Source organism: Sinorhizobium americanum (assembly GCF_001651855.1).
In the GTDB taxonomy this organism is placed as follows: domain Bacteria; phylum Pseudomonadota; class Alphaproteobacteria; order Rhizobiales; family Rhizobiaceae; genus Sinorhizobium; species Sinorhizobium americanum.
In genome coordinates this window covers 56,317-108,381 of sequence record NZ_LNQC01000074.1, presented here as the reverse complement: position 1 = coordinate 108,381, position 52,065 = coordinate 56,317, and the positions used below count along the sequence as shown (strand labels likewise).

Genomic DNA, 52,065 nt, shown 5'->3' with positions numbered 1-52,065 from the left:
GAAAACCGCCAGAAACTATCTCGCCGTCGTCACCATCGCAGCTATCGTGCTATGGATCAGATAATTGTCCACACGACCTAGGCGCGCACTACACCCCGCGCGCCTATGTCGAGCGGCTGGTGATCGCCACCATCGTCGATCCGTTGCGTGCCGAGTGGGGACAGGTGCTCTCGACCGCGGAACGGCAGAAGGCGGAGGGGCGGAACGACGCGGCGGTCAAGTCCGTCCAGGCGTTCCACGACAGGCTCTGCGAGACGCGAGTCCTCGATCCCGCCTGCGGCACCGGCAACTTCCTCTACGTGTCGCTGGAACTGATGAAGCGGCTGGAGGGCGAGGTGCTGGAGGCGCTGGCGGATCTCGGCGGCCAGGAGGCGCTGACCGGCCTCGAAAGCCACACGGTCGACCCGCACCAGTTCCTCGGCATGGAGCTGAACCCACGCGCGGCGGCGATTGCCGAGCTGGTGCTCTGGATCGGCCACCTGCAATGGCATTTCCGCACCAAGGGCGCGGCCCCTTCGGAGCCGATCCTGCGCGCTTTCAAGAATATCCAGTGCATGGATGCGGTGCTGGAATGGGACGGCTACCCGCTGCCGCAGGTGAAGGACGGTGTTGAGGTCTACCCCAACCCGCGCCGGCCGGATTGGCCGAAGGCGGATTACATCGTCGGCAATCCGCCTTTCATTGGCGGCAAGGACATTCGCGCCCGCATGGGCTCGGCCTATGCAGAGGCGCTGTGGAAGGTGCACAAGCACATGAACGACAGCGCCGACTTCGTCATGTACTGGTGGGACCGGTCGGCCGAGATCCTGCTCAGGAAGGGCTCCGGCTTGAAGCGCTTCGGCTTCGTCACCACCAATTCCATCAGCCAGGTCTTCCAGCGCCGGGTGATCGAGCCCTATCTCAACGCCAAGAAGCCGCTGTCGCTGGTGATGGCCGTTCCCGATCACCCCTGGACGAAGGTGACCAGGGACAGCGCCGCCGTGCGCATCGCCATGACGGTTGCCGAGGCGGGCAAGCACGACGGCCTGCTGATGGAGGTGACGGCGGAGGAGGGCGTCGAGACCGACAGTCCGGTAATCCTGTTTGAGGAGAAGGGCGGCAAAATCAATTCGGATTTGACGGTCGGGGTGGACTTGGGAGCGGCATCGCCGCTCACGGCTAGCGAGGGACTGTCTTCACGTGGCATGTCACTGCACGGTTCTGGTTTTATTGTCTCGCCAGAGGAGGCCGAGCATTTGGGTCTTGGCCGCCGCGCCGGGCTGGATCAGCACATTCGCGTTTACAGAAACGGGCGTGATCTGATGGACCGACCGCGCGGCGTGATGGTGATCGACCTGTTTGGCCTCGATGCGGATGAAGTGCGCGCTAGATTTCCCGAAGTTTATCAGCACCTCTCCATGACCGTGAGGAAGGCCCGGGAGGATCAATTCGCAAAAGTACCGACCAAGGATGCTGAAAGTTATGCAAAGTCGTGGTGGATTTTTGGAAAGCCGCGGCAGGAACTCCGTGCCGCACTCGTGAGTTTGCCACGCTACATTGCCACCGTGGAAACCGCCAAGCACCGCGTTTTCCAGTTTCTCGACGGCTCGATCTTGCCGGACAACATGCTGGTGGCGATTGGCATCGATGACGGTTTCCTCCTCGGTGTTCTGTCCTCTCGCTGTCACACGTCGTGGGCGTTAAGGGCAGGTGGTTGGCTGGGCATGGGCAACGACCCTCGCTATTCCAAATCCCGCTGCTTCGATCCCTTCCCGTTCCCTGCCACCACCGACGAGCAGAAAGCCGCAATCGGCGCCATCGCCGAGGAACTCGACGCCCATCGCAAGCGCGTGCTCAAGGCGCATCCGCATCTGACGCTGACCGGACTCTACAATGTCCTGGAGCGGCTGAAGGCGGGCACGAAGCCGGATGACCTCGACGCCAGGGAACGCCGCATTTTCGATGACGGGCTGGTGCTGATCCTGAAGGAACTGCACGAAAGGCTCGATGCCGCCGTCGCCGACGCCTATGGCTGGCCGATCGACCTGCCGGAGGAGGAGGTTCTTGCCCGCCTCGTCGCGCTCAACAAGGAGCGGGCGAAGGAGGAAAAGCGTGGCCTCGTCCGGTGGCTCAGGCCCGACTACCAGATCCCGCGCTTCGGTTCGGAAAAGGAGAAGGCCAGGCAGCTCGAAGCCGATCTCGGCGGCGCGGCGGAACCGGCAAAGCCCGGCGCCAAGCCGGCGTTTCCTGTGGGCGACGCCGAGCAGACGGCCTTCGTGCTCAACGTGCTGGTCGAGTCCGCCGGCGCGCTCAACGCCGCAGACATTGCCGCCCGTTTCAAGCAGGGCCAGAAGGTACGGCCTGCGGTTGCGAGCGTGCTCACCTCGCTCTACCGCATCGGCCTGATCTCCACCGCCGACGGCGGCAAGACCTTCGCCTGGCGCCGGGCGGCGTGATTCTCGCGGCTCTCCAAATCCGCTCTGTAAGACCCCTCCCCAACCCCTCCCCACAAGGGGGAGGGCTTGGCGGCCGCTGCGCCGGACTGCCATTTTCCGCCTTCCCATCTGCCGCTACCAATGAGAGGGGGGAGCGAGGGCGGCAGATTAAGCCCCTCCCACCTGTGGGGAGGGGTTGGGGAGGGGTCTTTTTGGGAGGAAGCCCTTGAGCGGCCCGTGGGACGGGCGCGGTCGCCTCGCACTTACCTCAGAATCGCGTGATCACATTGATGCCGAGGTCCGTCGCCCGGTCCATCGTCACGAGCGCCGGCACCGCCTCTTCGAGCGAGATCTCGCGGCCGATCAGCCGCTTCGGTTCAAGCTTGCCGACCACGATCATCGACAGCATTGCGTCGTAGCGCCAGGCCTGCATGCCGTGGCTGCCGTAGATTTCGAGCTCGTGGCCGATCACCTGCGCCATCGGGATCTGAGGCGTCGCATGTTCGGCGAGCATCAGCCCGACCTGCACATGGCGGCCGCGGCGGCGCAGGTTCCTGATCGAGTTGAAGCAGGTGACGGGCGAGCCGAGCGCGTCGATCGAGACATGCGCGCCGCCTTGGGTGATCTCCTTGACAGCGGCGGCGATGTCATCCGTGTCACGCGCATTGATCGCGGCGACCGCGCCGAGCGTCTGCGCGAATGCGAGCTTTTCCTCGGAAATATCGATGGCGATCGGGTTAGCGCCGAGCGCTGCGGCGATCATGATCGCCGAAAGACCGACGCCGCCGCAGCCGTGCACCGCCACCCATTCGCCCCCTTGAACGCGGGCCTGGTCGGCGATCGCCCGGAAGGAGGTGGCGAAGCGGCAGCCGAGGCTGGCGGCCGTCGCAAAATCCATGCTCTCCGGCAGGTTCACGAGGTTCTGGTCGGCGAAGTCGAGCGCCACATATTCGGCAAAGGAACCCCAATGGGTGAAGCCCGGCTGGAACTGTGCCTCGCAGACCTGCTGGTTGCCGGAGCGGCATTCGCCGCAGCGTCCGCAGCCGGAGACGAAGGGCACGGTCACCCGGTCGCCGACCTTGTAGTTGAGGACGCCGCGCCCGGCGGCGGCGATCGTTCCGGCCAGTTCATGGCCGGGCACATGCGGCAGGCGGATGTCCGGGTCGTGGCCCATCCAGCCGTGCCAGTCGCTGCGGCAGAGACCGGTCGCCTCGACCTTGATGACGACGCCGTTTTCGCTGGGGCTCGGATCGGGCAGCGTCCGGATTTCCGGCGTTTTCTCGAAGGCTTCGTAATACATCGCTTTCATTGGCGATCGGTCTCCATTTCTGTTTCGTTATTCTGGCACGCGGTGCGGGGAGGCTCCACAATGGACGCCATGACATTTTTTGATGTACCCATTCACTCTGATGCTGCTTTTTCGGGCTAGATCGGGACAGCAGCGAAGGACAAGAGGAGAGTCCGATGGCCGTCGATACATCCCCCCGATCCACCACCTGGACCTATGTCGACGGCGAATGGCTGTCCGGAAACCCGCCACTGATCGGCCCGACGTCGCACGCCATGTGGCTTGGCTCGACGGTGTTCGATGGCGCCCGCTGGTTCGACGGCATCGCCCCGGACCTCGACCTCCATTGTCAGCGCGTCAATCGTTCCGCGGAAGCGCTCGGCCTGAAGCCCACAATGGCCGCCGAGGAGATCGGAGCCTTGAGCTTCGAGGGCGTGAAGAAATTCGACGGCAAGACGGCCATCTACGTCAAGCCGATGTATTGGGGCGAGCATGGGTCCTGGAGCGTCGTGGCGGTCGATCCGGAATCGACCCGCTTTGCGCTGTGCCTGTTCGAGGCGCCGATGGGCAACGCCCATGCCGGTTCGGCGCTGACGCTGTCGCCCTTCCGCCGCCCGACGCTCGAATGCATGCCGACGGACGCCAAGGCCGGCTGCCTCTATCCCAATAACGCCCGCATCCTCCAGGAAGCGCGCTCGCGCGGTTTCGACAATGCGCTGGTGCGCGACATGCTCGGCAACATCGCCGAGACCGGCTCTTCCAACATCTTCATGGTCAGGGACGGCGTCGTCTTCACCCCGGCCGCCAACCGCACCTTCCTCGCCGGCATCACCCGCTCGCGCGTCATGAGCCTGTTGCGCGAAGCGGGCTTCGAGGTGATCGAAACGACGCTGACGATGACCGATTTCGAGGCGGCCGACGAGATTTTCACCACCGGCAACTATTCGAAGGTGCTGCCGGTGACCCGCCTTGACGACCGCGACCTGCAAGCCGGCCCGATCACCGCCAAGGCGCGTGATCTCTACATGGACTGGGCGCATTCGAGCGGCGACGTCTAGGACGGTGCAAGCGCAACATTCCGGCTGACAAAAGCCGTGTGAGCGGATAGGTTGATGCACGGCCGGAGGCGGCCGGCAGCCCGCGCCCGACAAGGGCATGGCGAACGCCTCCACTGATCCTTGCTCACCCGTTCGACAGTCGGGCGAAGGCGTTGGTAATGCGGGCGCTAACGAAGGCTTCGCCGTGACAAGGAACGGAAATGCGCGACTATCGCGATGCCAAGGCCATGGCGAAGGCCCTGCGTGATGCCCTTGCCGACCATCAAATGACGATCGCCCACAGCGAGGCGCTCGAGATCGTCGCCCGCCAGTTCGGGCTTGCCACCTGGAACATCCTGTCGGCGAAACTCGAAGCCGCGGGAACCGCTGGGGAGGGCGCGGAGATCGCGTTCGAACAGGCGGTGCCGATCGTCCGGATCTTCGACGTGGCAAAGGCCCACGAATTCTATCTTGGTTTCCTGGGCTTCGCGGTCGACTGGGAACACCGCTATGGCGACGATTTCCCGCTTTACACGCAGATCTCGCGAGGCGGACTGAAGCTGCATCTATCAGAGCATGCGGGAGATGCGACGCCCGGCGGCAACATGTGCGTCTACATGAGAGGCATCCGCGCGTTCCACAAGGAACTCATCGCCAAGAACTATCGCTACATGCGGCCTGGTCTCGAGGACGAAGGAACGCGGCTCGAAGTCACAGTTATCGATCCCTTCAATAACCGCATCCGCTTCATGGAGTTGAAGGAGCGATAGGCCGGCCACCTATCTGATGGGGAGCCGTGGCGATGCCCAGCACTGGCAGGACGAACGGCGGCCTCCCGACCTGAAAGGCTCCAACCTCAAATCTCGACGGGCCGGACGACCACATCGGCGGACGATCGCGTCGTTGGCCCATGATGAACCGCCTCGATATTGTTGCCGTCGGGATCCAGCAGAAAGGCGGCGAAATAGCCCGGGTGATAGTGGCGCTCGCCGGGCGCTCCGTTGTCCGTGCCGCCATTGGCGAGGCCGACATCGTAAAAGCGCTGCACCGCGTCCGGACCGGAGGCCTGGAAGGCGATATGGACGCGGGTACGATAATCATCCGCCTGATCGACGAAGAACTCGTCGAACGCAAAAAATGCGTCGGTCTCGTAGGTGGGCCGATGGCCAAGCGCCCCAAGCACTGCCTGATAGAAGCGCTTGCTGACGGCGAGATCCCGGACGCGCAGGTGCACGTGGTCGATGAGACGGCCCTGATGGAATTCCATTCTTTCCTCCTGTGCCGACGGCGAAGTCAGTTGGTTCGTCTCCGTTAAATAGGACAGGAATCCTCTGCGTCGACATTCGCGTCAAACGCGCACCCGATCGCCGAATGAAAGTATTTTGCGTGGCTCAGAGAAATTTTGGCACCGCATCGGTTGCCTCCCGCAAAGGCGGTGCCTATGTTCCCGCTCACTGATTTCCGTCACGAAATCCAATGCCAAGAGGAGATGCCACAATGGCTTTCGAATTGCCGAACCTTCCCTATGACTACGACGCGCTCGCGCCCTATATGTCGCGCGAGACGCTCGAATACCACCACGACAAGCATCACCTCGCCTATGTGACGAACGGCAACAAGCTCGCCGAGGAAGCCGGTCTTTCCAATCTTTCGGTCGAGGAGATCGTCAAGAAGTCCTACGGCACCAACCAGCCGCTGTTCAACAATGCCGGCCAGCACTACAACCACATCCACTTCTGGAAGTGGATGAAGAAGGGCGGCGGCGGCACCAGCCTGCCTGGCAAGCTCGACGCGGCCATCAAGTCCGATCTCGGCGGCTACGACAAGTTCCGCGCCGACTTCATCGCCGCCGGCACCGCCCAGTTCGGCTCCGGCTGGGCCTGGCTCTCGGTCAAGAACGGCAAGCTCGAAATCTCCAAGACCCCGAACGGCGAAAACCCGCTCGTGCACGGCGCCTCGCCAATCCTCGGCGTCGACGTCTGGGAGCATTCCTATTACATCGATTACCGCAATGCCCGTCCGAAATACCTCGAGGCTTTCGTCGACAATCTCATCAACTGGGATTACGTCCTCGAAATGTACGAGGCAGCGGCGAAGTAACCATTTGGTTCTTATGCACGAGATTCGGCCCGGCGCTTGCGTCGGGCCTTTTCGTTGTCGGTCCGCCGGCGAGACTGATATTTTCTTCGCGATCAATTACACTGTGCCCGAAGCGAAAGATCGAACGGCATTTATCTTCCAGCCGGCGATCCACGCTTGCCGAAGCTTCTCGCCTTCACCTCGGAAGAAGGCCCCGATCGGCTCGCAATGCTCCACCCGGTCGGCGCGGAAGTTGCGGATGTCCTGGCGCAATTCGCACCAGGCGACCATCATCGCATGCTCCGAATAGTAGATCAGCGCCAGCGGCCAGACGGTGCGCTCCGTCGACCGCCCGAGTTCGTCGCGATAGTCGAGCGCGAGCTTCTGCTCGTCGCGGATCGCGCGGCGGATCATGGCGAGGTCGACCGCGGGCGGCGGGGCGGCGATCGTGCCCCAGGCGTGCAGCGCCTGCGACTGGAATGTTTGGCGCAGCGGTTCGGGGACGGCACCGGTGATCTTGCGATTGACGCGTTGGGCCGCGGTCTTCAATTCCTCGTCGCCGGTGCGGGCCAGCAGCGCTAGCGCCAGGACGATCGCTTCCGTCTCCTCGATCGAAAACATCAGCGGCGGCAGATCGAAGCCGGGCCTCAGAATATAGCCGAGACCGCGCTCCCCTTCGATCGGCACGCGCATCGCCTGCAGGGCGACGATATCGCGATAGATCGAGCGCGGCGTGACCTCGAGTTTCTCCGCGATCTCGGCGGCCGTGATCGGCTTACGGGCAAGCCGCAATATCTGGATGATCTCGAAAAGCCGCGCCGCCTTGCGCATCGCGAAAACTCCGGAAGTCCGAACGCTCCTGACAGAACCCTGTCAGTTGAGCGGCGCTATAGCAAGCGTCAACGGATTGACAACTCGGCAATTCGGACCTGAACTTCCATACAACGTCGATGAGCAACTGACATGACCTACGCTGAAAATCTCTGGCTTTTCTTCACCCTTCTGTTCGGCATCATCATCGTCCCGGGCATGGACATGGTCTTCGTGCTGGCCAATGCGATAACCGGCGGGCGGACGTCCGGGCTGGCCGCGACGGCGGGCATCATGGCGGGCGGCGTGCTGCATACGCTCTATGCCGCGCTCGGCGTCAGCGTCGTGCTGCATCTGGTGCCGGAGCTCTTCAATGTGCTCCTCGTCGCCGGCGCCGCCTATATCGCCTGGATCGGTTTTTCGTTGCTGCGCAGTTCGATCACCATCGGCGGTGTCGACGAGGGCAGGCGGCTGTCGCGCTGGGCAAGCTTCCGCCAGGGGGCCATGACGAGCCTGATGAATCCCAAGGCCTATCTCTTCATGCTCGCCGTCTATCCCCAATTCCTGAAGCCGCAATTCGGTCCCGTCTGGTCGCAGGCCGCGGTGATGGCTCTGATGATCGCCGTGACGCAGCTTGCCGTCTATGGCGGGCTGGCGCTCGCCGCCGGCCGCGGCCGCGACCTGCTGGTCGGCAGTCCGGTAGCGACGGTTGCCATCGGCCGCGGTGCCGGCCTGCTGCTTGTCGCAATCGCCATATTCACCGTTTGGCAGGGTTGGAGCGCCGCCCGGTGATTTGCTGTGCTCCCTTCAAGTATTAAACATGAACAAGGAATTCATGTTATTGTTCGCGCAAGTTCTGCCGCGCCTTAAGGTATAGCGCGGCGAATTGTGCTGAAATGACAAGCACATCAAGAAAATGTTACTTCCGTCGAAAAGCCAAGATGCCATCATGCCGGCGCCTTCAACAGGAAGCCGCGCGAGCGGGTTCGAACGACCGGAGAACATGATGAAGATACGAGCTCTTATGCTTGCAGCCGTCCTCGCAGGCTTGGGTGTGACCGCCGTCACCGCCGCCGGTGAACCTCAGGCGGTCCGCCAGCAACTGATGAAGAAGGTGGGCCAGGCTGCCGGTGCGCTGAGCGGTATCGCCAAGGGCGAAAAGCCTTATGATGCCGAAATCGTCAAAGCGTCGCTGTCGACGATCAGCGAGACGGTCAAAGTCTTCCCGAATCATTTCCCGGCCGGCTCCGAGACCGGTATGGAAACGGAGGCGAGCCCGAAGATCTGGCAGAACATGGATGACTTCAAGGCGAAGGCCGCCAAGCTCGGTGGCGATGCCGAGAAGATTCTTGCCGAGCTGCCCGCCGACCAGGCCGGCGTCGGCGCCGCACTCGGCGTCCTCGGCAAGGATTGCGCCAGCTGTCATGAGAGCTATCGTCTGAAGAAAGAATAGCGGACGCCACTGCTTGGTCCGTTAAATGCGCCGGTCTACCCGGCGCATTTATTTCTGTCTTGAAGACGAAGGAGAGATGATGAGGGCGCGCGCGGGGCGGCTTTTGTCCGGTCTGGTTCTACTTGCAGCGGTCGGCGCCGGCGCCTTCTGGTGGCTGACGAAGCCCGCCCCCTGGCATGCCGCCCATTGGGAGGGGCTGGGCGAGCCGGATCTCGCCAATGGCGAGCGGGTCTTCTGGGCGGGCGGCTGCACCAGCTGCCATGCAGCACCCCGTGCCGAGGACGATGCCCGACTGGTGCTGTCGGGTGGCCGGCCGCTGAAGAGCCCCTTCGGCACCTTCTACCCCCCGAATATCTCGCCGGACGAGACGGCCGGCATCGGCGGCTGGACGCTCGCCGAGTTCGGCAACGCCATGACGCGCGGGGTGGGGAGGAATGGCGAGCATCTCTATCCGTCCTTTCCCTTCGGTTCCTATGCACGGATGACCGCCAAGGACATCAACGACCTTTACGGCTATATGCGGACCTTGCCGAAGAGCGCCAATGTGACGCCGCCGCATGATCTGCCTTTCCCCTATAATATCCGTCTGGCGCTCGGCGGCTGGAAGCTCTTGTATCTCACCGACGAGCCGCGGGTTCAGGTCGACAGCGCCGACCCGAAGCTCGCCCGCGGACAATATCTCGTCGAAGGCCCCGGCCATTGCGGCGAGTGTCACACGCCGCGCGACGCACTCGGCGGCTTCGAAGCGGGCCGCTGGCTGGCCGGCGCTCCGAACCCGGAAGGCGAGGGGCGGATTCCCGACATCACCCCGGGCTCCAGGAGCATTGGCGGCTGGAGCGCGTCGGACATCGCCTCTTACCTGGAGACCGGTTTCACGCCCGAATACGATTCCGTCGGCGGCTCCATGGTCGAGGTGCAGAAGAACATGGCAAAGCTTCCGGCCTCCGAGCGCGAGGCGATTGCCGCCTACCTGAAGGCGCTGCCCCCGTCATAGGCTATCGCCTCCTCCGCTCAGCCCAGCTTCTGCATATAGCGCATGCCTGTCACCGGCCGCGGCACGAAGCGCTCCGACTCGTAGAAACGATGCGCCTGGAAATTGCCGGTTGCAGCGCTGACGGCAAGGTAATCGCAGCCGGCCATCTTCGCCTGTTCCCGCGCCTTGGCGACGAGATGGCGGCCGATGCCTGTGCCGCGATGGCCGGGGCGCACGAAGAGGTGATGCAGCTCCATGCCACGCGCGCCTTCGGCTGCCCGGTATTGGGGAACGAGAATTGCGTAGCCGATCAACTGGCCGCCGGCCTCGGCGACAAGGGCGGTGATCCAGGGGGTGCGGCCGAAGAGGTCGCGTTCGAGCTGCTCCGAGGTAAGCGGGGCCGCATCGCCGTGATGGGCGGAAAGCTCCGCGATCATCTCACGCAGTTCGGCGAGGTCGCGCAACTTGGCGCAGCGGATCGTCACCATCGGAGCGCGGACCGACGGAGTAGGATGAAGGGAGGGGGTGGCAGTCTGCAGCATTCTCGGCTCCTATGGGTTTCCCGCCATCAGGTGCCGTGAAAAACAAAAGCCGCCTGATGGCGGCCTTGTTGAAAATGATCAGCAGGCCGCTCCTATCGGAACAGCCAAAAATACGCGCGGCAGATGGGTGCGTTCTTGATCATGCGCGTAGATTGTTCATTTCCGCGAATTTGTCAACGGGGATACTTGGTACAAACATGCCTCAGTGCTCGCTGTCGCACAGCGAATGGTCGGCAAGGGCCCGGATGACATAGCAGTCGCCGATCGTGTGATCGCCGTGGCAGGCGACGATCCGCTCCAGTTCCTGCTCGAGCTTCGTGAGGCGGGCGATCTTCTCCCGCACCGAAGCGAGATGTTCGCTGGCAATGCGGTCCGCCTCGCCGCAGGGCCGTTCCGAATGTTCGCTGAGCGCCAGCAATTCCCGGATCGCTTCGATCGAAAGCCCTAGATCGCGCGCGTGACGGATGAAGGCAAGCCGTTCGAACTGGCGTTTCTCGTAACGCCGCTGGTTGCCCTCCGAACGTTCCGGCGCCGCGATGAGACCCATTTGCTCGTAATAGCGGATCGTCGGAATTTTCACGCCGGTCCGCCGGGAAAGGTCTCCGATCGAGTACATAGGCGCGCTCCATAGCTATAGTCTCTGGAGCTATATAGATACCGCTCCCTCAGGGCACAAGGCCGCCACATTCCCTGCCTAGCGAGTAAGAGCGTCGCATTGACGGAAATTAATATTCAAGATCAGTAATTTAGCCTCAGCGGCTGCTCGCTCGCCAAACGGAGGAAAGACATTCCCCTGCTCATCAATCGCCGCAACATGCTGATCGGCACCGCAATGCTTTATCCGGCACTGGCACTTGCCGGTGCGGCGCGTGCCGCCACTGCGACCGGTGACGATGTGACGAAACTGCTCGCCGAGCTCGAAAAGCGGACCGGCGGGCGCCTCGGCGTGGCCGTGCTCGACACGGAAACCAACATCTCCTTCGGTCACCGTGAGACCGAGCGCTTCGCCATGTGCTCGACCTTCAAGGCGCTCGCCGCCGCGTGCGTGCTCGCGCGCGTCGATCGGGGCGAAGAAAAACTCGACCGGCGGATCACCTTCGGCAAGGATGTCCTGCTGCCTCATTCGCCGGTCGCCGAAAAGCATGTTGGCGGCGATGGCATGACGGTCGCCGAACTCTGCGACGCCGCGGTCACCATCAGCGATAATGCGGCCGCCAACCTGCTGCTCGAAAGCTTCGGCGGCCCGGCTGGGCTGACCTCCTGGCTGCGGTCGATCGGCGACCGGACGACGCGCCTCGACCGAACCGAACCGGATCTCAACGAAGCCAAATTCGGCGATCCGCGCGATACAACGACGCCGGTTGCGATGCTCGAGACGATCGGAAAGCTTGCCTTCGGATCGGTTCTGGCGGAGAGCTCGCGTCGACAACTCGTCGAATGGATGGTCGCCAACACGACCGGCGACGCGCGGCTTCGTGCCGGCCTGCCGAAGGAGTGGCAGATCGGTGACAAGACCGGCACGAGTTCGACCGGCGCAGTCTCCGATATCGGCTTTGCGGTGCCGAAGGGGCGCGGCCCGATCCTCATCACCGTCTATACCGGCGAAGCGAAGGTGGAGCCGGCAGAGCTAAATCCGGTGTTCGCCGAAGTCGGAAAAATTGTCGCCGGCATGGTCTGAGCGCTTCAGCAGGCGCGCCGCCGATGGCCATCAGGGCAGCGTATAGGCGATCACATAATCGCCCGGCTTGGTCCCGACCGAGCCGTGCCCGCCCGCGACCATCAGCAGATACTGCTTTTCGCCGACCATATAGGTCATCGGTGTCGCCTGGCCGCCGGCCGGCAGCCGCGCCTGCCAGAGCTGGTCGCCCGTCGTCACGTCATAGGCCCTCAGGAAGTTGTCGACCGTAGCGCCGAGAAAGGCGACGCCGCCCTTGGTGATGATCGGTCCGCCGATACCCGGCACGCCGAGCCTCAAGGGAAGCGGCAGCGGCGTCATGTCATAGACAGTGCCGTTCTTGTGCTTGTAGGCGATCTTGCCGGTCCTGAGATCGGCACCGGCGACATAGCCCCAGGGCGGCGCCTGGCAGGGAATCCGCAAGGGGCCGAGAAACGGACCCATGTAGACGCCGTAGGGCGCTCCCTCGTTGCGGTTCAGCCCTTGCTCGCTGCCCTTTTCGCCTTCGCCCTTTGGCGGGATTTCCTCGCGCGGGACAAGCCGCGAGGTGAAGGCGAGATAGGTTGGCATTCCGAACATCACCTGGCGCTCCGGATCGACCGCGACCGAGCCCCAGTTGAAGGTGCCGAAATTGCCCGGATAGACGAGCGTTCCCTCGAGCGAGGGAGGCGTGTAGCGGCCCTCATATTTCAACGAGAGGAACTCGATCCGGCAGGCGAGCTGGTCGAACATGGTAATTCCCCACATGTCGCGCTCCTGAAGCGGCGGCGGCATGAAGGTGAGGCCGGAGACCGGCTGGGTCGGAGCGGTGAAGTCCTCAGCGATGGCGCCGCCGGGGGCGGGCACTTCTTCGACCGGAATGATCGGTTCTCCGCTGCGGCGGTCGAGGACATAGACATCGCCCTGCTTGGTCGGGCCGACGAGCGCCGGCACGACGCTTCCGTCTTCCCTGGTGATGTCGATGAGGGCCGGTTGCGCCGGCACGTCCATGTCCCAGAGATCGTGATGCACCGTCTGCCTGAACCAGCGCAGCGCGCCCGTGTTGATGTCGAGCGCGACGATCGAGGAGGAATATTTCTCCACATGCTCGCTTCGCCCCATGCCGAGCTGATCGGGCACCTGGTTGCCGAGCGGGACATAGATCAGCCCGAGGGCCTCGTCGACGGAGGAGACCGACCAACTGTTCGGCGAATTGGTGGTGTAGAACTGGCCGGGCGGCAGCGGCGCCGTCTGATCGGGGTTGCCGCTGTCCCAGTTCCAGATGAGCGCCCCGGTCTTGATGTCGAAGGCGCGGATGACGCCGGATTGTTCCTGGGTTGAATAATTGTCGTTGACGGCGCCGCCGACGATGAGTTTGCCGGCGACGGCGACCGGTGGCGATGTGGAATAGTAATAGCCGGCGGGATTGTACCGCATGCCCTGTTCGAGGTGCAGAACGCCCTGGTCGGCAAAGCCGGTGCAGACCGTGCCGTTCGCGGCATCGAGCGCGATCAGGCGGGCGTCCGAGGTCGGCAGGTAGATGCGCTCGGCACAGGCGCTGCCGGCGGCCGCCGCCGGATCGGCCCAATAGGTGACGCCGCGGCAGGTCTGGTGCTGGCGGTCCGGGTTCAGCCCGGAGTTCGAATCATATTTCCATTTCTGCCGGCCGGTCGCAGCATCGAGCGCGATCGCCCAATTGTGCGGCGTGCAGAGATAGAGTGTGTCATTCACCTTCAGGGGCGTCACCTGATAGGTCGTTTCGCCGATATCCTCCGGCAGCTTGACGTCTCCTGTCTGGTACTGCCATGCGATCTTCAGCGTAGCGACGTTCTCCCGGTGAATTTGGGCGAGTGGCGAATAGCGCTGGCCGAATAGCGTGCGGCCGTAGTGATGCCACTCGCCGGCCGGCACATTGCCGCCGAGATTGGGGTTGGCCGCGACGACGTCAGCCGGCAGGTCGCCGCGAATATCATGGACGTCCTGCGTCATAGAATAGAGCGCGACGCCGATCGCGACGAGGCTGGCGAGCGCAAGTGGCCAGGCGGCTGCGCTGTAGCGTTCGCCCGACGGGCTGATGAAACCGAGCGGCCGGCGGATCCACGGGGCAAGCAGCCAAAAGCCCAGCAGGATGATCACGCCGCCGCGCGGTCCGAGCTGCCACCAGTCGAACCCGACCTCCCAAACGGCCCAGGCAAGCGAGCCGAGGACCATCAGCGTATAGACCCAGATCGCCGCCGCGCTCTTGCGGTAGAGCAGCAACGCGGTGAGCAGGAACGCCAGGCCGGTGATGAGGTAATAGGGACTGCCGCCAAGCAGGACGAGCCTCGTCCCCCCCGCACCGAGCACCAGACCGATCAGTGCGAAGAGAAGGGCGGTCAGGACAATGGGCATGAATTCGAACTCCCGAATTGAAGAACGATGCGGCGGCACCTTCGGCCCGGCCGGGCCGCACAGAACGACAGACGAAGAATGAGTGCGGATTCCGCGGCAATTCTCCCTCGCAAATTGTGCGCATCATCCACAACGTCGATTGCGAAGGTAACGCGACGCAGGTGCCTTTCAATGGCGCCGCCCTTCTGCGCAATCACCTTTTGGATGCGCAAGACATTGCGGCAGGACGTTGATTCACTGGGAATATTTCGAATTGGCGGACCATCGAGCCGCGGTGGCCGAGGCGGAGCTGCGGTTTGTCAGGTGCCGCAGAAGGTTTGCAGCACTTCTTCGCCAGGTTGCGGCGGCTCGGCAAAGGCGGCATGTCCCGGCTGGTCCTCGTAAGGTTTGGAGGTCACCTCGAGAAGCGCCTCGAAAAGCGAGAAATCTGCGTTCTCGGTCGCCGCTTCGATCGCCTGCTCGATGCGGTGGTTGCGCGGAATGAAGGCCGGATTGACGGCGCGCATCGCTGCCGCTCTTTCGACCGGCCGGCGGGCCTCACGTTCGAGACGGCGGCGCCAGTCCGCAAGCCACGGCGACAACGACTCCGGCGTCTGGAAGAGTTTGGCAAGCTCGGCATCGGCGCCCGCGTCTTCCGCCGACGCAGCCAGCCTTCTGAAGGTGAGGGTGAAATCCGCGCCTCCCTTATGCATCAGCGCCAACAAGGCCTGCACCAGTTCCAGGTCGCCGTCCTCCGCCGTCGAAAGCCCGAGCTTGCGGCGCATGCCGTCAAGCCAATGGTTCTGGAAGATAGCGCCATACTCGCCGAGGGCGTCATTGGCGAGGTTCACCGCCACGTCGGCCGTCGGATCGAAGAGCGTCACGAGTGTTTCGGCGAGCCGGGCGAGATTCCACTGGCCGATTGCCGGCTGGTTGGCATAGGCGTAGCGGCCGAACTGGTCGATCGAACTGAAGACCTTTTTCGGATCGTAGGCATCCATGAAGGCGCAGGGACCGAAGTCGATCGTTTCACCGGAAATCGTCATGTTGTCGGTGTTCATCACGCCGTGAATGAAGCCGATATGCAGCCAGCGCGCGATCAAAGCTGCCTGTCGCGCCGCCACGGCCTTGAGGAGACCGAGATAGGGGTTCTCGTCTGCCTTCAGTTCCGGATAGTGGCGGTCGATCGCGTAGTCGGCCAGCGCCTTGACCGACTCCATGTCGCCGCGTGCCGCGAAGAACTGGAACGTGCCGACGCGGATATGGCTGGCCGCTACCCGCGTAAAGACGGCGCCCGGCAGGATCTGCTCGCGATAGACCGGCTGGCCGGTCACCGTTGCGGCAAGCGCGCGGGTGGTCGGCACCCCAAGCGCATGCATCGCCTCGCTGACGATATATTCGCGCAGCACCGGCCCGAGCGCTGCCCGGCCGTCGCCGCGGCGAGAATAGGGTGTCTGGCCGGATCCCTTGAGCTGGATGTCGCGGCGCTTTCCATCGCGGTCGACGACTTCGCCGAGCAGGATGGCACGGCCGTCGCCGAGTTGCGGGACGAAGGTACCGAACTGGTGGCCGGCATAGGCCATGGCGAGCGGCTCCGCGCCCGCCGGGACCGTGTTGCCCGAGAAGATTGCCGCGCCATCGCGCTCGAGCGCTTCGATATCCAGGCGCAACTCTTCCGCGAGCGGCCGGTTGAACTTGATCAGCCAAGGCTCGGCCACGGGTGCCGGCTCGACCCGGGCGTGGAAATTCAACGGCAGTCGCGCATAGCTGTTGTCGAAGGGAAACGGGGCTGTCGCCGAGCCCGGTTGCGGCGGTATGGAATTCATCACACTTTAGCGGCGTTGCCCAGGAAATACCGGCCGCCCTTTCCCGACAAGTCTACACGAGCGATCCGTTTTTCGCGAGCGTCGGGATACTGGGAGCTCCTCCCGCCTTGCTGACAATGGGAGGAGCGCTTCCGGTGGTCAAGCACTCAGTGCCGTCGCCGGCAGGCAGGCCTCGCAGATCGCCGCGATATGGCGGTGGTCGGTGCCGCAGCAGCCGCCCAGCACGCGCAAATGCGGCATGCGGCCGGTGAGCGAGCGATAGCGCCGGGCGAGATCTCCGATGTCGCCTATGTCCAGGGTCTCGCTCTCGTCGAGTTCCGCATGGCTCTTCGTCGAGGCGTTGGCGCGAATGCCGCCAATCCGCCGCACCCACGCCTGGCGCTGATCGAGGCTGCTTTCGAAATGGCTCGGATGGGCGCAATTGACCATGTAGTAGTGCGGATAGCCTTCCGTCTCCGCATCGACCGTTTCGATCGCTTCCTGCAGCGAAACACCCGTCACCAGCCGGCCGTTCGTCTCGACGGTGAACGAGATGGCGCAGGGCATACCGTGTTTCCTGGCCGCTCTTGCGACGCCGGTCGCCTCGTCGACATTCGTCATGGTCACCGCCGACACCATGTCCGCTTCGCTGTCAGCGAAGGCCGCAACCTGAGCGCTGTGATATTCCTCAGCTTCCTTCGCATTCATCAGGCCGGCCTTGTAGCCGTCTCCGCGGGGGCCGATAACGCCGTTGAAAACGATCGGCACCTGGGGCCGCTCGTACTGCGCGCGCAGTTCGGTGAGCAGGTGGGCGGCGTCCGCGTTGACCTGTCTGAGCGCCTCGGCGTCGTAGCCAAGTTTCTCGCCCCAGTCGGCGTTGGCGCGCCAGGTAGCCGTGTCGAGCACGAAACCGGTGTCATGCAGCCGCGCAATCTCGAGATAGCGCGTGTAATAACGCAACAACTGCCGGCGGCCCTCCGGGGTCGACAGCAGGACGAAAGAAGCGAAAAGCGGCAGATCGGCTCCTTCATGAAAGATCAGCGCCGTCTCCATGCCGCCGTCGCTGAGGAAGGTGCCACCCCGTAAAAGCGGCAGGTCATGTCGATACTTGGCGATTTCGTATTGCATCGGTCCCTCCCTTTTGCGGCCGCTCCGGCGCGACCTCTGAGGAATTTCTGCCGTTTTATCATCTGCTAAACTAGCCGGCTTGCGGTACACTATGACCCACTAAGCCGCATAGCGATGTTACATCAGGAACTTGCCGTAAGATTCGAGGCGACAGGCGAATGGCTCGCCGTCCTTTCCAGAGAGAAAACTTTACCGGCGGTACAGGAGTGCACCATGCGAAAGGGCGAGGAGACGCGTGCCAAGATCCTGGATGCTGCCGAAGCCGCAGTGCTGGCAAAGGGTTTCGGTGGCACGTCGATCGACGAACTGATCGTCGAGACCGGCATAACCAAGAGCGGGTTCTTCTATCATTTTCGCGACAAGAACGAGCTCGCCAAGGCACTGCTCGAGCGCTACATCGAGAATGACGAGCGGATCTATGACGAGATTTTCGGCCGGGCGCGGGAACTGGCGGATGACCCGCTGCAGGCGTTCCTGATCGGACTGAAGCTGCTTGCAGAATTGCTCTCCGATCTGCCGAACGGTCATCCGGGCTGCCTGGTTGCCACCATGTGCACCCAGGAGCGTGCCTTCGACCGGGAGATCCAGGAGATGAACCGCCAGGCGGCGCTGATGTGGCGCCGGCGCTTCGCCGCCATGTTCCGGGACATCATGCAGGTCTATCGGCCGCGGGAGGCGCTGGATGCGGATCAGCTCGCCGACATGGTTTCGACCGTCCTCGAGGGCGGCATCGTGCTTTCAAAAGCATTGAAGGAGCCGCAAAGCCTGCCCGACCAGCTCCTTGTCTTCCGCAGTTTCGTGCGGCTGCTGTTCCAGCCCGCCGCGTGAAGCCGCGGGACGGGTCAGGCGCCGTCGTCCTCGAGAGCCGCGGCCAGTTCCGCCAGCTTGCGCACGGTGTTGAGATTGCGTGCCGTGCCGGGTTTGAGCGCCGGCAGCTTGAGCTTCGACCGTCCCGATCCATTCGGATAGTGGACATAGATCTCCCGCCCGTCGATCTTCACCTCTTCTCCGTCCGGGGCGACGAGCTTGTCGAGCGCGTCCGTTGGCGGCGGCTCCGGCAGGAATGCGACGAGCAGGAAATTCGGCTTGGCGTCCGGAAACGGCGCCTTTGCCGCGATCGTCTCCAGGTCACGCCGGCTGCGCAGCAGCACGCCCAGCGTCTTGCCCATCTTCGCCGCCAGCGCTTCCTCGAGTTTCTTCTGAACGTCGCCTTCGGCAAGCTCGGAGCGGAAGAGCACGTTACCGCTCTGGATGTAGGTCTTGACGTCGGCAAAGCCGAGGCCCTCGCAGATGGCCTTCAGCTCCGCCATGGGAAGCGAACCGGTGCCGCCCACATTGACGGCCCTCAGCAGCGCGACATAGACCGGCACCGGCGCCTCCTACATCTTGCCGGCGACCTTGATGGCGAAGGCATATTCGAAAGCGATTTCCTCCAGCCGCTGGAAACGGCCCGAGGCGCCGCCATGCCCGGCATCCATGTTGGTCTTCAACAGGATCGGTTCGCCGCCGGTGGTCTTCTCGCGCAGCCTGGCGACCCATTTCGCCGGCTCCCAATAGGTGACGCGCGGATCGGTGAGGCCGCCAAGCGCCAGGATCGCCGGATAGGGTTTGGCATCCACATTGTCGTAGGGCGAGTAGCCGGCAATGATGTTGTAGAACTCGGCGCTCTCGATCGGATTGCCCCATTCCGGCCATTCCGGCGGCGTCAGCGGCAGCGTGTCGTCGAGCATGGTGTTCAGGACGTCGACGAAGGGGACCGCGGCGATGATGCCCTTGAACTTCTCCGGTGCCATATTGGCGATCGCTCCCATCAGCATGCCGCCGGCCGAGCCGCCTTCGGCGATGATGTTCGCGTAGGATGTGAACTTCTGCTGATTCAGATGGTCAGCCGCGGCGATGAAGTCCTTGAAGGTATTGGACTTCTTCGCCATTTTGCCGTCTTCGTACCACTGAAAGCCCTTGTCCTTGCCGCCTCGGATATGGGCGATGGCATAGACGAAGCCGCGGTCGACGAGCGATAGGCAATTGGTATTGAAACCGGCCGGAATCGTGATGCCGTAGGCGCCGTACCCGTAGAGCAGGCACGGTGCCGAACCGTCTAGCGGCGTATCCTTGCGATAGAGGAGTGTTACCGGAACCGACGCACCGTCCGCAGCCGGCGCAAAGACGCGGCGCGTGACGTAATCGTCCGGATCGTGGCCGGAGGGCACTTCCTGGGTCTTCAGGAGCGTGCGCTCGCGCGTCGCCATGTCGTAGTCGAAGAGCTGCGAGGGCGTCGTCATCGACGAATAGGAGAAGCGGATGACGTCGGTGTCGTATTCGGCCGCCCCCGAGAGGCCCAATGAATAGGCTTCCTCGGCAAAGGCGATCGCATGTTCCTCACCGGTCCTCCGGTCGCGAATGACGATTTCCGGCAGCCCCTCGCGGCGCTGCAGCCAGACGAGGTGGCGGGCATAGGCCATGTGGCTGAGGATCAGCGTGCCCGGCCGGTGTGCCACCACCTCGCGCCAGTTTGCCTTCTGCGGCGCTTCCACCGGAGCTTCCATGATCTTGAAATCCTTGGCGCCGTCGGCATTGGTGAGGATGTAGAAGATCTCGCCGCCCTCGGTCATCGAATATTCGAGACCGGTGACGCGTTTCGCCACGATCTGCGGTTCGGCCGTCAGGTCTCTGGTCGAAAGCAGCCGGTATTCGCTGGTCTCATGATCATGGATGTCGATATAGATGAAGTCGTCGAGCAGCGACCCGCCGACCGACATGAAGAAGCCGGGGTCCGTTTCCTCGTAGACGAGCCGATCCTCGGACTGCGGCGTGCCGACGACGTGGTGGTAGATTCGCGACGGCCGGTGGTTCTCGTCGAGCACGGTGTAGAAGAAGCTCCGGCCGTCCGGCGCCCAGGCACCGCCGCCGCCGGTATTCTCGACCACGTCGGTGAGATCCTCGCCGCTCGAAAGATCGCGCACCTTCAGCGTGAAATATTCCGATCCCTTGTCATCGTAACCCCAGATGCCGCGGGCATGATCGCTCGAATGGTCGAGGCCGGCGATGCGGAAGTAAGCCTTGCCCTCGGCTTCCTTGTCGCCGTCGAGCAGCACCTGGCGGATCGCCTCGTCGCCCGTCGCGCCGTCGCGCGGGATGCGAAAATAGCGCGGATGCTCGCCGCCCTTCACATAGAATGTGCCATAGGCAAAGGCACCGTCCTTCATCGGTACGGAGGAATCGTCCTCCTTGATGCGGCCGCGCATTTCGGCAAACAGCGCCTTCTGCAGCTCCTTGGTGTCCGCCATCGCGGCGTTCATGTAGTCGTTTTCGGCATCGAGGTGGCGGCGGATTTCCGGATCGAGGATCGAGGGATCCTTGAACATCGCCTGCCAGTTGTCGGCCCTCAGCCAGGCGTATTCATCGGTCCGGCTGATGCCGTGGCGCATATCCGTGAGCGGCTTCTTACGAGCGACGGGCGCGGCGGGCAGGTTCTTGAAAACAGACAAGGGTCTCTCCGGGATCTCTTCGGTGGGAGATCATGAGATAGAGAGCGCCCGGGCGGCGATCAAGCGGAAAGCGCCACCGGGCGCCGGCGGACAGAGCGACGGATTGCCCGCTAAGCTCAGGCTGCCGAAGCCGCGAGGTTGAGGCCAATCCCCCAGGGATCAGTGAGACGATGGATGCCGCCTTCCTCGCGCACGGGAATCTGGAGTTCGTCGAGCTTGCGGATCGCCGTGGCGAGCCTGTCGCTGTGCCGGAAGCGGATCGTGTAGTCGGAGAGACCGGTCATCTTGGCCTCGCGTTTCGCCGCTCCTCGCGAATGCCAGATATTGGCGGCCACGTGATGGTGATATTTGCCAGTGGCGAAAAAGCTTGCTCCCGGATAGCGCGCCATCAGATCGAGGCCGAGGACGTCGCGGAAGAAGGCATCCGCCTGCGGAATGTCGGAGACCTGCAGATGGATGTGGCCGATCACGGTGCCGGCGGCAAGACCGCTCCAAGCCTCCTTCGGCGCCTCGTCATAGAGCGACTGCAGGTCGAGCGGCAAGGTGTTCATCGCCACCGTTCCGTCCGCCTCGTAGCGCCATTCGCTGCGCGGCCGATCGCGATAGACCTCGATGCCGTTGCCCTCCGGGTCAGCGAGATAGATCGCTTCGCTGACGAGGTGGTCCGAAGCGCCCTGCAGGCGAACGCCGTTGTCCGCCACATGGGCCAGCCAGCGTCCCAGTTCGTGGCGATCGGGCACGAGGAACGCAGTGTGGAAGAGACCGGGCGCGCTGCGCGGCGCCCTTGTCGCTTGCGCATCCGTTGTCAGCGTCAACAGCGGCTTTCCGTCGAATCCAAGCGTCTCTCCGCTGGCGCTCGCTTCGATTGAAGCAAGGCCGAGCACGTTTTGATACCAGGCCGACACCATTCGCAGATCCTGAACGACGAGATGCGCCCGGTGGATATAGGCGGGCATCGCGACCGCATGGTCGGCGGGAAGGTTGGTCACAGGCTGCGATTGCATCGTCTTTTCCTTGAGCTACGCCTTTCGGGAGGCGCTCCGGGCTGCCGCGGCGCCCGAACCGTAGCCCAATATGAGCACGTGAAGGCGTTCGGGAAAGCCATTATATTACTTGATGTTGTGTTCGACGAACGTTGACGGTCGCGGCCGTCGCGCTACCTCATCATAGATGGTGCGAGCGCGGGGGAGCGGTGGCCGATTGATTTCGATCATGGTCGGAGTCGCCGCCTCCGCCCAATTTGGATCTGCAGGGCGGGAAAAGGCGGAGAAAGGTCCGTCCGAGTCTCGGCCTCGGGCCCGAGGATCGCCCCGTTTTCCAGCCGGCGACCGGAACGCAACAGAAGGAGCGTATCTGTATGTACAGGAAGATTATCGTCCCGATCGCCATGGATCAGCTCGAACACGGTGAATCCGTTCTCGGTATCGCCGAAAAGCTGATCGATGAGGGTGGAGAGATCATTCTCCTCAACGTCGTCGAGGACCTCAACGCCTATGCGCAAGGCTACATGATCGTCGATTTTCCGCTCGAGATGATCGAGGAATCGCGCAGGCATGCGGTCAGGACGCTGGAGGCGCTGAAGACCAAGCATGGCATCAAGGGACGGATCGAGATCCGCACCGGCGGGGCGGCCGGCACCATCAATGCGCTCGCCAAGGAAGAGAACGCGGACCTGGTGATCATTGCGTCGCACCGTCCGGGCCTGATCGACTATTTCATCGGTTCGACCGCCAGCCGCGTGGTCAGCCACTGCCCCTGTGCCGTTCTCGTCGACCGCTAACCAACAAGAAGAATGCGGTGCGGCCTTGCCGTGCCGCGACCAAGGGAGCCCCATGATGGACAAATACGCGCTTGATGATTTCCGCGACAAGCTTCTGCGCCGCAAGGACGAACTCTATGGCCGTCTGGTGAAAATCGAGGAAGATCTTGACCAGCCGATGAATGCCGACGTTCCGGATCGCGTCACAGAACGGGAAAACGATGAAGTGCTGGAAGGGCTGGGGCTCGCAGGCCAGGGCGAGATCCGCGCCATTGATGCGGCTCTCGACAGGATCGCGGCCGGAACCTACGGAATCTGCGCGCGCTGCGGGGACCCGATTTCTCAGGAGAGATTGCACGCGGTCCCCCACGCACCGCTCTGCCAGACCTGCGCCGCCGAAGTTGCCTCGCGCACGCGATGAGGGCGGCGCATCGCGCCGAGCGGGCTCGATTTTCCAGCACGCCCGCGTCTTACCAGACGAACAGGGTCTTCCTAGCTTCGTCTCGGAACCTATAGCGCTGCGCGTCTTATCAGACGCGCCAAGGCCGCTGTAGCACTTTGAATTGCTGCATGTCTTTGTCCTTAAATCGAGGACGATTTAAGGACACGTGCCTTCCCGCGCGACGTCGTCGCGCGGGGTCGGCCAAATGTTTTTATGCGTTGCGGAATTTGATCCTTTCGCCCCAAACAGGTGCTTTGCCGGCCAAGAACTCTATGGCACGATAAATCGATCCGTCGGAAGGGGCCGCGGTGTTGGGGGCGAGTTTGTTCGACCAGATCACTGCGGTTCGGAGACACGGTGCCGATGTCGGAATCGATGCGGGATCTGGAGGGGCCGCGTGGATATCAGCGAGTTCAGATGGACCTATGACCGGTCGGAACTGATTGCCGACGGAATTGTTCACGGCATCGGCCTGTGCGCCGCGCTCGTCGGCGTCACTGCCCTTATATTCTATGCGACGGTCTGGAGCACCTCGGGACAGCTTGCCGCTGCCTGGGTCTATGGTGCGGGCCTGATTCTCACCCTGTCCGTATCGTTTCTCTACAATCTCTATCCCATCTGCCGGACGAAGTGGCTCCTGCGTCGCCTGGATCATTCGGCCATCTTCGTGCTGATCGCCGCAACCTATACGCCTTTTCTCCAGCGCGGTTGGGATGATCCGTTCCTCTTTTGGATGCTCATCGGCATTTGGGCCGTAGCCCTTCTCGGCATTTCGATCAAATGCCTCCTGCCGGGACGGTTCGACCGCTTGGCGATCCTTCTCTATCTCGCCATGGGCTGGGGCGGCGTTCTGGCCGCCAAGTCGCTCTTCGCAGCCCTCAATGCGACGACCCTGCTTCTCGTCCTCATTGGCGGCATCATCTATTCGATCGGTATCATCTTTCATGTCTGGGAGCGACTCCGCTTCCAAAACGCCATCTGGCACGGCTTCGTGGTCGCCGGATCGGCCGTGCACTATTCTGCCGTCCTCACTTGCATCAGCGGTTCAGCCGTCGCCTGACCGGCCGCATCGGCAGCGCACCCACCTCTCACTCCGGAGGCCGGCAATCGTCCGAGGGGCGCAGCGCCGCCGCCATCCGCGAGATGACGCCATCGAAGCTTGTCAGCTTCGATTTGCGATATTGCAGCCGGAAATAGGCGGCGCTGCCGTCGCAGAGCGCGATCGCCCGTGTGTAGAAGACCTCGCGGCCTCGAGCGCCTGAGAAGCTCGCCCAGGCGGGCGTGACGCGCGAATAGAGGATTCTCCAATCGTCGTCTTTCTCGTAGCCGATCCGGTCGGTGACGTCCGTCTCGAAATCGCCCGCCGGCGGGTGCGTGCCGAACACGATCAGCGTCGCGCCATTGTCATCGGCATGGAAGCTCGCGCCGTCGTTGTTGTCGGCCTGCTGGTGCATTTCGAAACCCGGCGGAATCTCCACCGTGTAGCCAAAACGCGGATTGGAATAGGGGTGCCAATCGTCCTGCGCGCCAGCGGGCAGGCCGGGTCCAAAGAGGAGAACGAACGCAAATATGACGCGGCGCATGCGCAGAGCATTCCTTCGGTTACTTACCTGCCGCCTTGCCTTCTGCACGTTTCCTTAAATCGTAGCCGATTTAGGACAAAAACATGCAGCATTTCAAAATCCTACAGCGACTTTTGCGCGTCTGATAAGACGTGCGGCGCTGCAGGAGAGTGGCGCTTTTCGCGGGACGCGTAAAGGGCACTTGCGACGACACCGAGACAGCCGCATTGATCTTCACCGACCGTTCCTGATTACCACGAATTCGATAGTCCTGGCACCACAGCTTATCTATTCCCGGCGGAACAGGACACGCGGCCTTGCGGCAAACAGTGAGCCCCAGCCGGATTCTGTCGGCCCGGCGCCGATGCGTTGCGCTTGGCTGCGGCTTTGTTGCCTTTGCACAGTATAACCGCCCGCTTGACTGAGACTTCAACCGATTTCTCTTGAGACGAACCGGCCCTTCTTCTATGTCCGATATCAGATTGACCAGATGATCAACGGGGAGCACGCCACGCGATGGATGTCACGGCACTGACATTTATGGCGCTCGCCCTTCCTTTCGCCGCGGCCCTTGTCGCACCCGGCCTGACCAGGCTCCTCGGGCACAACGCCGCCTGGGTGCTGGCCGTTGCTCCCGCGGCAATCTTTTTGCATTTCCTGCGCTTCCTTCCGGATGTCGCGAGCGGCGAATTCGTGACAGGCGGCTATGCGTGGATACCGTCTTTCAATGTCAGCTTTTCCTGGCTGATCGACGGCTTGTCGCTCACCTTCATGCTGCTGATTTCCGGTATCGGGGCGCTCATCGTTCTCTATTCGGGCGGCTATTTGAAAGGGCACCCGCAACAGGGCCGTTTCTTCGCCTTCATCCTCCTGTTCATGGGATCGATGCAGGGACTCGTCGTCTCCGACAGTTTCCTCATGCTGTTCGTCTTCTGGGAATTGACGTCAATAACCTCCTTCCTGCTGATCGGCTTCGACCACGCCCGCGAGGCCGCGCGGCGCGCCGCGCTGCAGGCGCTGGTCGTCACCGGCGGAGGCGGTCTTCTGCTGCTCGCCGGGCTGCTGATCCTTTGGAACGTCAGCGGCGTTACGCAGCTTTCGCTGCTGCTTTCCTTCGGCTCCGAGGTGAAGGAGAGCCCCTTTTATCTCGCTGCACTGCTGCTGGTCCTCGGCGGCGCCTTCACCAAATCGGCCCAGTTTCCATTTCACTTCTGGCTGCCGAATGCGATGGAGGCGCCGACACCGGTTTCCGCCTATCTGCATTCGGCGACGATGGTGAAGGCCGGCGTCTATTTGTTGATGCGTCTCAATCCGGTCCTTGGCGGAACACCGGAATGGCAGCTCCTTCTGCCGCTCTTCGGTGTGACGACGCTGGTGATCGGCGCGGCGCTCGCGGTGCGCCAGACCGATATGAAGCTGATGCTGGCCTATACCACGGTGGCCTCGCTCGGTCTTCTGGTGATGTCGATCGGGCTCGGCTCGCCGCATGCGATCGAGGCGGCCGCGCTCTATCTCGTGGCACACGCGCTTTTCAAGGGCGCCTTGTTCATGGTGGCCGGCATCCTCGATCACGAAACCGGATTGCGCGACTTCACGAAGCTCGGCGGCCTGCGTTCGGCGATGCCGCTCACCTTCGCCATTGCCCTTGCCGCTGCGCTCTCCATGGGTGGCCTGCCGCCCTTTTTCGGATTCCTCGCCAAGGAGGAGCTCTATTCCGCCTTCTCCGCGCCGAATTTCCGCTCCGCGCTCTTTGCGATACTGGCTGTCCTCGGCAACGCCCTGATGTTTGCCGTCGCCTTCGCTGTCGCCCTGAAGCCTTTCCTGGGACCGCGCGTGAAAACGCCGAAACATGCCCATGAGGCGCCGCTGCTACTATGGATAGGCCCGGCCGTTCTCGCCCTCAAGGGGCTCTCCATCGCGCTCCTGTCGGGTCTCGCCCATCGGTTCGTCTCATCGCCCACCGCCTCGGCAATCGCCGGCGAGCCAAGAACGGTCGACATATCGCTTGTGCCGCATCTTGGTCTGCCGCTCGTGCTTTCGGCTTTGACGGTGGCGCTCGGCGTCGCCTTCTATCTCAATCTCGCCCGCTTGCGCGCCGCGATGGCGGCGATCCTCGTCGACATCGGCTGGGGGCCCGATCGGGGCTTCGACCAGTTCATGCGTGGCCTCGTGCGCCTTGCCGTCGCGGTCACACGGCGCCTGCAGGGCGGCCGCCTCGACGTCTATATGACCGCCACCTTCTCGCTGGTCGCAGTCATTCTCTTGGCACTGCCGCTGCGATACGGCGAATTTCCGCGCGCCCCCTTCTTCTCCGCGGACGTTCCGGTGCACGAGCTTGCGATCATCGCGATCGCCGTCGGCGGGCTCTTCGCCGTCGTGGTCGCTTCCGACCGCCTCACCGCGATCGTATCGCTCGGCATTCAAGGCTTCGCGGTCGCCGTCATCTATCTGCTCTACGGCGCCCCGGACCTGTCTTTCACCCAATTCATGGTCGAAACGCTGTCCGTCGTCGTGTTGGCGCTGGTGATGACCCGGCTGCGGCTCTCGCCCGCCGACCATCGGCCACTCCCGGAGAAAGCGCGTGACGCGACGATCGCGCTTGCCTGCGGCCTCGGCTTCGCCTTGTTTCTGCTGCGGGCCACGGCCGTACCCTTCGACCGGTCGCTCACGGACTTCTTCAACCTCTATTCGAAGTCGGCTGCGCACGGGGCGAATGTCGTCAACGTCATTATCGTCGATTTCCGCGGCACCGACACGCTCGGCGAAATCGCCGTGGTGATGATTACCGGCCTTGCGATCCTGGCGCTCGTCCGGCTGAGGGCCGGTTCGCTGAAGCGCGCCGTCGTCGCGGAGGCCGATGAGACGGCGGTGGAGGAACGGGCATGAAGTCGGTGATCTTCCGCACGCTCGCCCCGGTCCTGACGAGCTTGATGATGCTCTTTTCCATCTTCGTGCTGCTGCGCGGCCACAACGAGCCGGGCGGCGGTTTCATCGGCGGTTTGATCGCCGTTTCGGCCCTGGCAATCTATGGCATGGCGCACGGTGTCGAGACGGTCAGGCGGGCCATCTTCTTCCACCCGATGGCAATCGCCGGCGCCGGGCTCCTTGCTGCCACCTCCGCCGGCCTGATCGCGATCTTCGCAGGCGTCCCGTTCATGACCGGGCTTTGGATCTATCCGGCCGTTTTCGGCCGCGAGGTCCCGCTTTCGACCGTGCTTCTCTTCGACACCGGCGTCTACCTGGTCGTCGTCGGCGCCATCAGTTCGATCGCGCTGTCGCTCGAAGAGCGGGGAGGGGAGTGATGGAGGCTTGGTTTGCCCTGCTCGTCGGCATCTTCTTCACTGTTGCCGTCTACCTGATGCTCTCGAAATTCATCATCCGCGTGCTCTTGGGTGTCGCAGTGCTCGGCAATGCGGTGAATCTGCTGATTTTCACCGGAGGCCGGCTGACGCGCGAGGTGCCGCCGATCATACCCGAAGGAGCCGAGTCGCTGGCTGCTCCGGCGGCCAACGCGCTTCCCCAGGCGTTGATCCTGACGGCGATCGTCATTTCCTTTTCCTTCTTCGCCTTCCTGCTCGTCCTCTCCTGGCGCGCCTATAGCGACCTTGCGACCGACAACACGGACGAAATGCGCGTTGCCGAACCGGCGGACGAGCCGCTCCCTCCGCTTGGATACTGACCCCGCATGGCCGCTACGATCTCCCCTCCCGTCGATCTTTCCGCTGCGCTCGTTGCCGCGCCGCCCACGCTTGCCGAATGGCTGGTGATCCTGCCGGTCGCCTGGTGCCTCGCGATCGGTGCGCTGCTCGTCATGCTGCGCCGCCCGATCGGCCTTCATCCGGCCATTGCCATTGCCGGTCTCGCCGGGCTCGTGCTGATCGATGGGCTGCTTCTCAAGGAGATCGCTGAGAACGGCCCGTTGACCATGGTGATGGGGCGCTGGCTGCCTCCCTTCGGCATCGCCTTCACCGCCGACCTGACGGGGGCCTTGTTCGCCTTTGCCGCGGCGCTTGTAGCGCTGGTCGCCGGTGTCTTCTCGCTTGCCGATATCAACGACAGCGGCCGTCGCTACGGCTTTTATCCGTTGCTGATGTTGCTGATGGCCGGCGTCTCGGGGGCCTTTCTGACCGGCGACATCTTCAATCTTTACGTCTGGTTCGAGGTGCTGCTGATCTCGTCCTTCGGCCTTCTCGTCCTGGGCTCCGAGCCTGAGCAGATCGACGGCACGGTGAAATACGGCTTCCTCAACCTCATCGCCACGACGCTGTTCCTGATAGCGACCGGCTATCTCTACGCCGTTTTCGGCACGCTCAACATGGCTGATATCGCCACGAAGGCCGAGGCATTGCGCGACCGCGCGCCGCTGATGACGCTCACCGGCCTGTTCATGCTCGCCTTTGCCATGAAAGCGGCCGCCTTCCCGGTGAATTTCTGGCTGCCGGCTTCCTACCATACCCCCCGCGTCGCCGTCTCCGCGCTCTTTGCAGGCCTGCTGACGAAGGTCGGGATCTATGCGCTGGTGCGGGTGATGGTCATGCATTTCCCCGTGGAAAGGGAGGAACTGAGCTTCATCCTCGCGGTCGCCGGGGCGCTGACGATGATCGTCGGCGTGCTCGGCGCCCTGGCGCAGACGGATTTCCGCCGCATTCTCGGCTACCTCATCGTCTCCGGCATCGGGTCGATGCTCGCCGGTATCGCCGTCGGCGGACCGGGCGGCATTGGGGGCGCCATCTTCTATGCACTGCATTCCATGCTCGTGATGACCGGCCTTTACTTCGCCTCGGGAATCGCCATGCGCCTCGGCGCGAGTTCCTCGATTGCGGCGCTCGCCGGCCTCTACCGCCGACATGTCGGATTTGCCGCTCTTACCCTGATGCTGTGTTTCGCCGTCTCCGGCCTGCCTCCCTTTTCCGGTTTTTGGCCGAAGGTCATGCTCGTAAAGGCAGCTCTCGATATCGGCGCCTGGTGGCTCGCCGCCGCGCTTCTCCTTGCCGGGTTCCTGACGACGATCGTCACCGGCCGCCTTTTCCTTCTGGCCTTCTGGCGCGAGGCTCCACCTGCGGACGGCGAAGCAGTGTCGCTGTCGCCCGCGGCATTCGGCCCGCTGGCCGTGCTCGCCGGGCTCACTTTGTTGATCGGCCTTTATCCCGAGCCGCTGCTGGCGATAATCCAGGACGCGGCGGCGGGGCTCGCAGAGCCGTCGGCCTATGTTAACTCGGTCTTCCCGGAAGGTGGGCCGCAATGAAATTCCTGCAGATCAACCTGATTTTCACCGTCATTTGGGGTGCCATCAGCGCCAGTTTCACGCCAGCGAACCTCGCGCTCGGCTTTGCTGTCGGCGCTGTGTCCCTGTGGCTGATCCGCCGCGAGCTGCAGCCCGTCACCTATCCGCTGAGACCCTTGCGGCTGACGCTGCTGGCGGCTCTGTTCGTCAAGGAGCTGGCCGTATCGGCGGTCAAGGTCGCCATTCTCGTCCTGCGCTCGCGGATGGGCCTGAAGCCCGGGATCTTCGCCTATCCGCTGACCGCCAAGAGCGATTTCGAGATTACTCTCCTTGCCAATCTCATCACGCTGACGCCCGGCACGCTTTCCGTCGACATATCCGAGGACCGCAAGACCCTTTACGTGCACGCGCTCGATTGTGCCGATCCGGGTGCGTTGCGCCAGGATATTGCACGCGGCTTCGAGCGGCGCATTCGGGAGGCTTTCGAACGATGATTTCCGGGACGATCCTGGCGGGGGCGACCAGCCTTGCGCTCCTGCTCCTGTCGCTCGCGCTGCTGATGACGATGCTGCGCATCATCCGCGGTCCGACCTTGCCGGATCGGGTGCTCGGCCTCGACATGCTGGTCGCGATCGCGATCGGGTTCATTGCGGTCCTAGCAATCAAGACCCGCTTCAATCTCTATATCGACATAGGGATCGCCCTCGGCCTGGTCGGCTTCCTCGCAACCGTCGCCTTCGCGCGCTTCATCCTGACACGTGGCCTCGCGCCGGAAGCGGAACAAGGCGCCGCCGTAGCCAAACCAGCCCTGAAGAGGGGCCGGGCTCCCGAGACGGCCCGTCGCAAACGCCGGGGAGGGCGCTGATGGGCACGTTTATCGTCGCCGGGATCACAATTTTGGTCGCCGTCCTCATCGTCGCCGGCGCAGGCTTTTCGCTGCTCGCGGCTCTTGGCCTCCTCCGCTTCCCGGATCTCTACACGCGCATGCACGCAGCTTCCAAAGCGGGTACCGTCGGTTCCGGCCTGCTGCTCGTCGCCGCCGGGTTGCACTCGCTCGATCCCGCCATTTTCGTTCGCGCGCTTGCTGGTTTCGTGTTCCTGGTGCTGACGGCGCCGATCTCGGCCCATTTGCTGGCGAAAGCCGCTCATCAGGCGGGTTACAGGATGACGAAACAATCGGTTATAGATCAGCTGCCACAAAAGGAAGAGCCACGGCGGCATTGATGGGCGGCATTTCTGACTCTGTATTTCGGGACAATTCCGCCACAGCGGACAATTTTAGTGACCTGAAATAGATATGCTGCTCTTTGCCAAAAATTATGTTTTGACATTTTGCGGATCAGTGTTAAGCCAGTATCCGCAAAGTGTCGTTGTGATCAATACTTTGAACTGGAATTCCAGCTTGAGTTGTGATTCTTATCCGTTGCTTTGAGGTGCCAAACGGTGCGGCACCTTGGTGACGGATTTCGCTGTCGCGAATCGAGCCTTGATGTTGCGGCGGGGCGATGCCCCCGTTGCGCGGTTATCGCTCAGTTCCAAGGCGGAAAGCGCTGTTCGGCGGCATTTTGGCATTTCCTCCCTCCTGAAACACCGTTTCAGGACTTGTTGCTGGATTCCGATAGGAGAAAAAAATGAGTGAAAATACGCTCGGTGCGAGCAACGAACTCCTGGTTGAACTGACGGCGGAAATCGTTGCCGCCTATGTGAGCAACCACGTCGTTCCGGTTGCCGAGCTGCCGACGCTGATAGCCGATGTTCATTCGGCGCTCAACAATACGACCGCTCCCGCGCCGGTCATCGTGCCGGTCGAGAAGCCGAAGCCGGCGGTCTCCGTGCGCAAGTCCGTGCAGGATGACCAGATCACCTGCCTCGAATGCGGCGGCACGTTCAAGTCGCTGAAGCGCCATTTGATGACCCACCACAATCTCTCTCCGGAAGAGTATCGCGAGAAGTGGGATCTGCCTGCGGATTATCCGATGGTGGCACCGGCTTACGCGGAAGCCCGCTCGCGTCTCGCCAAGGAGATGGGGCTGGGTCAGCGTCGCAAGCGCCGCGGCAAGTAAGCGGGTTCGCCCGGCAACAAGCCGGGCGAGTCTCAGGCTCGGCAGTCCGATGCCTGAACGGCAGCAGAATATCTGGTGTTAGGTGGAAGCCGGGCTGTCTCAGTCCGGCTTTTTGATGCCACGGCCCGTCCGACTGACCGGCGGTATGCCACTGCAAGGTGATCTTACGCGGGCAAGCGCGTTTCGGCTTCGCCCTTGATTCTCCGGATCATCGATCGCAGGCCGTTGGCACGCTGCGACGAGAGGTGCTCGATGAGGCCGATCTTTCCGAAGATATCGAGGGCATCGATTTTGGCGATCTCGGAGGCGCGCTTGCCCGAAAAGATTGCAAGCGCGATCGCCACCAGGCCGCGGACGATGTGCGCGTCCGACTCTCCCTCGAAGGTCAGGACTGGATCATCGGGATCGCCGGACGTATGGGTCACCAGCCACACCTGGCTGGCACAGCCCTGAACCTTGTTCTCACCGGTCCTCCAGGCTTCAGGCATCTCCGGCAGGCTTTTGCCCAGCTCGATGACGTAGCGGTAGCGATCTTCCCACTCCTCGAGAAAGGCGAAATCGTCGATGATCTGGTCAAGTGAAGCCATGGCTGATCCGCATGTGGCGCTCTGGCGACCGACTGCCGGTCGCCGCGCCTTACTCTCCGTCCCGTGCCAATTCAGCTCCGGGATACTTTCACCATTCATATAGGGGATATGGGCCGCAAAGAGAACAGCCCATGGCTTAAGTGGATTCCGTTCCGCTGAGGGCTTGAAACAAAAAACCGCCGCGAGGCAACGAGGGCCTTTGCGGCGGCACAGTTGGCAGTGGGCTTACTGGCAGAACTGGTCTAATTGGTCGCAGCCGCCTTGGGATCGAGACGCTTTTCCGGGACGGGCGTGCGCTTGAAAACCGGCATGGCTTCATTCGCTGGCTCTCCGGATGAGAGATTCTCAGCCGGCCCCACGGTGCCGGTCATGACTTTGGCGTCGGGCGCTCCGGTCTCGGTTTCGGCAAATTGGCTGTCGAGGAATTCGTAGGCAATGCGTGCACCCTCACGGGCACGATGGCCGAGGGCGACGAACGTCTCGGCGCCCTTCTCGCAGACATCCGGCTTCTGGATGCAGATCGCACTGATATACTCGAAGGCGTCATTGGCGGCGGAGAAAGTGTCGCCGATCTCCACCTTCGGTCCGTTCTCCAGTTTGGCGCTGCTTGACGGGTCAAGGAAGGGCAGCAGCACGAGCACGAGCGAGAACCAGAACGCCGCCTTTACGAGAAACCACATGGTCTGCCATCCCTCTGTCAGGCCGCCGCCCCGGTTTTCGCCGGATGTATCTTCGGCCCTCGACTGCCTATTTAGTTACGCTTTGCCCAGTGGCCGAAATGTTGCGCCGCGGGGCATCTAACGTGAGCAACGCTAGAGCGGGAATCACAAGACTGCTTTTCCAGAAATGCGCGGATTTGCTTCAAATCTTAGCGAACTGGCCGATTCTGGTATTGCCGGAGAGCGACTATCCGGCATTTTAACGATCGGCGTTAAGGTTCGTGGCAGCCGGAATGCCGCCGCGCCCGAGCGGCTCGACACCGCCGCCGGCGGGCGCTGCCCAAATCGTTAATGGAAACCGGAAAATCCACCAAAATCCGCTGCTTACGCCCCGTTAACCACAAGAGACGAAGCCCGCCGGAATTGCTTCGAAATGGGAATTTTCGCCCGTTTCGCCCGCCCGCGCAGAGGCCGCGCTTATTCTTTCATTAAGTCGGGAATGCGAGATTCGAACCATCACGAGGCGGCTCGGTCTACCCGACAGGAGGGGCTGCGCCTGCCTCGCAAAAACAATAACGGTGGCAGGGCAAGGCGTGAGTGTATTGCGTAACATGGCTGGCAAATGGGCATCCCGCGTGGATGAAGCCGCCGCAGCGTGGTTGCCGCGCCGTCCGGATGGCCCCGTTGCAGGACGCTATGATTTCAAACGACTGCGCACCGTGGCCGCCGTTTCCCTGACGGTGCTGCCGATCGTGCCGCTTGCCCTGTCGGCGGTCCTTCCCGTTTCCGTGGCCTTGCCGGCGGGGACGGCGCTCTGGGCCTCGGCCTCCTTGCTGGCCGCGGCCGCAAGCCTCGCACCGCGCCGCATAGCGCCGGCGGCGGAACCGCCGGGCGTGACCGACCTGCCTGATCTCGCCGTGGCCTACGATCTCTTTGCCGGTCTCGTCACCGTTCACGATCCGCGCGGGCAGGTGCTGTCCGTTCACGGCCGCGATGCCGCCGACTACTTGAAGTCGATGCGCGATCCTCACGGACGCGGCTTCATCGAGCAGGTACACGTATCCGACCGGATCAGCTTCCTGAAAGCGATCGATATGTTGCGCCAGGACGGCGAGTGCTCAGCGGTCGATATCCGTCTCGAACGCCCGTCAGCCTCTGCCGATGGCGCGCAATTCGTGCATATGCGCTGCGAGTTGACGCCCCTTCGCGATGCCGAGGGGCGTCTGATGGCGATCGTTGCGCAATCCCGCGACGTCTCGAACGAGAACCGCCTGCGGGCGGAAGTTGCCGCCAAGGCGGCGCATGCCGAATCGGCCAACGATGCCAAAACCCGGTTCCTCGCGGCCGTCAGTCATGAATTGCGCACGCCGCTCAATGCCATTCTCGGCTTTTCGGATGTTCTTTCCGGGGAATATTTCGGCAGGCTGGAGAATGACCGGCAGCGCGAATATGTTTCCCTAATTCACCGGTCCGGCACGCATCTGCTTTCCGTCGTCAACACGATGCTTGACGTCAGCAAGATCGAGGCCGGCCGTTATGAGCTGGTGCCCGAGCCTTTCCGGGTGGCCGACGCGATCGCCGCCTGCGAAGCGATGCTGTCGCATCAGGCGCGCGAAAAGGGTGTGCGGCTGACAAGCCGGGTGACGCGGTCGGTGGGTGAAATCAACGCGGACCAGCGCGCCGTCCAGCAGATCCTCATCAATCTCGTCGGCAATGCCGTGAAATTCACGGAGAAGGGTGGCCTCGTCACCGTCGATGCGGAGGTCGAAGGCGCGATGCTGAAGCTGACCGTCAGCGATACCGGCATCGGCATTGCTGAAGATAAGCTGGATACGCTCGGCCAACCTTTCGTCCAGATTCAAAATGACTATACGCGCCGCTACGAGGGCACCGGGCTCGGCCTGTCGCTGGTCAAGGGGCTCGTCGAATTGCATGGCGGCAGGATTTCGATCCGCAGTTCGGAAGGCGAGGGGACAGTGGTCGTGGTCACGATACCGCGGGATGGTACCGGAATTTGCGAGCGGCAGCAGGTGAGCACAGTCGGGACTGTGGAGTTTCCACCGCGACTGAAACTGCGCGACGAAAAGGCGTGCGATTTGCGATTGCAGACAGGGGCTTCCGAAGGAACAGTCAAGGAAAGGCGACATGGCGCCGCGCAAGCGAAAACAGCCTGAGCGGAAACGTGGCGGACGGCCGCGGCAGGGCATCGCGCTGCGCGGACTGGCGCTCGCGGGCCTGGGCCTCGGACGCTGCGCCGTCCTTGCCGGGCGGGTGATCGCGCACCATCCGGTGGGAGCCGGCGGGTTGGCAACCTTTGCCGTTGTATTCAGCTTCGTGGCGGCGAACGCCATGTGGTATCAGCATGGCAGTCATCCCTCACCGCTGTTGCGTACCCGAGTTCCGCTGGTCGGCTCGGAGGTTGCCGAGCGTTTGGCGGCCGCCAATGGCGAGCCCGTCGAGCAGCGCAAGGTGACGACCTTCGTCATCGAGCGCGAAGGTGAAGCGGCTCCGGTAAAGGCCGCCGACGACGCGGTCGCCGCGCAAGACGATTCCTCCACGCAACGCGCGCCGCGGCCGGCGGAATCCGTGCTGGAACCGGACAACGCCTTGCCGTCGGCCCTTGTCGCCGATGTCCAGAAGGAACTTGGCCGGCTCGGATTTTACGACGGCACGCCGGATGGCCGCAGCGGTCCAAGGACAGTATCCGCCATCCTTCGCTTCGAAAAAGGCGCCGGCCGCCCAGAATCCGGCGTGGCGAGCCCCGATCTGCTTCAGGCGCTCCTGGCAACCCAGCGTTCCGAAGTGGCCGTTGCAGCGCCTGGCAATCGCCCTTACGCCGATCCGAAATCGGCGCCCGCCGAAATTGATCCCGTCGCCGCTGCGATCCGCACAGCGGAAGGTGACAAGGCGCTTATCCCACCCGCCGAAATTCCGGCGTCGAACGAACTGGTCATGAACATCCAGAAGGGGCTGAGCAATCTCGCCTACGCCGATATCGTTGTTGACGGTGTCGCCGGCGATCAGACGCGGGCGGCGATCCGCCATTTCGAAAAGCACTACCGGCTCCCGCAGACCGGCGAGCCGAACGGCAAGGTTCTCGAGAAGCTTAAGGAAATCGGCGCGCTCTAAACCGGCGACCGAGAAGCGGCGCCGTTGAAGGTCATTTGCATATCCACCATCACGCGTGTATCTGCCTCGAATGCGCGTGAAAACCCATATATTTGTCACCTCGCTGCTGCGCCGCGTGTTCGCGAGCGGCGGCTATGCGGCGGTGCTGCGCAAGGGGGCGGAAGAGGCCGGCGCGATTTTCATTCGCCACCGCAACCGTCTCGGGACCGAAACGCTCTATGCGCCGGCGCCGCAGAGCTTTTTCGAGGACGAAGACGACGATATCCGCAAGTTCGAAGTCCGGCTGCGAGATGCGGATGGAGAAAATATAGACGGCGCCTTGTCGTCTGAAATCCGCTTCGACCCGGATTGCTGGATCGTCGAGATCGAACTCGACGATGTCGGCGACCTTCTGCAGGTTGTCGAGCCCGGCCATTGAGCCCGCCAAGGCCGCCGTTCGGGCGGTGTTCTATTTCCGACCGACGGTCCGCTTCGGCTGTGCAGCGGCCGGCGGGGCGGCGGAAGCCGTCCGGGTCTCCTGCAAACGCGGATCGGAGAGTCGATTTTCGGCGAAGTAGCCTTCGTGGCTCACCGGCCTTGCAGTTCCATCGCGGTCGGCGCGCACCCAAGATTCGACCCGTTCGAGGCCGGTCTTCCGGTCGATGCTCCTCAGCAGCGCCTCGGCACGGTTGCTTGAGCCGAGCCTTTCGGAAAGATGCGGGTAGAGCGCCAGAAGCAGCGGGACCAGTTCCTCGTCGGGCAAGGCGAGCGCCGTCAGTGTGACGGCGAGCTGTTGACCGGAAACATCCAGCAGGATTCTCTCGGCAAGTGCGCGGCTCGCGGAAAGGGCGGCGGCAAGAGCCGTCGCGAACAGGACTGCCTCGCCGCTGCGGGCAAACCGCATGAGCAGCGCCTGATGCAGTTCGTCGATCGGCTGAAGACGACCGGCTTCGTGGAGAGACCTCGACCCGGCGCGCGCCAACCCCCGGATTTCGTCGCGCAGCTTATTTTCGCGGGTCACACGGTCGGAGGAGGGGCGATCCTCATCTTCTGCCGTTGCAGGCGGTGCGGCGATTGAGGGTGGAGGGATTTCGACGCGGGATACGACGGCGCTGAACTGATGGTATTCGACAAGTGCGTCGACGATCGACGGCGAGAGATCCTCCCGGTGCGCGATCGCATTCGCGTGGGCTGGGCCCTGGTGGCGGATGATCGAGATCAGCGTCCGGTCCGGGATCGCTTTCGAGCGGGTGAGAAAGATCGCGGCGATCGAGATTGGCATGCTGCCGATGAGCAGCGCGACCGATTCGGGCACATGGGCGCACTGCGACAGCGCCGCTGCCGCCTGCCGGCGCGCTTCGTTGCTGGAACCGAGGAAGAGCGGTTCGAAGAGTTCGGCAAACTGCTTCAGGTCGGACTTGCGGGGGATGCGAAGGCTTTCGAAGCCGGTGACGGTCGCCATCAGCACGACGTCCTTCAGCCGGCCCGTCTGCGGCCTTTCCAACTCACGAAACCGGTTCGTCACGACAAATCCCAGATGCAAAAGCATGACGCCATTGCCGATGGCTCGGAACGGCACACGTCTCAAAAAATAGATCGAAATCGTTAGCGTAGCATTAACTATGGACCTTGAGGCTTTATTCAGGCTTGCGGCATCCGCGTGTCGACGTCCGCCGGAGCGGCCACCGGGCCAAAGCGTGGAGCTCAGCCATAAAAACTCCACATGCAGGCCTATTCCCTTGTCTTGACGGTGGAGGGCGGTTCCGCCCGCCGAAGCACAAGGCCGGATGGCCTTCCTATGGGAGAAGTATCTGTGAAGAGTAGGTTCTTGCGGGCGGCGGCACTCTGTGCGCTTTCGCTCATGCCGATCGTTGCCGAGGCCGCAGAGGGCTTTGCCACCGCCAATGTCAATATGCGATCGGGTCCGAGCACCCGCTACCCTGCCGTCACCATTATCCCGTCGGGTGAATCTGTGGAGATCCATGGCTGCCTGGCCGATCGGCCCTGGTGCGATGTTTCCTTCTATGGCGGCCGCGGATGGGTGGCCGGGCAATATGTCCAGGCGCTCTATCGCAGTAACCGGGTCTATGTGGAGCCCGAATACTATCGGCCGCTTGGAATCCCGACGGTCGTCTTTGAATTCGATCGCTATTGGGATCGCAATTATCGGGGACGCGATTTCTATCGTGACCGCGACCGCTGGCGCCGCGGGCCCGATTGGGCCGAGGACGGCGACTGGCAGTGGAGGCGCGAAGAGGAGCGCCGGGATCGGCAGCGCCGGCAGCAGGCGGAACGGCGCGAATGGGAGCGCGAACAGGATCGCCGCGATTGGGAGCGCGAACAGGCCAGGGAGCGTGAGCAGGCGAGAGACCGGCAAGAGGCGAGAGAACGCCAGCAGTGGCAACGCGAGCGGGAACGCGACCGTCGCGAGTGGCGGGACCGTCGTCGTGACGAAGAGCGACGGGAAGACAATTCCGCCGAGAACTATCAAGGAGCTCGCAAGGAAGAGCGGGCGCGTCAGCTCCGCGAACTGCGGCGGGATGGCGAAGTCCGAACGGTTCCAAAGTGCGTGTTCAACGATTTCGCCTGTGAGAACGACTGACGAAACTGCACTTCCGGCGGAGCTTTTGGCGCGTCGCACGAGCGACAGCGGCTGCTCCGATCATGGTGCCGAAAGGCGGGCGGCGACTATCCGCCCGCATTTTTTCTTGTCCGCATTTGGCGGCGCCTTGCGGGAACCAATCCCCATTCGACGCGTTGATTTCGCGCGAAAGGTAAGGAGCGGAGACAATGGCGGAAAAGAAGCTGGCAGCGGTGGGCGCCGATATGGAAACGGAGAAGACCGCGGCCGACACACAGATGGAATTGCAGGCCCAGGTCGCTGAGTTGAGAGCGGAGATCGTGCGTCTGACGGAAACGGTTTCGGCCATCGGCAGCGGCGCCAAGGCGGTCGTGCAGGGGGAAGCGGAACTGATGACGGAAAGGCTCAGGGAGCGTGTTCGCGATGATCCGATCTCGACGCTGCTGACGGTCGCGGGAGTAGCCTTCCTGGTAGGGCTCTTCGCGAGACGCTGAAGGCTTTTTGGCACAAACTAAAATACCACCAGAAATGGCAATTGCGCTCGGTTAAGGCGCCGTGGTCTGGATTAAGATATGGTTAACCGGGCTATGGCTCTATCGAAGTGGGCGGGCTATTATTGGTTCGCATCTGATTTGCATTAACGGACGAGATCCGGGTGACCGGAAGAAGGAGTGAGTTGAGAACGGCGCGTCTGCCCGGGGGTACCGGGAATGCGCCAGCCCGCAATCGGGCAGGGTGAAATCTGTGTTCATCCGTCTCATGCAAGTATGGAGACGAGCATGGCAGACGTAATCAGATTGCAGGACCGCAAGGTGAAGATACCGCGAAAGCGACCCGTCACCGCGGGCGGCGCCAAGGTGTTGTTCTTCACGGGCATCCGATACGAGCGGCTCGACGGGCGTGGCCCCCAGCCGAGCGCTCCGACAGGACGGCAGGTCAAGAAGCAGTAGCCGGTCCGGCGTGATCGGCTCTAGTGCCGTGGGTCCGCCGACGATCGGCGCTGCGCGGCTCCTTCGCCTCTCTAATCCCCTATAGTCTCGTCACTGGCGCCGAAACGGCGCACAGCTCGAATCGGTGAGGAAGTCGCGGACCTGCTCCTCGAAACTATCGAGCGGCGCCAGAGCGCGCAGGACTGCGTAGCCCTCCTCATCCTTCATCTCGATCATGATCGACTGGGCGAGCGCCTCCGGGGGCATCTTGCGAAGCTCCACCAACTGGATCGGTGTGGCGACGACGAGATCGAGATCTCCGTTGACGGCAGTCTGGTCGTTCATGCTGAAGACTTCGTTCGAGCCGCTGTCGAAGATCGATAGCGACCAGAACGGCACGGAACCGCGCGCAATGAAGCGTGCCGGAGCGTCAGCGATCGAGAAGCTGCAGACGGCGGTGCGCAGAAACGGGTCGTTATTATCCAGTCCGGTCGGGCCCGGCTCGGCGGCGAGCGGAAAGAAACTGTCCATCTCAAGAAGGCCGAGGACGCGCGTATAGGCATCGCGGCCGGTGAACCGCGGCAGGGCAAGGACGAGGGCGATATGCAGGAGGGCGGCGCCGACGAGCCCGACGAGGAAGGTGAACAGGGCTCTACGCATTCCCGCACCCCGTCTTGACGATCTTCGGCATTGCGAGGTCGATCAGCCCGGAGGAGCCGGCCGTCGGCGTATCGAGCAGCGTCAGCACGAGCTGGAAATTTCCCGTGTGGCGGATGGCGAGCCAATTGTCCGGCTGTGCGACCGGCGAGACGTGAATGACGAAACTGCTGTCCTTGGCGCGCAGCACCGTCCACGAATTGACCGCCGAGGGCAGGTCGGATCCGGGTCGTAGGGTCGCACCGTCGGTGGTTGCGGTATGGAGCGTCCAGAACCGGGCGGGTGGGGTCATCCCGGAAATGTCATAGGAGCACGCGGCCGAAAGGCGCGCGCCGGTATCGTCGGTCGCTGCCGTGAACTTCAAGCCTTCTGCGCCGCCATAGAGCAGATCCCCAACCCGGGCGCGGTGCGCCTTTGCATAGGGGTCGGCGGCGACGGTCTGGGCCTCGGGGAAGGCCACCCAGGGGCCGATCGCGATCGATCCGAAGCCGACGGTCGCCTTCAGCGCCCATATGGCTGAGGTGATGCCGCCGCCGAAGGCGACGAGAAGTGCGAGAGCGACGAGGAGGGGAACGCGGAACAAGGGGGGCTCTATCGAATGATGTCTCGTTTATCCTGCCGGCAATGAATCGATCGTGCGGCGCCGCAGGCCGCCAGAGAACGGATTTGTGGTGGCGAAGTCAATTCTCGGCGGCATTTGTCACCGAAGGCGTGGCTGGCGTTCCCTCTGGCGTTTCGAGCGCTGCAACCCGGCCGCCGGCCTTTTCCTTGGGCTTCAGCGGTGACGCCTGTTCGAATGCATTGCCGATCGCCTTCAAAAGCCGGGTCACGTCGGCGGACAGGGAGCGCGGCCGGACAAGCGGCGGCAAGGCGTTCTCATCCGGCTCGGCGACGGCCTCCGGCTCCTTTGGCGTTTCGGTCGGCGGGGCCTCGATGCCGGGGATTGCGCGATGCTCGATGCCCTGTTCGGCATAGTCCATCAGCCGCTTGAAGGTCATCGCCGGCAGGGAGCCACCGGTCATTTCCTCGGTGGAGGTGTAGTCGTCATTGCCGAACCAGACGGCCGTCGTGTAGTCGCCGGTGAAGCCGACGAACCAGGCGTCGCGATAGGCTTGCGTCGTTCCCGTCTTGCCGCCGGTCACGAGCCCGTTGCTCAACGCGGCCCTGCGACCGGTGCCGATGACCGGAATCTGGGTGAGGATTCTGTTCATCGACGAGGTGGCCTGCTCGCTCAGAATGCGTCGCGCGGGCGGCGCGTCGCGGCCGAAATCGTAGAGGATATCGCCGTCGTAGTTCAGGATTTGGCTGATGCCGTGGCGGCGGGATTCCAATCCGCCGGCGGGAAACACGGCATAGGCGGTCGCCTGGTCGAGCACGGTCACCTCCGACGTGCCGAGCGGCATGGTCTTGTCGGTGCGGATCGGCGTTTCGACGCCCATTCTTTTGGCTGTTTGGGCGATAATCTCAGTGCCGAGCTTGTCCTTGGCGAGGCGCACCGGAACGGTATTGATCGATCTCGCCAGCGCATTCATCAGCGTGACCCGGCCCGCATATTTGCGGGCGTAGTTCTGCGGCGACCAGCCGCGCCAGGTGATCGGCGCATCGACGACCACCGTCTCGGGCGTCATACCTTTTTCCATCGCGGCCGCATAGGTATAGACCTTGAAGGAGGAGCCCGGCTGGCGGAGCGCCCGGGTGGCGCGATTGAACTGGCTCTCGCCGTAGTCTCGGCCGCCGACCATGGCGCGCAACGCACCGCCGTTTTCGATCATGACCAGGGCGCCCTGCTTCACCTTGTAGCTCTCGCCATATTGCCGGAGGCTCGATTCGATCGAATCCTCGGCCGCCTGCTGCAAGCCCATGTCGATCGTCGTTCTGACGATCAGCGAATGCTGTGCGAAGGGAGCGGCAATGCGCTGGACCTCTTCGAAGGCCCAGTCGAGGAAAAAGTCCGGTGCCTTGACCTGGGCGCGATCGATCACGGTCGCCGGATTGAGGCGCGCGGCGAGCACCTGGCCCTCCGTCATCAGGCCGCCCTGGACCATGTTTGACAGAACCTCGTTGGCGCGGGCGCGTGCCGCCGGCAGATTGACGTGCGGCGCGTAGCGCGCCGGGGCCTTGAACAGCCCGGCCAGCATGGCGGACTCGGCGAGGTCGATGTCGGTGATCGACTTGCCGAAGTAGAACTGAGCCGCCGCCGCGGCGCCGAAGGTGCCGCCGCCCATATAGGCGCGGTCGAGATAGAGGCGAAGAATCTCTTTCTTCGAGAGATTGGATTCGAGCCAGACGGCGAGGAAGGCTTCCTTGATCTTGCGCTCGATCGTTCGCTCGTTGGTGAGAAACAGATTCTTGGCAAGCTGCTGCGTCAGCGTCGAGCCGCCCTGGACCACGCCGCCGGCGCGGGCGTTCTCCGTCATGGCGCGCGAGAGGCCGAGGAAGTCGATCCCCCAGTGGTCGAAGAAACGACGGTCCTCCGTCGCCAGGACCGCCTTGATCAGATGATCCGGCAGCTCGTCGATCGGAACCGAGTCCTCATGGATGATGCCGCGATGGCCGATTTCGTTGCCATAGCGGTCGAGAAAGGTCACGGCGAAGTCGCTTTGCGCTCGCCAGTTGCCCTTGGTTTCCTCGAAGGCGGGGAGCGCCAGCGCAAGCATCAGCACGGAGCCGGCCGTGCCCCAGGTCATCCCTTCTCCGAGGACTTCGAAAACCGCTCTTTTCCAGCCGCGCATACGAAAACGGCGGAAGAAAATGGTTGTGTCCTCCCACCACTCCGCCAGGCGAAACCCGGCATTCCACACCGTGGAATCGATCCAGGAATCGATCCGCAGAAAGATGTGCCGCTTCTTCGGCCGGTTTTCGTCTTTTCGCGGTTCCTGCACGGTTTTCCTGTCCCGAAGCTTTCTGCCACCCTATGATATTTGCACGGCGCGACGTTCCAATCTACTTGCATATCGCGCCGCCGGCCTTAAAAAACCGGCAATTTTCTGCAAACTTCCGGTGTCGGCGTTGAAGTGACGAAAGTGTGACGCAATGGGTGAAATGCCTTTCTGGAAAACGAAAAGCCTGGACGAGATGACCAACGCCGAATGGGAAAGCCTCTGCGACGGCTGCGGGCTCTGTTGTCTCAACAAGCTGGAGGATTGGGACACGGGCGAGATCGCCTGGACCTCGATCGGCTGCACGCTGCTCGATGGCGAGAGCTGCCGCTGCAAGGACTACGACAACCGCCAGGCGACTGTTCCCGACTGTGTCCAATTGACGCCGCAGGCGGTGCGGGAGATCAGCTGGCTGCCGCCGACCTGCGGCTATCGGCTGGTCGCCGAAGGCCGCGACCTTTACTGGTGGCACCCGCTCGTCTCCGGCGATCCGGAAACGGTGCATGCGGCCGGGATCTCGGTGCGCGGACGCACCATTGCCGAGGACGGCATCGACATCGAAGACTACGAAGACTATCTGGTTACCTGGCCGCTGGAAGTGGGACTGGCACCGGCCGAGTAGCTGCGCTCGTCAGTGGCCGCCGTTTTTCCGGACGAGGCTCTTCGGGGCGGCATTTCTCCAGGCCGTCTCCAGCGACTGCCGAATGACTTCCTCGTCGGCGTCCACGAAATAGAGCGACGTCCAGCCGCGGGCGCCCCATCCGCCAGGCACAGCGGCGCAGACGCCGGGTTCCATTTCGAGTAGCATGCGCTGCTGGTCGGGCGTCAGCTTGAAGACGGCACGGCCCGCTTCCGGCAATGTCATGAATATGCGCTTGCCCACGCGGAAGTCGCGCGTTCCGAAATGGGCGTTTTCCTGCGTCCCGGGAAGGCTGAGCGCCAGCTTTTCGATCTCTTCGGTTAGCATCCGAAAAGAGTAGCACGAAATCGCCAATTGACAAAAGCTCGCGCCCGCCGTGGCCGGCGGGCGCGAGACGATGTTGTCATTGGCTGGAGGTGCTCCCTCGAGGCGAATGTTTGCCGGTCGCGAGCCGCTACTCTGCAGGCGGAACGGGCTTTTGAGCAGTTTCGCTGGCCACGCGCATTTCGCGCCATTCGCTTTCGAAACGGTCGAGCAGCGATTGTGGAATCCTGGACTGCGGCGCTACGAGCGGCTTCTTCGCGAGTGTCTGCATCCGGTCCTCCTATGCGAGACAGTTGGGTCAGCCGGACCATTTCATATGGCAAATACTTTGTAAATCAGGGCTTTAAACTATTTAAACGATTTAGAAATCTTTAAATCGATTAATTACATGCGCATCCACAGGCGTGATTGATGTGTCCGTGCGGATGGCTTCAGAAGGCGGAGAGATACGCGCAATCGCGCCGGATTATCTAAAATTGTCGGTCGAAGAACCATTCGAGAGCCAAAAGGCAGGCTGCTCCAAGGGCTTACGCGCTTCCCCGGATTCAACTTCCGAACTTTCTCACTCGATGTCCGAAGATCCCGAATCGAATTCTAGGGAGAAGCCCGCAAGGGAATTCGGCCGGCTCGCGAATCGGCGACTGCTCGAGCCGGAGTGCAGCACGTTTTCGGGTACGTCGCCGAACCGTCCTGCCGATAGTGTGACGCAAAGGTCTTATCGGATCGCTGATGGGGCGCCGCTGTCCGCCCGAGCATTTGCAATCCCCGGTGGATTTTCGGATTGTCGGTGCCGATCCCTGCTGCGCGATGCCGCGGGGGCTAGCGGCCGACATTCATTTGCCATTCAGCCTCTATCGGCTAATGATTTTGCCATGATCTTCCCAAGTTGAAAGTGCGTTCATGTCTTCATCAGTGACCATAGTCGCGCTCGCCGCAGGCCTCGCAGGTTTTTCGCTGCCTGCCGTTGACGTGCCTAGGGTTGTTGTTCGCGTGGCGGGTGACTGCAGCGCTGCGGCAGCGCAGGTCGTCGCCGAGACCGGCGGCGAATTGCTCTCCGCCCAGCCGACAGCCGATGGAAAGTGCGTCGTGACCGTGCTAATTCCGGGCAATGGCGGGCGGCCGAAGAAAGTGACGGTCAAGGTGCCGATGTAGGCATCGGCGGCGCCCGTCAGCGAAGGGAAGTAAGAGCAAGATGCGCATCCTGATAGTCGAGGACGACGTCAATCTGAACAGGCAGCTCGCCGACGCGCTGAAGGAAGCCGGTTACGTCGTTGACCAGGCCTATGACGGCGAGGAGGGGCACTATCTCGGCGATGCGGAGCCCTACGACGCGATCATTCTTGACATCGGGCTTCCGGAAATGGACGGCATCACCGTGCTGGAAAAGTGGCGGGCCGACGGCAAGACGATGCCGGTTCTGATCTTGACCGCCCGCGACCGCTGGAGCGACAAGGTGGCAGGGATTGACGCCGGCGCCGACGATTACGTGGCGAAGCCGTTTCATGTCCAGGAGGTCCTCGCCCGCATCCGGGCCCTGATCCGCCGCGCCGCCGGGCATGCGAGTTCCGAGATCGTTTGCGGCCCGGTCCGCCTCGACACGAAAGGCTCCAAGGCGACCGTCGGCGGTGTCGCGTTGAAGCTGACCTCGCACGAATTCCGGCTGCTCTCCTATCTCATGCATCACATGGGGCAGGTGGTTTCCCGTACGGAACTCGTCGAGCACATGTATGATCAGGACTTCGACCGCGACTCCAATACGATCGAGGTCTTCATCGGCAGGCTTCGCAAGAAGATCGGCAACGACCTGATCGAGACGGTGCGCGGTCTCGGATATCGGATGCAAGCACCCGGCAATGGCCATTAGATCCCTCACGGCCCGCGTTCTGGCGGTTTCGACCGTCTGGGCCGTCGTCGCCCTCGTGGTGATCGGAGTGGTCATCTCGGCGCTCTACCGGCAGGGCTCCGAGCGCGGCTTCCAGGATCTTTTGCGCGCCCAGCTCTACAACGTCATCAACTCGATCTCGGTTGACGAAAAGGCCGCCCTGACCGGCAGCCCGCAACTCGGCGACCTGCGCTTTTCCCAACCGCAGACCGGTTGGTACTGGATCGTCGAGCCGATCGGCGAATTCGACACGCCGCCCTTGCTGTCGACGTCGCTCGGTTCCGCCAAACTGCCGATCGTCAGCGTCGACGAGGTTCCCTTCGACATTCGTTACGAGCGCTTCTACACGACCGAGGATCCGTTCGGGAACGTAGTCGAGGTGGCCGAGACCGAGGTGGTACTCGACATTCAGGGACACACGGCGCGCTTCCGGGTCGCCGGCAACCGCGATGTCCTGGAGGCAGACATCGACCGTTTCACCCGCAACCTGACGATCGCGCTCTCGATCTTCGGTCTCGGCGGGCTCGGCGTGAACGCCTTGACCATTCTTTTCGGCCTCAGGCCGCTGGACCAGGTGCGCCGCTCGCTCGAAAAAATCCGCACGGGCCAGAGCGAGCGCCTGGACGGTGCCTTTCCGCGCGAGATCCAACCGCTCGCCAACGAGGTGAATGCGCTGATCGACAGCAACCGCCGCATCATCGAACGCGCGCGCATGCAGGTTGGCAATCTCGCGCACTCCCTGAAGACCCCCATCGCCGTGCTGCTCAACGAGGCGCGTGTTCTCGAGGTCCCCCACGGCGAACTGATCAGGACGCAGGCCGACGCGATGCAGACGCAGGTCCAGTCCTATCTCAGCCGGGCCCGGATTGCGGCGCAGCGCGGTTCCATTCTGGCGAGGACCGAGGCTCAGCCGGCTCTCGAAAGAATCATCCGGGTGATGCGGCGGCTCAATCCGGAGAAACGGTTCAGCCTGTCGATCAATCCGCCGGGGCTGGTGCTGGCCATGGAACAGCAGGATGTCGAGGAAACTGTCGGCAACCTGCTCGAAAACGCCGCGCGATACGCACGCGATCACGTCGTGCTGAGCGTCGAGCCCGCCACCGACCAAGATCACAGCAGGGAGTCCGGCCGCGAATGGATTGTGCTCAGGATCGACGACGACGGGCCGGGGCTTGATCCGGATCAGATCGCATTGGCAATGAAGCGCGGCAAGCGGCTCGACGAGAGCAAGCCCGGCACCGGGCTCGGACTGTCGATCGTTAGCGAGATCGTCGGCGAATACCAGGGCAGCGTCGAGCTTAGCCGACGCGAGGAGGGAGGCTTGAGGGCCAAACTCGTTCTGCCGGCGGCCGTCTAAACGGGAGAGGTGCACTTTGCGAGGCTGGTCCAGACCTCGGAGGTCCTTGGCCCCATCGTGATCCGGCGGTCACACCGGCAGCCGAAAATATCCCCTCCTCTACGGCGCGCGGTTGCCTAGCGAGGCTGGGGGTGCAAAAAGAAAACCGAAAGCGCCGCCGCTTTGTCGCGATCGACCGGATCGCGGGGTGGCGGCCGGTCAACGAGGGTTGAGTTGTCGCGTATCATGAGGATTAACGCAGATATGGGGCGAGCCGTCGCCTTGAGCGGCAGAATCGTGGTCGTCGCGTCGACTGTCGCCCTTGCCGGCTGCGGAACTTCGGGCGGTCAGCGCGCCGGCGCTGCCGTTGCGAGTCTCGGTGCGGGCGCCGGTGGCGTGTCATCGGCCGCCTATATCGAAGCCCTGCAAGGCGGCGTCATCGCACGTCTCGGCAATATTGAACTCGGCAAATCCGACCGGCAGCGCGCACTCGAAGCGGAGTATCGCGCCCTCGAAGCGGCCCCGGGCGGCCAGCCGGTGGCGTGGGAAGGGCGCGGCGTCGGCGGCTCGGTTGTCGCTGCCGCCCCCTATCAGGTCGGCTCGCAGAATTGCCGTCAATACAGCCATACGGTGCTGGTCAAAGGGCAGTCCTCGACGGCCCGTGGTGCTGCATGCCGCAACAGCAATGGCACCTGGTCGCCACTGACCTGAGGCGGAGGCGGCGCGTTGCCGATGGCCGTGCCGCCTTGCCGGACCCCGCACCGTTGCGGCGAAACGCCTCAAATCTCCGTCATTCTCGGTTTTCGAGTTGGAAAGCGGGGTAGCTCATAGTATTTCCGCATCCATGTTGTTCTGGATTCTTGTCGCCATCTTGACGGCGGCTGTCGCTGTCGCGCTTGTCCTCCCGCTGATGCGGGCGGTGGCGCCCCTCTCGTCTCCGCACAGCCATGACATAGAGGTCTACCGCGACCAGCTCGGCGAGCTGGCGAGGGATCGTGAGGCCGGGCTGATCAGCGACGAAGACGCGGAAACCGCCAGGGCCGAAATCGGCCGCCGCCTGATCGCCGCCAACGCCGCTGACGCCTCCACGACGGAAAGTGCTTCCGGGCGGCTTGGTGCGACACGCCTGGCACAAGCTTTCATTCTCCTCTGTCTTCCTGCCGTGGGGCTCTGTCTTTACTTGGCGACGGGTAGCCCAGGCGTGCCGGCGCAGCCGCTTGCAGCGCGGCTCGCCAATCCTGGCGAGGACATCAACATTCTGATCGCCAAGGCCGAAAATCACCTGGCCCTCAATCCCGACGACGGGGCAGGGTGGGACCTGCTTGCCCCGATCTACATGCGCAATGGCCGCGTCGACGACGCGGTTGCCGCCTATGACCGAGCTATCCGTCTGCTCGGGCCGACGGCCGCCCGGTTTGGCGGCTATGCCGAGGCCCTGATTGTTCAGTCAGGCGGCCTTGTGACGGCAGCGGCGCAGGATGCCCTGAAGAAGGCGCTGTCTCTCGATCCCAATGATCCACGCTCGGAGTTCTATCTTGCCCTCGGACTCAAGCAGGAGGGAAAGCGCGGCGACGCGCTCGCCGCCTTCCGCAAGCTCGCCGACACATCGCCCGCGGGGGCGCCGTGGTTGCCGCTCGTCAACCAGCATATCGCCGAGCTCTCCCCCGACAAGCCAGTTGCCGGCGGTGCAGCGTCCGGAAACCCGACCTCCGAGGATATCGCCGCCGCCGAGGGAATGAGCGCCGGCGATCGTCAGGAGATGATCCGCGGCATGGTCGACGGGCTCGCCGGCCGGCTGAAGGAGAATCCCGACAACTTCGAGGGCTGGATGCGGTTGGTCCGGGCCTATGTTGTCCTTGATCAAAGAGATAAGGCCGAGAATGCTCTACGCGACGGTTTGCAGGCCTTTCCGGCCAGCGGCGATGAGGGCCAGCAATTGCTGGCTCTCGGGCGCGAACTCGGCATTGATGGCGGCGGAGCGAGAGAATGACGCGTAAGCAGAAACGGCTGGCGATCATCGGCGGCGGCGTCGGCTTCCTGACGGCCGCCGTCCTTCTGGTCATGTTCGCCTTCAGCCAGGCCGTGGCCTATTTCTATGTCCCGGGCGACCTTGCCAAGGCGGATCTCGCGCCGGGCACGCGCATCCGCCTCGGCGGGCTGGTGGAAGCGGGTTCGGTGAAGCGGGGCGACGGCAAGACCGTCACCTTCAGCGTCACCGACACGCTCGCGACGGTGCCGGTGACCTATAGCGGCATTCTTCCGGACCTCTTTCGCGAGGGCCAGGGGGTCGTGGCGGAAGGGAGCTTCGCCGCTGGACGTTCAGTTTTCGTTGCCGACACCGTGCTTGCCAAGCATGACGAGACCTACATGCCGAAGGACGTGGCCGACCGCCTGAAGGCTCAAGGCGTCACGCTCGGCGGGAAGGAAAACATTCAATGATCATCGAGCTCGGACACTATGCGCTTGTGCTGGCGCTTGCGACCGCGCTCATCCAGTCGGTGCTGCCGCTCCTCGGCGTGCGGCGCGGCGATCGGGCCCTGGTCGAACTCGCGGGCAGTGCCGCGATCGTCTCCTTCCTGCTCGTCGCCTTCTCCTTTGCGGTGCTGACCTTCGCCTATGTGACCTCCGACTTCTCCGTCAGGAACGTCTGGGAAAACTCGCATTCGCTGAAGCCGCTGGTCTACAAGATCTCCGGCGTCTGGGGCAACCACGAGGGCTCGATGCTCCTGTGGCTCTTGATCCTCGTCTTTTTTTCCGCCCTGGTGGCGGGCTTCGGCCGCAACCTGCCTGAAACCCTGAAGGCGAATGTTTTGGCGGTCCAGGCCTGGATAGCCGCCGCCTTCACGCTCTTCATTCTGCTGACGTCCAATCCCTTCGCCCGCCTCGTGCCGGCCCCGGGGGAAGGCCGGGACTTGAACCCGGTGCTGCAGGACATCGGCCTCGCCATTCATCCGCCCTTGCTCTATCTCGGCTATGTCGGCTTTTCCGTCTGCTTTTCCTTCGCGATAGCAGCGCTGATCGAGGGGCGGATCGATGCCGCCTGGGCGCGCTGGGTCAGGCCTTGGGCGCTGACCGCCTGGACCTTCCTGACAGCCGGCATCGCCATGGGCTCCTACTGGGCCTATTACGAACTCGGCTGGGGCGGCTGGTGGTTCTGGGATCCGGTCGAGAACGCTTCCTTCATGCCCTGGCTCGCCGGGACCGCGCTGCTCCACTCGGCGCTGGTCATGGAAAAGCGCGAGGCGCTGAAGATCTGGACCGTGCTCCTGGCGATCCTCACCTTCTCGCTGTCGCTGCTCGGCACGTTCCTGGTGCGCTCGGGCGTGCTGACCTCGGTTCATGCCTTCGCCACCGATCCGACGCGCGGCGTCTTCATCCTGGTGATCCTCATAGTCTTCATCGGTGGCGCCCTGTCGCTCTTCGCTTTCCGTGCCTCCCACCTCAAGTCCGGAGGGCTGTTTGCGCCGATCTCGCGCGAAGGCGCGCTCGTCCTCAACAATCTGATCCTGACGACGGCGACGGCAACGGTGCTCACCGGCACGCTTTATCCGCTGGTGCTCGAGGCGCTCACCGGCGACAAAATTTCGGTCGGCGCGCCGTTCTTCAACATGACCTTCGGCCTGTTGATGCTCCCCTTGCTGTTTGCGGTTCCCTTCGGGCCGCTGCTTGCCTGGAAACGCGGCGACCTCTTGGCCGCCGCCCAGCGGCTCTTCGCCGCCGTCGGCGCCGGCCTGCTCTTCGCCGCCGCGGTCTACTATGCCAGGAATGGCGGTCCCGTTCTCGCCGTCCTCGGCATCGGGCTTGGGGTTTACCTGATTGTCGGTTCGATCACCGATGTCGCGCTTCGCTCGGGCCTGGGTAAGGCGGCGGGCCGCGTGGCCCTGCGGCGGTTCCTTGGCCTGCCGCGCTCGGCCTATGGTACGGCGCTTGCCCATATCGGCCTCGGCGTCACGCTGATCGGCATCGTCGCGGTGACGGCCTACGAGACGGAGACCGTCCTCGAGATGAAGCCAGGAATGCTGGTCGATGCCGGCGGCTATAGCATACGCTTCGATGGCATGCGCCAGGGCCGCGGGCCGAATTACACCGAAGATACCGGCCACTTCACCGTCAGCCGCGGCGGCGTCAAGGTGACCGAGATCTGGTCGTCCAAGCGCCTCTATTCGGCGCGCCGGATGCCGACGACGGAGGCCGGCATCCGGACCTTCGGCCTCAGCCAACTCTATGTTTCGCTGGGCGACGAAATCACCGGTGGTGGCATCGTGGTGCGCATCTGGTGGAAGCCGCTGATCCTCTGCATCTGGGGTGGCGCTCTCGTCATGATGGCGGGCGGCATCGTTTCCTTGAGCGACCGTCGCCTGAGGGTCGGCGCTCCGTCGCGCGCCAGGACGG

55 protein-coding genes (1 of these 55 only partly in view) are annotated in these 52,065 nt (G+C 63.0%); 35 read left to right on the top strand and 20 right to left on the bottom strand.

From position 1 onward, the window contains the following. Window positions 1-2,435, top strand: a 2,435-nt coding sequence (locus ATC00_RS23075; RefSeq protein WP_206744269.1) for a class I SAM-dependent DNA methyltransferase, incomplete at its 5' end; no start/stop codon positions are given. Window positions 2,436-2,682: 247 nt separating this feature from the next. On the opposite strand, the gene ATC00_RS23070 is transcribed toward ATC00_RS23075, so the two are convergent. Beyond that, window positions 2,683-3,723, bottom strand: a complete 1,041-nt coding sequence (locus tag ATC00_RS23070; RefSeq protein WP_064254560.1) for a zinc-dependent alcohol dehydrogenase family protein — start codon at window positions 3,721-3,723, stop codon at window positions 2,683-2,685. A gap of 155 nt (window positions 3,724-3,878) precedes the next feature. On the opposite strand from ATC00_RS23070, the gene ATC00_RS23065 reads away from it, so the two are divergent. After that, window positions 3,879-4,760, top strand: coding sequence for a branched-chain amino acid aminotransferase (locus ATC00_RS23065; protein ID WP_037379459.1), 882 nt, complete (start codon window positions 3,879-3,881; stop codon window positions 4,758-4,760). 200 nt (window positions 4,761-4,960) lie between these two features. Next, window positions 4,961-5,509 (top strand): glyoxalase superfamily protein, encoded by a 549-nt coding sequence (locus ATC00_RS23060; protein ID WP_064254559.1) that lies wholly within the window; start codon window positions 4,961-4,963, stop codon window positions 5,507-5,509. Between the two features lie 86 nt (window positions 5,510-5,595). Here ATC00_RS23060 and ATC00_RS23055 read toward each other — a convergent pair whose 3' ends face one another. Next, window positions 5,596-6,006 (bottom strand): VOC family protein, encoded by a 411-nt coding sequence (locus ATC00_RS23055; protein ID WP_064254558.1) that lies wholly within the window; start codon window positions 6,004-6,006, stop codon window positions 5,596-5,598. A gap of 230 nt (window positions 6,007-6,236) precedes the next feature. Here ATC00_RS23055 and ATC00_RS23050 point away from each other — a divergent pair, with 230 nt between their 5' ends. Next, complete coding sequence (locus ATC00_RS23050; protein ID WP_037379467.1) at window positions 6,237-6,839, top strand: superoxide dismutase; 603 nt, start codon at window positions 6,237-6,239, stop codon at window positions 6,837-6,839. A 96-nt stretch (window positions 6,840-6,935) separates the two neighbouring features. Here the strand turns inward: ATC00_RS23050 and ATC00_RS23045 are convergent, their stop codons facing one another. Further along, the gene (locus ATC00_RS23045; protein WP_037379469.1) at window positions 6,936-7,649 is read right to left on the bottom strand and encodes a helix-turn-helix transcriptional regulator; all 714 of its coding nucleotides are present in this window, start codon (window positions 7,647-7,649) and stop codon (window positions 6,936-6,938) included. A 132-nt stretch (window positions 7,650-7,781) separates the two neighbouring features. Here ATC00_RS23045 and ATC00_RS23040 point away from each other — a divergent pair, with 132 nt between their 5' ends. From ATC00_RS23040 to ATC00_RS23030, 3 genes are all read left to right on the top strand, one after another. Beyond that, a complete protein-coding gene (locus tag ATC00_RS23040) occupies window positions 7,782-8,420 on the top strand; it encodes a LysE family translocator (protein ID WP_037379472.1) in 639 nt (212 codons plus the stop codon). Window positions 8,421-8,634: 214 nt separating this feature from the next. Next, window positions 8,635-9,081: a c-type cytochrome gene (locus tag ATC00_RS23035; RefSeq protein WP_037379476.1), complete on the top strand. Its 447-nt coding sequence runs from the start codon at window positions 8,635-8,637 to the stop codon at window positions 9,079-9,081. A 79-nt stretch (window positions 9,082-9,160) separates the two neighbouring features. Then, a complete protein-coding gene (locus ATC00_RS23030; protein ID WP_064254557.1) occupies window positions 9,161-10,075 on the top strand; it encodes a c-type cytochrome in 915 nt (304 codons plus the stop codon). Between the two features lie 17 nt (window positions 10,076-10,092). On the opposite strand, the gene ATC00_RS23025 is transcribed toward ATC00_RS23030, so the two are convergent. Both ATC00_RS23025 and ATC00_RS23020 read right to left on the bottom strand, forming a co-directional pair. Further along, window positions 10,093-10,596 (bottom strand): GNAT family N-acetyltransferase, encoded by a 504-nt coding sequence (locus ATC00_RS23025; protein ID WP_064254556.1) that lies wholly within the window; start codon window positions 10,594-10,596, stop codon window positions 10,093-10,095. 202 nt (window positions 10,597-10,798) lie between these two features. Beyond that, entirely contained in the window at window positions 10,799-11,212 is a 414-nt protein-coding gene (locus ATC00_RS23020) for a MerR family transcriptional regulator (RefSeq protein WP_037379480.1), read from the bottom strand. 171 nt (window positions 11,213-11,383) lie between these two features. Here ATC00_RS23020 and bla point away from each other — a divergent pair, with 171 nt between their 5' ends. Then, a complete protein-coding gene (bla, locus tag ATC00_RS23015; RefSeq protein ID WP_153045275.1) occupies window positions 11,384-12,274 on the top strand; it encodes a class A beta-lactamase in 891 nt (296 codons plus the stop codon). A gap of 30 nt (window positions 12,275-12,304) precedes the next feature. On the opposite strand, the gene ATC00_RS23010 is transcribed toward bla, so the two are convergent. Beyond that, entirely contained in the window at window positions 12,305-14,641 is a 2,337-nt protein-coding gene (locus tag ATC00_RS23010) for a glucose/quinate/shikimate family membrane-bound PQQ-dependent dehydrogenase (protein ID WP_064254554.1), read from the bottom strand. Between the two features lie 17 nt (window positions 14,642-14,658). Between ATC00_RS23010 and ATC00_RS23005 the strand changes: the two genes are divergently transcribed. Further along, a complete protein-coding gene (locus ATC00_RS23005; protein WP_064254553.1) occupies window positions 14,659-14,874 on the top strand; it encodes a hypothetical protein in 216 nt (71 codons plus the stop codon). 66 nt (window positions 14,875-14,940) lie between these two features. Here ATC00_RS23005 and ATC00_RS23000 read toward each other — a convergent pair whose 3' ends face one another. Together ATC00_RS23000 and ATC00_RS22995 are read right to left on the bottom strand one after the other, a co-directional pair. Further along, window positions 14,941-16,446, bottom strand: coding sequence for a protein adenylyltransferase SelO (locus ATC00_RS23000; protein WP_064254552.1), 1,506 nt, complete (start codon window positions 16,444-16,446; stop codon window positions 14,941-14,943). Window positions 16,447-16,584: 138 nt separating this feature from the next. Next, on the bottom strand, window positions 16,585-17,541 hold the full coding sequence (locus tag ATC00_RS22995; RefSeq protein WP_037379987.1) for a homocysteine S-methyltransferase family protein: 957 nt from the start codon (window positions 17,539-17,541) through the stop codon (window positions 16,585-16,587). 225 nt (window positions 17,542-17,766) lie between these two features. On the opposite strand from ATC00_RS22995, the gene ATC00_RS22990 reads away from it, so the two are divergent. Continuing rightward, the gene (locus ATC00_RS22990; protein WP_037379488.1) at window positions 17,767-18,381 is read left to right on the top strand and encodes a TetR/AcrR family transcriptional regulator; all 615 of its coding nucleotides are present in this window, start codon (window positions 17,767-17,769) and stop codon (window positions 18,379-18,381) included. 14 nt (window positions 18,382-18,395) lie between these two features. Here the strand turns inward: ATC00_RS22990 and ATC00_RS22985 are convergent, their stop codons facing one another. From ATC00_RS22985 to ATC00_RS22975, 3 genes are all read right to left on the bottom strand, one after another. Further along, window positions 18,396-18,923 carry a DUF1697 domain-containing protein gene (locus ATC00_RS22985; protein WP_037379491.1) on the bottom strand — a complete coding sequence of 176 codons (528 nt, stop codon included), beginning with the start codon at window positions 18,921-18,923 and terminating at the stop codon, window positions 18,396-18,398. Window positions 18,924-18,932: 9 nt separating this feature from the next. Beyond that, complete coding sequence (locus ATC00_RS22980) at window positions 18,933-21,041, bottom strand: S9 family peptidase (protein ID WP_064254551.1); 2,109 nt, start codon at window positions 21,039-21,041, stop codon at window positions 18,933-18,935. A 116-nt stretch (window positions 21,042-21,157) separates the two neighbouring features. Beyond that, entirely contained in the window at window positions 21,158-22,045 is an 888-nt protein-coding gene (locus ATC00_RS22975) for a VOC family protein (protein ID WP_064254550.1), read from the bottom strand. Window positions 22,046-22,398: 353 nt separating this feature from the next. On the opposite strand from ATC00_RS22975, the gene ATC00_RS22970 reads away from it, so the two are divergent. The 3 genes from ATC00_RS22970 to trhA all read left to right on the top strand — a co-directional run bounded on the left by ATC00_RS22970 (window position 22,399) and on the right by trhA (window position 24,302). Beyond that, the gene (locus ATC00_RS22970; protein ID WP_037379498.1) at window positions 22,399-22,821 is read left to right on the top strand and encodes a universal stress protein; all 423 of its coding nucleotides are present in this window, start codon (window positions 22,399-22,401) and stop codon (window positions 22,819-22,821) included. A 55-nt stretch (window positions 22,822-22,876) separates the two neighbouring features. Then, window positions 22,877-23,221: a TraR/DksA family transcriptional regulator gene (locus ATC00_RS22965; protein WP_037379501.1), complete on the top strand. Its 345-nt coding sequence runs from the start codon at window positions 22,877-22,879 to the stop codon at window positions 23,219-23,221. 418 nt (window positions 23,222-23,639) lie between these two features. Next, entirely contained in the window at window positions 23,640-24,302 is a 663-nt protein-coding gene (gene trhA, locus ATC00_RS22960) for a PAQR family membrane homeostasis protein TrhA (protein WP_064254549.1), read from the top strand. A gap of 28 nt (window positions 24,303-24,330) precedes the next feature. On the opposite strand, the gene ATC00_RS22955 is transcribed toward trhA, so the two are convergent. After that, window positions 24,331-24,825, bottom strand: a complete 495-nt coding sequence (locus ATC00_RS22955) for a hypothetical protein (RefSeq protein WP_064254548.1) — start codon at window positions 24,823-24,825, stop codon at window positions 24,331-24,333. Between the two features lie 495 nt (window positions 24,826-25,320). On the opposite strand from ATC00_RS22955, the gene ATC00_RS22950 reads away from it, so the two are divergent. The 8 genes from ATC00_RS22950 to mucR all read left to right on the top strand — a co-directional run bounded on the left by ATC00_RS22950 (window position 25,321) and on the right by mucR (window position 32,091). After that, a complete protein-coding gene (locus ATC00_RS22950) occupies window positions 25,321-27,690 on the top strand; it encodes a putative monovalent cation/H+ antiporter subunit A (RefSeq protein ID WP_064254547.1) in 2,370 nt (789 codons plus the stop codon). Then, window positions 27,687-28,106, top strand: coding sequence for a Na(+)/H(+) antiporter subunit B (locus ATC00_RS22945; protein WP_037379509.1), 420 nt, complete (start codon window positions 27,687-27,689; stop codon window positions 28,104-28,106). Before ATC00_RS22950 ends, ATC00_RS22945 begins: the two co-directional genes overlap by 4 nt. Then, complete coding sequence (locus ATC00_RS22940) at window positions 28,106-28,483, top strand: Na+/H+ antiporter subunit C (protein ID WP_037379511.1); 378 nt, start codon at window positions 28,106-28,108, stop codon at window positions 28,481-28,483. The genes ATC00_RS22945 and ATC00_RS22940 overlap by 1 nt, the downstream gene beginning before the upstream one ends. Before the next feature lie 6 nt (window positions 28,484-28,489). Further along, window positions 28,490-30,049 carry a Na+/H+ antiporter subunit D gene (locus tag ATC00_RS22935; protein ID WP_064254546.1) on the top strand — a complete coding sequence of 520 codons (1,560 nt, stop codon included), beginning with the start codon at window positions 28,490-28,492 and terminating at the stop codon, window positions 30,047-30,049. Continuing rightward, window positions 30,046-30,522: a Na+/H+ antiporter subunit E gene (locus ATC00_RS22930; protein ID WP_064254545.1), complete on the top strand. Its 477-nt coding sequence runs from the start codon at window positions 30,046-30,048 to the stop codon at window positions 30,520-30,522. Before ATC00_RS22935 ends, ATC00_RS22930 begins: the two co-directional genes overlap by 4 nt. After that, entirely contained in the window at window positions 30,519-30,893 is a 375-nt protein-coding gene (locus ATC00_RS22925) for a cation:proton antiporter (protein ID WP_037379516.1), read from the top strand. The genes ATC00_RS22930 and ATC00_RS22925 overlap by 4 nt, the downstream gene beginning before the upstream one ends. After that, window positions 30,893-31,252 carry a monovalent cation/H(+) antiporter subunit G gene (gene mnhG, locus ATC00_RS22920; RefSeq protein WP_037379518.1) on the top strand — a complete coding sequence of 120 codons (360 nt, stop codon included), beginning with the start codon at window positions 30,893-30,895 and terminating at the stop codon, window positions 31,250-31,252. The genes ATC00_RS22925 and mnhG overlap by 1 nt, the downstream gene beginning before the upstream one ends. Before the next feature lie 407 nt (window positions 31,253-31,659). After that, a complete protein-coding gene (gene mucR, locus ATC00_RS22915; RefSeq protein WP_037379521.1) occupies window positions 31,660-32,091 on the top strand; it encodes an exopolysaccharide biosynthesis transcriptional regulator MucR in 432 nt (143 codons plus the stop codon). Window positions 32,092-32,255: 164 nt separating this feature from the next. Here the strand turns inward: mucR and ATC00_RS22910 are convergent, their stop codons facing one another. Both ATC00_RS22910 and ATC00_RS22905 read right to left on the bottom strand, forming a co-directional pair. Beyond that, window positions 32,256-32,678: a SufE family protein gene (locus tag ATC00_RS22910; RefSeq protein WP_064254544.1), complete on the bottom strand. Its 423-nt coding sequence runs from the start codon at window positions 32,676-32,678 to the stop codon at window positions 32,256-32,258. Between the two features lie 242 nt (window positions 32,679-32,920). Continuing rightward, a complete protein-coding gene (locus ATC00_RS22905) occupies window positions 32,921-33,358 on the bottom strand; it encodes a DUF5330 domain-containing protein (protein WP_064254543.1) in 438 nt (145 codons plus the stop codon). Between the two features lie 590 nt (window positions 33,359-33,948). Between ATC00_RS22905 and ATC00_RS22900 the strand changes: the two genes are divergently transcribed. From ATC00_RS22900 to ATC00_RS22890, 3 genes are all read left to right on the top strand, one after another. Further along, a complete protein-coding gene (locus tag ATC00_RS22900) occupies window positions 33,949-35,511 on the top strand; it encodes a PAS domain-containing sensor histidine kinase (protein ID WP_064254542.1) in 1,563 nt (520 codons plus the stop codon). Further along, on the top strand, window positions 35,483-36,466 hold the full coding sequence (locus ATC00_RS22895; protein ID WP_064254541.1) for a peptidoglycan-binding domain-containing protein: 984 nt from the start codon (window positions 35,483-35,485) through the stop codon (window positions 36,464-36,466). Before ATC00_RS22900 ends, ATC00_RS22895 begins: the two co-directional genes overlap by 29 nt. Before the next feature lie 70 nt (window positions 36,467-36,536). Next, window positions 36,537-36,884, top strand: a complete 348-nt coding sequence (locus tag ATC00_RS22890) for a DUF1491 family protein (RefSeq protein ID WP_037379530.1) — start codon at window positions 36,537-36,539, stop codon at window positions 36,882-36,884. Window positions 36,885-36,914: 30 nt separating this feature from the next. Here ATC00_RS22890 and ATC00_RS22885 read toward each other — a convergent pair whose 3' ends face one another. Continuing rightward, the gene (locus ATC00_RS22885; RefSeq protein WP_064254562.1) at window positions 36,915-37,994 is read right to left on the bottom strand and encodes a DUF2336 domain-containing protein; all 1,080 of its coding nucleotides are present in this window, start codon (window positions 37,992-37,994) and stop codon (window positions 36,915-36,917) included. A gap of 264 nt (window positions 37,995-38,258) precedes the next feature. Between ATC00_RS22885 and ATC00_RS22880 the strand changes: the two genes are divergently transcribed. From ATC00_RS22880 to ATC00_RS33055, 3 genes are all read left to right on the top strand, one after another. Continuing rightward, window positions 38,259-39,047 carry an SH3 domain-containing protein gene (locus ATC00_RS22880; RefSeq protein WP_064254540.1) on the top strand — a complete coding sequence of 263 codons (789 nt, stop codon included), beginning with the start codon at window positions 38,259-38,261 and terminating at the stop codon, window positions 39,045-39,047. Between the two features lie 188 nt (window positions 39,048-39,235). Further along, window positions 39,236-39,520 (top strand): hypothetical protein, encoded by a 285-nt coding sequence (locus ATC00_RS22875; RefSeq protein WP_037379535.1) that lies wholly within the window; start codon window positions 39,236-39,238, stop codon window positions 39,518-39,520. Window positions 39,521-39,805: 285 nt separating this feature from the next. Beyond that, the gene (locus tag ATC00_RS33055) at window positions 39,806-39,976 is read left to right on the top strand and encodes a hypothetical protein (protein ID WP_162843175.1); all 171 of its coding nucleotides are present in this window, start codon (window positions 39,806-39,808) and stop codon (window positions 39,974-39,976) included. A gap of 90 nt (window positions 39,977-40,066) precedes the next feature. Here ATC00_RS33055 and ATC00_RS22870 read toward each other — a convergent pair whose 3' ends face one another. From ATC00_RS22870 to ATC00_RS22860, 3 genes are all read right to left on the bottom strand, one after another. Beyond that, window positions 40,067-40,615 (bottom strand): DUF1254 domain-containing protein, encoded by a 549-nt coding sequence (locus ATC00_RS22870; protein WP_064254539.1) that lies wholly within the window; start codon window positions 40,613-40,615, stop codon window positions 40,067-40,069. Beyond that, window positions 40,608-41,195, bottom strand: a complete 588-nt coding sequence (locus tag ATC00_RS22865; RefSeq protein ID WP_037379539.1) for a DUF1214 domain-containing protein — start codon at window positions 41,193-41,195, stop codon at window positions 40,608-40,610. The genes ATC00_RS22870 and ATC00_RS22865 overlap by 8 nt, the downstream gene beginning before the upstream one ends. Window positions 41,196-41,292: 97 nt before the next feature. Beyond that, window positions 41,293-43,494, bottom strand: coding sequence for a transglycosylase domain-containing protein (locus tag ATC00_RS22860; RefSeq protein WP_064254538.1), 2,202 nt, complete (start codon window positions 43,492-43,494; stop codon window positions 41,293-41,295). Window positions 43,495-43,645: 151 nt separating this feature from the next. Between ATC00_RS22860 and ATC00_RS22855 the strand changes: the two genes are divergently transcribed. Next, window positions 43,646-44,113 carry a YcgN family cysteine cluster protein gene (locus ATC00_RS22855; protein WP_064254537.1) on the top strand — a complete coding sequence of 156 codons (468 nt, stop codon included), beginning with the start codon at window positions 43,646-43,648 and terminating at the stop codon, window positions 44,111-44,113. Between the two features lie 9 nt (window positions 44,114-44,122). On the opposite strand, the gene ATC00_RS22850 is transcribed toward ATC00_RS22855, so the two are convergent. Together ATC00_RS22850 and ATC00_RS33050 are read right to left on the bottom strand one after the other, a co-directional pair. Beyond that, on the bottom strand, window positions 44,123-44,458 hold the full coding sequence (locus ATC00_RS22850) for an MmcQ/YjbR family DNA-binding protein (RefSeq protein WP_037379544.1): 336 nt from the start codon (window positions 44,456-44,458) through the stop codon (window positions 44,123-44,125). Window positions 44,459-44,585: 127 nt separating this feature from the next. Further along, window positions 44,586-44,726: a hypothetical protein gene (locus tag ATC00_RS33050; protein WP_162843174.1), complete on the bottom strand. Its 141-nt coding sequence runs from the start codon at window positions 44,724-44,726 to the stop codon at window positions 44,586-44,588. Window positions 44,727-45,355: 629 nt separating this feature from the next. Here ATC00_RS33050 and feuN point away from each other — a divergent pair. From feuN to ATC00_RS22815, 7 genes are all read left to right on the top strand, one after another. Continuing rightward, entirely contained in the window at window positions 45,356-45,607 is a 252-nt protein-coding gene (gene feuN / locus ATC00_RS22845; protein ID WP_037379546.1) for a two-component system FeuPQ modulator FeuN, read from the top strand. A gap of 40 nt (window positions 45,608-45,647) precedes the next feature. Next, on the top strand, window positions 45,648-46,319 hold the full coding sequence (gene feuP / locus ATC00_RS22840) for a two-component system response regulator FeuP (RefSeq protein ID WP_037379547.1): 672 nt from the start codon (window positions 45,648-45,650) through the stop codon (window positions 46,317-46,319). Then, a complete protein-coding gene (locus tag ATC00_RS22835) occupies window positions 46,309-47,694 on the top strand; it encodes an ATP-binding protein (protein ID WP_064254536.1) in 1,386 nt (461 codons plus the stop codon). The genes feuP and ATC00_RS22835 overlap by 11 nt, the downstream gene beginning before the upstream one ends. 243 nt (window positions 47,695-47,937) lie before the next feature. After that, entirely contained in the window at window positions 47,938-48,384 is a 447-nt protein-coding gene (locus tag ATC00_RS22830; RefSeq protein ID WP_037379550.1) for a membrane protein, read from the top strand. Between the two features lie 133 nt (window positions 48,385-48,517). Beyond that, a complete protein-coding gene (ccmI, locus tag ATC00_RS22825) occupies window positions 48,518-49,663 on the top strand; it encodes a c-type cytochrome biogenesis protein CcmI (RefSeq protein ID WP_037379552.1) in 1,146 nt (381 codons plus the stop codon). Further along, window positions 49,660-50,112, top strand: coding sequence for a cytochrome c maturation protein CcmE (gene ccmE / locus ATC00_RS22820; RefSeq protein WP_037379555.1), 453 nt, complete (start codon window positions 49,660-49,662; stop codon window positions 50,110-50,112). The genes ccmI and ccmE overlap by 4 nt, the downstream gene beginning before the upstream one ends. Continuing rightward, window positions 50,109-52,065, top strand: the 5' portion of a protein-coding gene (locus ATC00_RS22815; RefSeq protein ID WP_064254535.1) for a heme lyase CcmF/NrfE family subunit. It continues 29 nt past the right edge of the window; the window shows 1,957 of its 1,986 coding nt (coding positions 1-1,957); its start codon is at window positions 50,109-50,111; the stop codon falls past the right edge of the window. Before ccmE ends, ATC00_RS22815 begins: the two co-directional genes overlap by 4 nt.

What these genes read in the sequence shown, in the direction of transcription:
- ATC00_RS22970 (WP_037379498.1), top strand. Translation starts at nt 22,399, where the DNA reads ATGTACAGGAAGATTATCGTCCCGATCGCCATGGATCAGCTCGAACAC.
- ATC00_RS22935 (WP_064254546.1), top strand. Translation starts at nt 28,490, where the DNA reads ATGGCCGCTACGATCTCCCCTCCCGTCGATCTTTCCGCTGCGCTCGTT.
- ATC00_RS22905 (WP_064254543.1), bottom strand. Translation starts at nt 33,358, where the DNA reads ATGTGGTTTCTCGTAAAGGCGGCGTTCTGGTTCTCGCTCGTGCTCGTG.
- ATC00_RS22990 (WP_037379488.1), top strand. Translation starts at nt 17,767, where the DNA reads ATGCGAAAGGGCGAGGAGACGCGTGCCAAGATCCTGGATGCTGCCGAA.
- ATC00_RS33055 (WP_162843175.1), top strand. Translation starts at nt 39,806, where the DNA reads ATGGCAGACGTAATCAGATTGCAGGACCGCAAGGTGAAGATACCGCGA.
- ATC00_RS22835 (WP_064254536.1), top strand. Translation starts at nt 46,309, where the DNA reads ATGGCCATTAGATCCCTCACGGCCCGCGTTCTGGCGGTTTCGACCGTC.
- ATC00_RS33050 (WP_162843174.1), bottom strand. Translation starts at nt 44,726, where the DNA reads ATGCAGACACTCGCGAAGAAGCCGCTCGTAGCGCCGCAGTCCAGGATT.
- ATC00_RS22855 (WP_064254537.1), top strand. Translation starts at nt 43,646, where the DNA reads ATGGGTGAAATGCCTTTCTGGAAAACGAAAAGCCTGGACGAGATGACC.
- feuP (WP_037379547.1), top strand. Translation starts at nt 45,648, where the DNA reads ATGCGCATCCTGATAGTCGAGGACGACGTCAATCTGAACAGGCAGCTC.
- ATC00_RS22830 (WP_037379550.1), top strand. Translation starts at nt 47,938, where the DNA reads ATGGGGCGAGCCGTCGCCTTGAGCGGCAGAATCGTGGTCGTCGCGTCG.
- ATC00_RS22875 (WP_037379535.1), top strand. Translation starts at nt 39,236, where the DNA reads ATGGCGGAAAAGAAGCTGGCAGCGGTGGGCGCCGATATGGAAACGGAG.
- mnhG (WP_037379518.1), top strand. Translation starts at nt 30,893, where the DNA reads ATGGGCACGTTTATCGTCGCCGGGATCACAATTTTGGTCGCCGTCCTC.
- ATC00_RS23035 (WP_037379476.1), top strand. Translation starts at nt 8,635, where the DNA reads ATGAAGATACGAGCTCTTATGCTTGCAGCCGTCCTCGCAGGCTTGGGT.
- ATC00_RS23055 (WP_064254558.1), bottom strand. Translation starts at nt 6,006, where the DNA reads ATGGAATTCCATCAGGGCCGTCTCATCGACCACGTGCACCTGCGCGTC.
- ATC00_RS22950 (WP_064254547.1), top strand. Translation starts at nt 25,321, where the DNA reads ATGGATGTCACGGCACTGACATTTATGGCGCTCGCCCTTCCTTTCGCC.
- ATC00_RS23030 (WP_064254557.1), top strand. Translation starts at nt 9,161, where the DNA reads ATGAGGGCGCGCGCGGGGCGGCTTTTGTCCGGTCTGGTTCTACTTGCA.
- ccmE (WP_037379555.1), top strand. Translation starts at nt 49,660, where the DNA reads ATGACGCGTAAGCAGAAACGGCTGGCGATCATCGGCGGCGGCGTCGGC.
- ATC00_RS22885 (WP_064254562.1), bottom strand. Translation starts at nt 37,994, where the DNA reads ATGCTTTTGCATCTGGGATTTGTCGTGACGAACCGGTTTCGTGAGTTG.
- ATC00_RS22965 (WP_037379501.1), top strand. Translation starts at nt 22,877, where the DNA reads ATGGACAAATACGCGCTTGATGATTTCCGCGACAAGCTTCTGCGCCGC.
- ATC00_RS22940 (WP_037379511.1), top strand. Translation starts at nt 28,106, where the DNA reads ATGGAGGCTTGGTTTGCCCTGCTCGTCGGCATCTTCTTCACTGTTGCC.
- ATC00_RS22890 (WP_037379530.1), top strand. Translation starts at nt 36,537, where the DNA reads ATGCGCGTGAAAACCCATATATTTGTCACCTCGCTGCTGCGCCGCGTG.
- ATC00_RS23065 (WP_037379459.1), top strand. Translation starts at nt 3,879, where the DNA reads ATGGCCGTCGATACATCCCCCCGATCCACCACCTGGACCTATGTCGAC.
- ATC00_RS23025 (WP_064254556.1), bottom strand. Translation starts at nt 10,596, where the DNA reads ATGCTGCAGACTGCCACCCCCTCCCTTCATCCTACTCCGTCGGTCCGC.
- ATC00_RS23045 (WP_037379469.1), bottom strand. Translation starts at nt 7,649, where the DNA reads ATGCGCAAGGCGGCGCGGCTTTTCGAGATCATCCAGATATTGCGGCTT.
- ATC00_RS23000 (WP_064254552.1), bottom strand. Translation starts at nt 16,446, where the DNA reads ATGAATTCCATACCGCCGCAACCGGGCTCGGCGACAGCCCCGTTTCCC.
- ATC00_RS23060 (WP_064254559.1), top strand. Translation starts at nt 4,961, where the DNA reads ATGCGCGACTATCGCGATGCCAAGGCCATGGCGAAGGCCCTGCGTGAT.
- ATC00_RS23050 (WP_037379467.1), top strand. Translation starts at nt 6,237, where the DNA reads ATGGCTTTCGAATTGCCGAACCTTCCCTATGACTACGACGCGCTCGCG.
- ATC00_RS22910 (WP_064254544.1), bottom strand. Translation starts at nt 32,678, where the DNA reads ATGGCTTCACTTGACCAGATCATCGACGATTTCGCCTTTCTCGAGGAG.
- ATC00_RS22900 (WP_064254542.1), top strand. Translation starts at nt 33,949, where the DNA reads ATGGCTGGCAAATGGGCATCCCGCGTGGATGAAGCCGCCGCAGCGTGG.
- ATC00_RS23040 (WP_037379472.1), top strand. Translation starts at nt 7,782, where the DNA reads ATGACCTACGCTGAAAATCTCTGGCTTTTCTTCACCCTTCTGTTCGGC.
- ATC00_RS22850 (WP_037379544.1), bottom strand. Translation starts at nt 44,458, where the DNA reads ATGCTAACCGAAGAGATCGAAAAGCTGGCGCTCAGCCTTCCCGGGACG.
- ATC00_RS22945 (WP_037379509.1), top strand. Translation starts at nt 27,687, where the DNA reads ATGAAGTCGGTGATCTTCCGCACGCTCGCCCCGGTCCTGACGAGCTTG.
- ATC00_RS23070 (WP_064254560.1), bottom strand. Translation starts at nt 3,723, where the DNA reads ATGAAAGCGATGTATTACGAAGCCTTCGAGAAAACGCCGGAAATCCGG.
- ATC00_RS23010 (WP_064254554.1), bottom strand. Translation starts at nt 14,641, where the DNA reads ATGCCCATTGTCCTGACCGCCCTTCTCTTCGCACTGATCGGTCTGGTG.
- ATC00_RS22870 (WP_064254539.1), bottom strand. Translation starts at nt 40,615, where the DNA reads ATGCGTAGAGCCCTGTTCACCTTCCTCGTCGGGCTCGTCGGCGCCGCC.
- ATC00_RS22975 (WP_064254550.1), bottom strand. Translation starts at nt 22,045, where the DNA reads ATGCAATCGCAGCCTGTGACCAACCTTCCCGCCGACCATGCGGTCGCG.
- ATC00_RS22925 (WP_037379516.1), top strand. Translation starts at nt 30,519, where the DNA reads ATGATTTCCGGGACGATCCTGGCGGGGGCGACCAGCCTTGCGCTCCTG.
- ccmI (WP_037379552.1), top strand. Translation starts at nt 48,518, where the DNA reads ATGTTGTTCTGGATTCTTGTCGCCATCTTGACGGCGGCTGTCGCTGTC.
- ATC00_RS22895 (WP_064254541.1), top strand. Translation starts at nt 35,483, where the DNA reads ATGGCGCCGCGCAAGCGAAAACAGCCTGAGCGGAAACGTGGCGGACGG.
- mucR (WP_037379521.1), top strand. Translation starts at nt 31,660, where the DNA reads ATGAGTGAAAATACGCTCGGTGCGAGCAACGAACTCCTGGTTGAACTG.
- ATC00_RS22930 (WP_064254545.1), top strand. Translation starts at nt 30,046, where the DNA reads ATGAAATTCCTGCAGATCAACCTGATTTTCACCGTCATTTGGGGTGCC.
- ATC00_RS23020 (WP_037379480.1), bottom strand. Translation starts at nt 11,212, where the DNA reads ATGTACTCGATCGGAGACCTTTCCCGGCGGACCGGCGTGAAAATTCCG.
- feuN (WP_037379546.1), top strand. Translation starts at nt 45,356, where the DNA reads ATGTCTTCATCAGTGACCATAGTCGCGCTCGCCGCAGGCCTCGCAGGT.
- ATC00_RS22955 (WP_064254548.1), bottom strand. Translation starts at nt 24,825, where the DNA reads ATGCGCCGCGTCATATTTGCGTTCGTTCTCCTCTTTGGACCCGGCCTG.